The sequence below is a fragment of the Dendronalium phyllosphericum CENA369 genome (assembly GCF_016056275.1).
In the GTDB taxonomy this organism is placed as follows: Bacteria; Cyanobacteriota; Cyanobacteriia; order Cyanobacteriales; family Nostocaceae; genus Dendronalium; species Dendronalium phyllosphericum.
In genome coordinates, this window is sequence record NZ_JAECZA010000236.1 from 1 (window position 1) to 49,880 (window position 49,880).

The following is a 49,880-nucleotide window of genomic DNA, read 5'->3' on the forward strand; positions in this document are numbered from 1 at the left end:
TTAGTAGCCTGTCCCATTTATTGTGCTAGGTGAATTAACTTTTAATTTTCTCTTCTTTTTTCTCTTTCTTCGCGTACTTTGCGTACTTCGCGGTTCGTTCCTCAACCCCTCATAATTAATGGGACAGACCACTATTGGTTCATCGCATTAATTTTTCTAGGTAAATTAACTTTTAAATTTCTCTTCTTTTTTCTCTTTCTTCGCGTACTTTGCGTACTTCGCGGTTCGTTCCTCAACCCCTCATAATTAATGGGACAGACCACTATGTAGTTCATCATTGTTGATACCAGTAGCGATTGCATCCCGAATTGCTGAAAACGCTTGTTGCCGTTCCTTAGTCATGCAAATAACTCCGCATCATCTGACAATCGTGACTTAAATATACAGGACTTACGCAACTGGCACAGTGCGATCGCTATTCATAAATATTTAGCTGGCAAAAATGTATCAAAACTTACGCAAGTGGTAAAGTGCGATCGCCAATCACTAGTACATAAGTAAAGATGGAAATTTAGTAAACTCCCGTAAATTCCATTGCTACTGTCGTCACTCCACATTAGTCAGCATTGCATCGCAAATTCGGCCTACGAGTGAGTTTTAATAAAAATACGATAGGTCAATCGATTTATCGTAGTATAGGTTTAATTATTTTGTAAATCTACTTATGTTGGCTAAATATTCACCAGCTAGATTGATAAGGATTATCAGTAGCTTCGTTAAAAATTATCGGATATCTATAAATTCTATCTTTGCTTTATTCTTTGCGTTGGGACTGGGTTTAAGTCTGATTTCGGCTTGTTCGCCCAACAACACAAGTAACTCTCCCGCAACGCAAACAGTCAACCAAAAGTCTACAAATCAAGCTGTTGTAGTTCGCATTGGCTATCAAAAAGCCGCAACTATTCTCAATGCTCTTAAGAATCGACGCACTTTAGAAAAAACTTTAGCTGCTGCTGGTGCTTCGGTGACATGGGCAGAATTTCCCGCAGGCCCACCGATGTTAGAAGCAATGAACGCAGGTAGTATCGATTTTGGCTACACAGGTGAATCACCACCTATCTTTGCCCAAGCTGGAGGTACTCCCTTGCTTTATATTGCTTACGATCCTTGGAGTCCCAAAGCAGAAGCAATTATTGTGCCGAAAAATTCACCAATTAAAAGTGTTGCTGAACTTAAAGGTAAAAAAATAGCCTTTGCCAAAGGGTCAAACAGTAACTATCTTGTTGTTAAAGCCATAGAAACTGCCGGATTAAAATATAGTGACATCAAGCCAGCATATCTAGCGCCAGCAGATGCTCGTGCGGCATTTGAAGGTGGTAACGTTGACGCATGGGCAATTTGGGACCCATATTTAGCAGTAGCTCAACAAGCTACAGGTGCTAGAACTATCACGGATGCGACCAATTTAGCACCTAATCGGGGTTACTATCTTGCTCGTCAAGCTTTTGTAGATTCTCGCTCAGATTTGTTGAAAACTGTTTTAGATGAAGTCAGCAAACTAAATAATTGGGCTGCAAATAATCCCAAGGAAGTTGCAAAGTTTTTAGAACCAGAATTAGGTATTAAAGCAGCAGTGCTAGAGATTGCCGAAAAACGACGAGAGTACGGCGTTCTGCCACTAACAGATAAAGTAATTGCCACGCAGCAAGATATTGCTGATACTTTTCACAAAATCAAGCTAATTCCGAAGCAAATTCAGGTAAAAGAAATCGTTTGGAAAGGTAATAAATAGGAGGCAGGAAGCGAGGCAGTTTAAATGAAAAAGGTTTCTTTCCCTACACCCCACACCCTACACCCTTTTTTATAAATTATGAATATCAATACCCAGTGGATTAAAACAGATGTGCTTGTCATCGGTGGCGGTACGGCAGGAACGATGGCAGGTATCAAGGCAAAACAGGCAAATCCAAATGCAGATGTGCTGATTTTAGAAAAGGCTAACATAAGGCGGAGTGGTGCGATCGCAATGGGTATGGACGGAGTGAATACCGCAATCATTCCCGGTCATTCCACACCAGAACAATATGTGCGTGAAGTTACCCTTGCTAATGATGGCATTCTCAACCAAAAAGCAGTATATCAAACAGGTAAATTAGGTTATGAAGTCATTCAAGAATTAGAAAGCTGGGGTGTAAAATTTCAAAAAGATGCCCAAGGCAACTATGACTTAAAACAAGTGCATCGTGTAGGTAAATATGTCTTACCCATGCCAGAAGGTAAAGACCTTAAAACTATTCTCACCCGCCAAGTTAAACGCCACAAAGTCAAAGTTACAAACCGCGTCATGGCGACCCGCGTATTAGTCAAAGCCGGACGCGCTATTGGTGCGGTGGGATTTGATGTCAGAAATGGCGATTATGTAGTTATTCAAGCCAAAGCTGTCATCTTATGTACTGGTGCTTGTGGCAGATTAGGATTACCTGCGTCTGGTTATCTCTACGGCACTTACGAAAATCCTACCAATGCCGGGGATGGCTATTCAATGGCTTATCATGCAGGTGCAGAACTCAGCAACATTGAATGCTTTCAAATTAATCCTTTAATTAAAGATTACAACGGCCCCGCCTGTGCTTATGTTGCCGGGCCTTTTGGCGCACATACAGCCAACGCTGAAGGAAATCGCTTCATTAGTTGCGATTATTGGAGTGGTCAAATGATGTTGGAAATCTGGAAAGAATTAAACTCCGGTAAAGGGCCAGTCCAACTCAAAATGACCCATCTTGATGAAGATACAATTGCAGAAATTGAATCCATACTTTGGGCGAACGAACGACCAAGTAGAGAACGCTTTCACCAAGGCAGAAATGAAGATTACCGTACTCACGGCGTAGAGATGCACATTTCCGAAATCGGCTTATGTAGCGGTCATAGTGCCTCTGGTGTGTGGGTAAATGAAAACGCGCAAACAACAGTTCCCGGTTTGTATGCAGCCGGAGACATGGCCAGCGTTCCTCATAATTACATGATTGGCGCATTTGTTTTCGGTCGCATAGCCGGAACTCATGCCATTGAATATATTCAAGATTTGGATTTTATCGAACCAGATACAGACTTTTTAGAAACTGAAAAAGCCAGAATTTATGCACCATTAACTCGCCCCAACGGTGTACCTCATACACAGGTCGAATATAAACTCAGACGCTTAGTTAATGATTATTTGCAACCACCGAAATCAGGTAACAAAATAGAGATTGGTTTGAAACATTTTCTTCAATACCAACAAACATTAGATGTAATGGGTGCGCGCGACCCTCATGAATTAATGCGTTGCATAGAAGTGCATTTTATTCGCGACTGTGCAGAGATGGCAGCCAGAGCATCATTATATCGTCAAGAGACTCGTTGGGGACTTTATCATTACCGCTTAGATTATCCAGAAAAAAATGATGATGAATGGTTCTGTCATGTCAACTTAAAAAAAGATGATTCAGAGCAAATGATATTATTTAAACGTCCTGTAGATCCTTACATTGTAGATGTGGATAGAATTAAAGAACTTTATGATGTCACTGTGAAGTAAAATACTCAACAGACGAATCAAGTTACGATGGAAAAGCAAGTTAAAATTAAACAAGCTGAGATTCAAGATGCAGAGCGAATTGCTAGTCTTTGCGAACAACTTGGATATTCTGTCACCAAGCAACAAATAGAGCAACGTCTTGGTAAAATTAAAAGTAATAATTCTCTATTGTGTATGTTGCGACTTTAGCAAATGAATATGTAATTGGTTGGACGCACGCTCATATTTATGACTTAATCGTTATGCCAACTTTAGCAACTATTTTAGGGTTAGTTGTAGATAAAGATTATCGCCATAGAGGAATTGGAAGCTTTTTAATGCAGCAAATTGAAAATTGGGCTTCTCTGGCTGGATGTGAGAGTGTTGTGTTACGTTCCAATATTAAACGCAAAGAAGCCCACTTGTTTTATGAAAAAATTGGCTATATCAATATCAAACAGTCATTAACTTTTCAAAAAAAATTAAGTTAATCAAAAATATGCAGCTTGATACATTTACAACTCATCGCCTGCTAGGCGAACCCCTACAATCTAAACATTTGAATGAACTTTGTCGGATGCACCAAAATAAACAAGTTATGGCAACTTTAGGTGGTGTTCGTTCTGATGAAGAAACACGGCTTTTGATTCTAAATAACTTGAACCATTGGCAGCGTTATGGATTTGGGCTATGGGTATTTCGAGACAAAGTTAATAATCAGTTTGTCGGTCGTGCTGGTCTTCGGAATACTCATGTAGATGGTAAAGAAGAAGTAGAATTAGCTTATGCTCTCATAGGTAAATTCTGGGGTAGAGGGTTAGCTACAGAAATGAGCGAACAAATTTTGAAAATCGGTTTTGAACTACTGAAGTTACCGGAAATAGTTTGTTTTACTCTAACGACTAACAAAGCCTCACAAAGAGTGATGGAAAAGTTGGGATTTAAATACGAGCGTGACATTATCCACGCCAGTTTACCTCATTTACTTTACCGTTTAACAGTTTAATAAAAAATAATGGATTAGTTTTATGGCTTTAATCAATCAAAGAATAGATGTTCCTGTAATTGTTGATGAATCGAAATGTTTGGAAAAATGTACAGCTTGTATTGAAGTTTGTCCTCTTGATGTGTTGGCAAAAAATCCAGAAACAGGCAAAGCATATATGAAATATGATGAATGTTGGTTTTGTCTGCCTTGTGAAAAAGAATGTCCTACTAATGCAATTACAGTACAAATTCCCTTTTTGTTGCGATAGTTCTTCTCTTATCCTCTGTGTCTCTGTGTCTCTGTGGTAAAAATAATGAACAATGACATCAAACACTGGCTAGAAATGCTGCGATCGCCTGATGTAAATGACCGTTTAGTAGCCGTCAAAACATTACAACATCTTGGCGAAGAAGAAACAGTAGATGCACTAATAATTGCTTTACAAGATGAATCTATTGCTGTTAAAAAGATAGCTATATCTGCCCTTTGGGAGATTGCTAATTCTTCAGCTATTCCTGCCTTAATTGAATGTCTCAGTTCCGCAGATGCAGATATTCGTACTGAAGCTGCATCAGCTTTAAACGACTTAGTTACCCAGGATGATTTATTACTGTTACTAGATAAACTTCAGAGTGATGATGTAAATACCCAACTAAATATCTTAGTACTGTTGCGAAAAATCCATGATATTCAATCTTTACCCTATATCTTACCATTTTTAAAATCAAATAATTCTGAGTTAAGAGAAGCAGCAATTACCACTTTGCGATATCTCAACCAAATAGAGAAATGTCCCGAAGCGTTGGATTTAATCTTTGATGAATCAGCAGTTGTGCGTCGTGCGGCTGCGTTAAGTCTAGGACATTTACAAGATACAGAAGTAATTACTAAGCTAAATCAAGCACTCATAAATGATAGTGACTGGCAAGTGCGTCGTAATGCAGCAATATCTCTGGCTACTCATGAAAATCAGCAAGCAATTTCGGCATTAGAAATAGCTTTAAATGACGAACATTGGCAAGTGCGGAAATCAGCAGCACAAGCTTTACAAAAAATCCCAGATATTCAAGTTATGCCGAGATTAATTCAAGCATTAACAGATGAATATGCAGATGTCCGCAAAGAAGCTGTAATTGCTCTTAGTAATTTAGCTCATGCTGATGCTATTAACCCATTACAACAAGTCTTAGATGACCCTGACAAAGAAGTATCTATCCAAGCGCAACGGGCAATTCAGAAGATACAAACAGATAGAATAGTCTTAAGGGAGTAATAAATAACTAAGGAAAAGTGTAATGGGAAATCCATTTCCTGGAATGAACCCGTATTTGGAACAACCTGAACTTTGGCATCAAGTTCACAATCGTTTGATTGTAGCTATTGCTGATGACCTGACTCCCCAAATCGCGCCGAAATATAGAGTTTCCATTGAAGAGCGAGTTTACACTAGTGTAGATGATATCTTACTCGTAGGAATTGCTGATGTAGCAGTTGCCAATCGTAACACTACAGATAACAGTACAACTTTGACTACTGCCAAAGTTGCTGAACCCAGTAAAGTGAAAGTTCCTGTACCTGAACAGATAACTGAGCGATTTTTAGAGGTGAGATCGACTCAAAGCAAAGAAGTAGTCGCTGTGATTGAAATACTTTCTCCTAAAAATAAACGCTCCAAAGAAGGTAGAACCGCTTATGAGAGCAAAAGACAGAAAATTTTAGCTTCTGCAACCAACTTAGTAGAAATTGACCTATTAAGGCAAGGTGAGTCAATGCCTATTCTTGGAGCGTCAGTTACAGATTATAGTATTTTAGTTAGTCGCAGCTATAACAGACCTGATGCAGATTTATATACTTTCGATTTAAAAAACCCAATTCCTGTTTTTCCTGTACCTTTGCGTGAGGGAGAACCTGAACCTATAGTTGACTTGCAAAGGTTACTAAATGAAGTTTATGAACGTGCTAGATTTGACTTGACAATTGATTATTCACAACCTTTAAAGATAGTGCATTCGCCCGAACAACAAGCTTGGGTGAGACAAGTTTTAGAGAATATTTAAACTAGAGCAATAGACAAAGTGCAACCAGATTCTCTTCAGCAAGAAGTAGTCCAACTCCTCAAACAGGTTATTGAACCTACCTTAAAAAATGACATTGTTAGTTTGGGAATGGTGCGAAATCTCCGCATAGTTGATGACTATATTTACTTGCGTTTATATATAGGTATCCATCAGCAGCACTTACAGCCAGAAATTGAATCTAAATTATCAGCTTTATCTTGGTGCAAAAAAGCTTATATTCAAATCTGTACAATTCCTGGCGTAAAAATAACTCTGGGTATTTCTAGTGGTAAAGGTGGTGTAGGTAAATCAACGACAGCCGTAAATATAGCCGCAGCTTTAAGCTTACAAGGTGCAAAAGTTGGGCTACTAGATGCTGATGTTTATGGCCCTAATTTGCCGCAAATGTTGGGTTTAGGACAAGCTGATATTGAAGTTATTCATACTCCTAAAGGTGATAAGTTTTTACCTTTAGAAGTGCAAGGAATAAAATTAATATCGGTGGGTTTACTTGCAGAAGCTAATCGTCCTCTAGCATGGCGGGGGCCTGTACTACACAAAATTATTACCCAATTTCTGCAAGATGTGGAATGGGGCGACTTAGATTATTTATTAATAGATTTACCTCCTGGTACAGGTGATGCTCAAATAACAATTATCCAAGAAAGTCCAATTTGTGGAGTTATTTTAGTAACTACTCCTCAGCAAGTGGCTGTTGCAGATGTCCGTCGTAACATATATATGTTTCGTCAAGTCGGTGTTCCCGTTCTGGGTATCGTAGAAAATATGAGTTATTTAATCTGTGGTGATTGTGGTTCGCGCACCCCAATTTTTGGCAGTGGTGGCGGCGAACAACTCGCAGCAGAATTACAAGCACCTCTATTGGGACAAATTCCTATTGATTCCCATATTTGTAGCGGTGGAGATACTGGAAATCCGATCGCAAGCAGCGATCGCACTTCGTTAGCAAGTGAGGTTTTTGTAAAAATAGCTACTTCATTAAATGCTACTTTTATGCTATCAGATAAATTCACAAGACATACAAGACGCGATGATTGATCGCAGGGGATTGTTCAAAAAGGGCGATCGCCTCTGCCACAGTTTCGCCCACAATAATCAAAGCACCTGGAAGAATTTTGATAGTTTTGGTTCAAAACACAAGTCTTTTCGTTCAGAACACAAGTCCATTCGTTCAGAACACAAGTCTGTTCGTTCAGAATACAAGTCTTTTCGTCCAGAACACAAGTCCATTCGTTGAGAACACAAGTCTCTTCGTTGAGAACACAAGTCCATTCGTTGAGAACACAAGTCCATTCTCAACAATTTGTTGTTTAGTATTAATAAAACTTATAAGTATGTTTCTACAATAACGTCATACTCTATAACGGACTAAGCCTTTGATCCCCCTAAATCCCCCTTAAAAAGGGGGACTTTAAGAAATTTTCCCCCCTTTTCAAGGGGGGTTAGGGGGGATCGAAACGCTGTTAGGCAACTTTACAAGATTTGTGGATACACCGTAGCCTTTTTAAGGGGGGGCAGGGAAGATCGACTATGACCAATCTAAACGATAGCGACTTTCATCTGCCCTACAATCCTGCCTTAATTCCCAGAGTAAAAGAACTCCGCAAAAATATGACCCTTGCGGAGAAAAAGCTGTGGTATGGATATTTGAGAACCTTCAAATTCAGAGTTCTAAGGCAAAGAGCGATCGCTCATTTTATTGTTGACTTCTATTGTCCTAGCCTCAAGTTGGTAATTGAAATTGACGGAGATAGTCACTTTACTGATGAAGGGAAAGCCTATGACGAAGCAAGAACTCAAAAATTAGCAGGCTATGGTTTAAGCATCGTGAGATTTACTAATCAGCAGGTTTTATGTGATTTTGAGAGTGTCTGTGAGTCAATACAGCGTTTGATCCCCCCTAGCCCCCCTTAAAAAGCGGGGAAAATTTCTTAAAGTCCCCCTTTTTAAGGGGGATTTAGGGGGATCTCAAACGTTTTGCTACCAACAAAAGGACTTTTCAAACATCCTCTTAATCCCCCTTAAAAACGAGGGCAAATTTAGTTTTAATCTATCAAACACAAACTAACCTAATGGAGGCACAATGTCTGAGATTACTATAAACCTAGAGCAACATTAAGGAAATATTCAAAAGCGCGATCGCCGAATTAATTCGTGACAATCGAAAAGAAGTCTCGGAATTTCTGACAGAAATTATTGAAGATGTGGCAATAAAGCAAGCGATCGCTGAAGGTAAAATAATTAAACTAGTTAGCTGTGAATCAATCTTTCAACTTTTGGTAGCTTGACCAAGCTTAGTAGCTTCGGGAATTTCAATCAATTGCCCGGTTTTGACATCGTAGATATAACCATAGATAGGAATTTCCTGCGGAACTAATGGATGCAAACGAATTCGTTGTACATCTGCATAGACGCTTTTGGCTTGGTCGTCAATAGTCAACCAATTGATAAACTTGCCTTCGTCCGATCCCGCTCCAGACCCAATATCTGACCAACCTATTTTATCTAACTTGGCGGTTTTGAGGCTATTAGAAAGTAAATTGCTGATGATTTCATTAGTGAAGGTTTCCATTCCGCAATTAGTGTGATGAATTACAAACCATTCACGCGTACCAAGTAATTTGTAAGAAATTACTAAAGAGCGAATCGCATCATCGCTAGCACGTCCCCCTGCATTGCGAATTACATGAGCATCTCCTTCAGCTAGTCCAGCAAATTTAGCTGGGTCAAGTCGAGCATCCATGCACGTAAGAATTGCAAACCGACGAGATGGGGGTATGGTGAGATTAGCTTTATCACCGAATTTCTCAATGTAATTAAGATTAGCTGCTAGAACTTCTTCTACAATTTGGCTCATTTGTATTTTTGTAGGCGATCGCTTGATTAGCAAACCAAAAGCTAAGTTCCTAAATTGATTCTGACTTCCTTTTTCTGACTTCTGAATTCTTCTTCATTATTGTTTGCTTCTACAGGTAAAAATCCACCTGCCTGCATTTTCCATAACCTATAGTAAGCACCACCGAGTGCTAGCAGTTTACTGTGAGTGCCATCTTCGACAATGCGACCTTGGTCGAATACCAAAATGCGGTCTAGGTGGGCGATGGTGGACAGCCGATGAGCAACCACGATGACTGTTTTTCCATTCATTGCTGAATCTAAAGTATCCTGGATCGCTTTTTCGGTGATTGAATCAAGGCTAGAGGTAGCTTCATCCAAGATCAGGATCGGTGCATCTTTGAGAATCACCCTAGCGATCGCAATGCGCTGTCTTTGTCCACCGGACAGTTTCACACCACGTTCGCCCACCAAAGAATGGTAATTTTCTTGAATCTGCACGATAAAATCATGAGCATAAGCCTTACGCGCTGCTTCGATCGCTTCTTCATCAGTTGCATCTATGCGTCCGTAGCGGATATTTTCGATTAATGTCCGATGAAACAGAGACGGATCTTGAGGAATTAAGCCGATCTGGGCGTGTAGGGCATCTTGCTTCATGTCTTGAATATCAAACCCATCAATGAGAATTTGCCCGGATTGGGGGTCGAACAAACGCAAAATCAAATTGACAAAAGTGGATTTTCCAGAGCCGGAGAAGCCCACCAGTCCGACACGCTGACCTGGTTGGATGGCGACTGAGAGATTTTCAAAAACTTTCTTCCCAGCCGAGTAGCTGAAATACACTTGCCGAAACTCTATCTTACCTTGAGCGATTGGATGGGCGATCGCTTTATCTCGATCGATCAACTCATGCGGTTGCACAATTATCGAGACACCATTGATAATATTGCCAATATGTTCAAATAATTCTAGAAAACGTCGGCTCAAATTCCGGGCTTCACTGATGATTAAAAGCGATAAGCTAGTTGCTACCACAAAGTCAGCAGTTGCGATCTTTCCTTGACTCCACAGAGAGAGCGAGTAATACAAAATGCCGATTTTCAAAATGGCTGCCGAGATAAACTGAAACCAACGAATTCGCTCCGAGTACCAGTTAGACTTTCTTACCTCTTTGAGTTCGCGCCTTAATTGCTCATTCAAATAGCGCCGTTCAAAACCCAGACGAGCAAACAATCGGGTACTTATGAGATTTGTTACCGTATCTACAATGATGCCAGTTGTCTCACTTCTGGCGGCTGCGGCTTTCTGGGAGTGAATTCGGCAGCGAGTTGCCAGCCAGAACGAAATACTGATGAACAGAACTGCCCACACGCCCACGAATGCAGCAAGCGGGGGATAGGCGCGATAAAGTAAGATTGCGGAGACAATATACATGACGATTACGGACAGAAATTCCGTAATCAGCATTTGCATCGTCTGGGTAACACCTAGAGAAGTTTCACCAATGCGATGTGCCAATGCCCCAGCAAAACTACTGCTGAGGTAGCGATGCGAATGGTGCTGCAAGTAAGCATATAGAGAGCGGACAATGTGCTGTCGGTGGATTGGATGGAGAATGGTCTGTAAAAGTCCAGCCGATCGCCCGAATACCACTTCACCCACACTCAAGGCGGTAAACAACATCAAGGGTTGGCTGACGACATCAAAAATGTGCTTGCTGTTGTCAGGCGATCGCGTGACGCTGCGAACGATCTCGCCAATGGCATAGGGCAACATAATGCCACAGGTGGCGTGTATTGCTTCCAGAAGCACCATTGCCACATACCACCAGCGAAACTGGTTAACGAAATAGCAAATGAATCTGAATGGAGTATTAGGCAAGTTTGGTGCATCGGCAGCACGTTGAAAAGATTTGGATTTTCTGAACTTTTTCGTCATGAAAGTCGTCGTAGTAACACTTTGTTTCAATCCCACACCCTTTGAAGAGTTACAAGTCACTAGACCGAATGGCGCTAAGATCGGTCGACACGGAGAAGCGGAGAAGGGGAGACGCGGAGATATTTTTGAATGAATTTTCCCCGCGTCCCCCCGTCTCCATCTCCCCGCGTCGGCTTATCTTAGTTAGCACCATTCTCACTAGACCATAATTTCTGGTGGTGTGATTGCAGCATAAAGATCGGCTGGAAGTAACGCCTCATGAATGTTGATTTTCTTCGGTATGACACCCACTTCAAAAAACAAATCTGCTACACGTTGTTGTTCTGCGATTAGTGCAGGGCTGAGTCCTCTGCGACCTGCAAAAGTGCGACGAGACATAATCCTTGCTACCACATCTTCATCGAGCTTTTGTAGCTTTACGATCAATTTAGCTACTTCATCTCGATGCTTGTCTGCCCAGCGATCGAGCTTCTGAAGCTCCTCAATGATAATTTTTAGTATGCCGGGATTCTCTTCGGCAAACTTCCTGTCAGCCATATAGTAGCCACCAGGAGAGTCTAGCCCTACAGAATCTCTAAGGACGCGAATTCTATTTTGCTTTTCGGCGATCGCATAGTATGGATCGCTTGTCATCCAAACAGGAATTTTACCTTCAATAAAAGCAGACGATGCCTCAACAGTTGGTAGACTTTTGATTTTAATATCTTTGATGGTCAAGCCAATTGACTGCAATGCTCTAAGAATAAAATAGTGCGAGGCCGAGCCTTTTTGAAAACATACTTCTTGCCCCTTGATATCCTCAAACCTCTTCAGTGGAGACTCTGGTGGTACAGCAATTACAGTACTTTTCCCTGTTGTTTGGGTTCTTTGTGTACCGACAACATAAACTAGGTCAGCCCCAGCTACTTGAGCAAAAATTGGTGGTGTTTCTCCTACCGATCCCACGTCAACCTTGCCCGCACGCATCCCTTCCATGAGTTGGGGACCTTGGACAAATTGTGCCCATTCCACCTTGACACCCAATGGTTCTAAGCGTTTCTCTAAAACTTGCTGATTTCTAAACAGATCCCCCGAACTCTGATAACCCATGTGTAAAACTTTAGTTTTTATACCAAGGGAACTAGAACTAGCAGAAGCAGAAGATGTTTTTACATTCTGTTGGCTTTTTTCGCTACAACTTCCTAACAGATATGCCATAGAGAAACCACATAAACTAGATGTAGCAAAATGGAGAAAACGACGGCGTTCCATCCTAGCTATTTTATCCATGAGATATCTCTGATTTGGAGGAATTCTAGTTGTCATTGACAAAAACTCTAGATATTAAGATGCTTAAGTTTTGGGGTTGGCAATTAATTGTTTCTAACGCAGAGAATCGCCTCTGCGGTACTCGGCAGTGATGTCGTCTAACTTGTGTTTCAAATTGTCGTCAAGTTTTACTTCCACTGCTTTGAGTGTGTCAGCAAGTTGTTCTGGGCGGCTAGCGCCAATTATGGGGGCAGTAATCACGGGATTAGCCAGCACCCAAGCCACTGCTAGGGTAGTGAGGGATAATCCGGCTAGATCGGCCACTGTGCGTAATTCCTCGACAGTATTAAACTCGCGATCGCGCCAATAACGTTCTTGATAACGTTCTGCTGCCGCACCCAAGGTAAAACGAGTGCCGGCGGTGGGGCCTTGAGCAAAATTGTGTTTACCAGTGAGCAAGCCACCCGCTAAGGGATTGTAGGGAATGACACCCAGTCCTTCTTCTTGCGCTAGAGGCAATAATTCTCGTTCGATTTCGCGGAATAACAGGTTATAGCGAGGTTGAATCGAAACAAAGCGAGTCAGATTTCGCACATCGGCACGACCCAAGGCGCGGGCAAGTCGGTATGCTAAAAAGTTGGAAACTCCGATATAACGTACCTTGCCAGCCCGCACTATTGTATCTAATGCTTCTAGTGTTTCATCAAGAGGGGTTGAGGCATCGTCAGAGTGCAATTGATAAAGGTCAACATAATCAGTTTCCAATCGTCTCAGGGAAGCATCGATCGCATCTAAGATATGTTTGCGTGAAGCACCACGATCCCAAGGTGCAGGGCCAACCTTGCCTACAGCCTTGGTAGCCAGGATAAAATGTTCCCGTTTGCCTTTCAGCCAGCGCCCAATAATTTCTTCGGTACGTCCGGCTGTAGAAATTCCGCCGCCCAACGGATAAACATCAGCTGTATCAAGAAAATTGATGCCAGCATCGGTAGCGGTGTCGAGGATTCGCCTTGAGGTTTCTTCGTCTGTCTGCAATCCGAAGGTCATAGTACCAAGAGCAAGGCGCGAAACAGTCAATCCAGTTTTACCGAGATTAGTTGTTGGTAATGTCATAGATTTGTAGTTGATTGAGAAATTATTAGATTGATTTTCCAGCGGAATGTAGGATCTAAAATTTAGATTGGGAGTATTGAGCGCACCTTTTCCACCAACCAATCAACACGGTCTTTCCCCCAGAAACGCTCACCTTCGATTACCCAAGTAGGTATACCCGGACAGCCTGCCTTGGTAAACAAATTCATTGAATGATTCAACATTTGAGTAATTTCCATGGTGAAAGCGCGATTTAAAATATGCTCACAATCCAAGCCAGAGGAAGATATACAGTGTTTAATAACTTCCTCTTCATTCACATCCATGCCATCTACCCAAGCGGCACGAAAGAGAGCTTGGTCTAACAATGATTCTTTCCCAGATCCAAGTGCTGCATAATAAGCGCGGGCTGGTAGTTCTTCACGATTTAACGGCGATGCAATCCATCTCTTGGCACGCTCTTGAAAGAGATCGCGAGCGATTAAATTGAGTTCTATCCCAAATTTCTCCGCCCAACGGATGCAATCTTCCCGATGATAAGATCCTTTCACAAGAGATTCTTTACTGCCTAATAGGTCTGCAACCATGATTCCCCGTTCTTTGGGAATACAAATTGGGCGACGCTGAACTATAACGGGTGTCCCAGATAAAGCGCGATTTAACAATGTGATGCCAATATACGCATTAGGTGAGTGATAGATTGTGTAGCTGTCAATTTCAATCATCGTGGAAACTTAACTAAAATGAACCATACAGCCGTAATCAAAAGGACTACAAGTTACACAATCTGCACTGTCGTCTAAATAGACCAAAAAATTTTTAAATCGCTACAGCAGTAGGGTGAAAACTTTGTGAAACCAGCCATTGTTGTAATTTCGGGTCACTGTAAACTTCATCGGCAATAAAATGATCGCCTTCAGGGAATACTGTAAAGTCTACTGTCCCCCCCAGTCCGCGCAAGGTAGCGACAATCTGCTCTGTATCCTCAATCGATAGTTTTTCGTCCTTTGCACCTTGGAATATCTGAATAGGAATTTCCTTGAGTGCAACTAGTTGGTTTGGTTCTAATGTTTTGGGTACACGACCAGATACCGCTACTAAACCAGCGAAGCGACCAGGATGGGAAGCGGCAAGATGCCAAGCTCCGGCAGTACCTAAGCTGAACCCAGATATGATGACACGGGAAGGATCTATGGATTGGGAGGCGATCAATTCATCTAGCAAAGCAATTACATCTGATTCTCGCTCTACCCAAGTCTGTCCTTCGGGAAGTTGGGGAGCTGTAAAGAAGTAAGGTAACGGGCTGGATTCATCTACAAAACGAGGTAAACCCCATTTCAGCAGTACATTCAAATCTGTGCCGCGATCGCGTGCCCCATGCAAAAATAACACCAGGGGCGCGGGTTGGTTAGCATCGGCTGAGACAGGCGAGAAAAGATAAGGCAAAGTGCTAGTGTTCAGACGGTGTTCGACGGTCATATTCTTGACTCCTTTGGGAACTGGGGATTGGGGACTAGGGATTGGGACAGACTCAGCTAACTGCTACGGTTGGCTGTTTCCATACTGCGGCTGCATATATTGAGGGATCGAAGTCTGGTGCAATCTTGTCGCTAGTGATACGAGCTTCGTGTATTGACCAGTCAGTGAAGAATAAATCGTGGCTGATGCGCGTTACTACTGCCGACACGTCGCGCCGAATACTAGGCACATCGCCAATAGGCAGACCAAAGCTCACGAAGCCAGCAGGATTAAAGATGTGGATGTCCTTCAGGTATGGCGCGCTACCAGAAACTTTCTCTTGGTATTCATGGGCGCTACCAAGATAAGGGTAATTACTGAGTTTTTCATCATGCTGGTTAACTGGTGGCTGATAGCGATCGCGCCAGAGTGCAATGTGATGGGCAAAGTCGGCTAGTTCCAGCCGCTTTGTCGGATCGACGAAGTAACCAGTACCAGCGATCGCAAAATCGAACTCGAAAACATCATCATTAACTTGAGCGACGATGCGATCGCCTTGGTATTTAGCGTCTTTCCACGGTGCGGATAAGTGCAGGTGGAAGTTGGAGAATGCGATTACCCGCTCAATTGCGTCGGTTGGTGGCGTGGAGCCAACCTGATTAAACCGCCAAGCTTGGAACCAGCGAGCCGCATCAGGTAGTTGCGGATAGTTGTAGTAAGCACCGGGATACCCACGCACGCGAAGCACTGGAAGTGAAGCGATCGCAGACCGTCGTGCGAACAGGTGTACTGCCTTCGCTCCTGATTCGAGTGCCACCCCTGCTGCATCAAAGGCTGAAGCCGCAGCACCCAGCACTGCTACAGTCTTGCCACGCAACCCACCAAAGTCGATTTCATCAGCCGTATGTGCATATAAACTGCGTGGCAGAGATGCCAGTACAGGCGGGATGTATGGGCCACCAGTGCCAGCTACACCGTTGGCGAAGATAATCTTGCGCGTGGTTTCCACCTGCGCGACACCGTTTACTTCCAGGTGCAGACGAAAGAAACCTTCAGCTGGCTCAATCCGCACTAGCTTCGTCTGATACCGCACGGGAATGTTTAGGAAATGCCGATACCAGCTCAGGTACTCAGCCCATACCACTCGTGGAATGCGGTCGAGCGTTGCGTAGGCCTCAACACCGTGCCGCGCCTCGTACCAAGCTTGAAATGATAGCGCTGGTATACCAAGTTCTGGCCCTGGCAGGTTTTTCGGTGTGCGTAGCTTTTTCATCCGCGCTCGCGTCAGCCACACGCCAGCATGGGCTTCGTCAAAAGCCTCGTCGATTACTGTCACGCGGCCAATACCGGCGCGCCGGAGGGCAAATGCGAAAGTACTGCCACTGCCACTACCACCTACTATCGTCACATTATGGTCAACACCTGGGCGATCGCTCACCCAGTTTTCCGGATCGGGGCCGAGTAAGCGCAACGCCTCGCGGGCGGCAAAATCGTGGTCAGTCGTTGTTGTCATGTCGCTTTCTTAGGATGAAGGGATTGGGAATAACTTCTCTACGAGACGCTTTGCGTAGCTTGCTTTCCCATAGAGATAAGCCAGGGAAAAGTAATGCTCGAAATTTAGTCCAGCGTCTATATATGAATCAGGGTGTCGCCATGCAGAGACATGATACCCAGTGGCTTGAATGAATGCACCTAAACATAGCCACTTATCTTGTACTCTGATATTTAGACTTCAATATATTTCAATTTCAAGAATTCACGCTTATTTAAATCTCTAAACTATAATCCGTAGATTTTAAGAACTATCTGCATTTAAATTCAATCGAACTAAGTCACGGAAGTTAGAAATTTGCTGCATAAAAATACCTGAACCTATAATACAAATACTTGCGCCAAAGATGACAGTATTTACAACACCGATACGGCTTGCTAGTGCGCCAGCTATCAAATTGCCCAAAGGAATTGCACCTGTAGATGACATAACGTAAAGACCTGTGATTTGTCCGCGATTTTCATCGTTGACTAACAACTGAAGTAAAGTACGTCCAGCGATTATCTGCAAAATAAAGCCAAAACCAGCTGCTAACAGTGACAGCAAAGAAAGCCAGAACACACGCGATAGCGCAAAAATAATGAGGCTCATGCCCATAAAACCTATACCTAATGCCAAAATTTTTCCTAATCCATGTACATTTTGATGCTTAGTTAAATAGATACCACCCGCTAAAGTTCCTAAGCTGGATGCTGTCATTAGAAAACCAAAAGTATTAGATTCACCCTGCAAAATCTCTTTGGCAAAAATCGGCCCCAATGCTAGGTAAAATCCCCAAACGCAGCAGACTAAACTTGAACCAATCAAGATAGAGCGAATTGGTAAAAAACCTATGGCATAGTTAAAACTAGTTTTCAATCCTTCTAGAGGTTGGCGTGTAGAAATGACAGCTTTTTTGTCATTAGTTTTTATTGCTAAAAGAGCAATAATTACAGCAACATAACTGATACTATCCAATAAAAAACATAGCCCCGATTCCCAGGCTGCAATTAATAAACCTGCGATCGCTGGCCCCACCATACTCGTCACACTTACAAGGGAAGAGTACAAGGCAAACGCATTACCAAGATTTTCTTTACCTACTGTTTGGGGTAAAAAAGCTTGCCGAGTTGGAATATCAAAGGCATTGATCGTCCCTAACAGTACACCCAAAAAAGTAATGTACCAGACGTTAATCGTACCACTCAAGGCTAACCACGTTAGAGCCAGAGACCGCAACATCCCTAAAATTTGGGCGACAAGCAGAATGCGGTGACGATTAGTGCGATCGGCAATAATTCCACCCAGAGGAATCAAAAGCAATGTGGGAATTTGGCTGGCAAAACCCACTACACCCAATAAGAAAGCGGAATCAGTCAGGCGATATACCAGCCAGCTAGTAGCTACCTGTGTCATTGAAGTACCAATTAGAGAAATGGCTTGACCTGTGTAGAACAAGCTAAAATTTCTAGAACTAAAAGCACGGAGCATGACTTATGGTTTTTGGGTGTCTGCATTTAATAATACGGTAAAACTCTAGGTTTACCGTATTATTAAATGTGATTACTTTGGGCGATCGCCTTAATTTGTCTTATATATATTGTTAGCCTTTGACTCAACTAGCACTTGATAACTCAATTGAGTGCTGGTTCTGCTAACACCTTCTCGGCTTTTTGCTTGAGGACAGTTGGTAATTCACCTGTTAAAGGTTCGCCTTCAACTATTTGGGAACGGAAATTATCAGGCCCGACTGGAATATCACCTGTGATGGTGGTGCGATAGAGTACGCGTTCAACTTCTATACGATCCAAATCTTGTGGGGCTAAATGCGAGGTAGCGCGGTTATCCCAGAAAGCGATATCACCATTGTTCCAACGGAAGCGAGTGATATAAGCAGGTTTGGTAATTTGGTTGAAAAACAACTCCAGCAGCAGTTCGCTCTCTTGTGGTGATACATCCAGAATGTGTGAGGTGAAGCCAGGATTCACGAACAATGCACGTTCGCCTGTTTCAGGATGAACGCGTACCACTGGGTGAATCGAAACCTGGGGATTGGCAGCAATGCGCTGGGCATATTTGCTATTGCTAGGTATCCGTAAACGTGCATTGAACCGATGCTCCGCTTTCAATCCATCCGCTAGGGTGCGTAGGGGTGCAGATAGACCTTCATAAGCTGCAACTAGATTAGTCCATTGTGTGTCGCCACCAAAGCTAGGGACGTTAACTGCTCGCAGAATTGAACCCGCAGGTGGGTTAACAACAGCAGTTACATCAGTATGCCAACGACTTTCATAGCTAGTACGGCGTAGACCGTTGCGGCGCTCGAAGCGGCTGCGATCGATTGGTAAGATTTGGGAAAAGCCTTCTATCGGCTCATCTTCGTGGGGATGCGCGTAGGTCACTTCACCAAAACGAGCCGTGAAAGCAATCTGTGCAGCATGATCTATGTTCTGATTGCGAAAGAAAATGACCTTCCACTTCAATAATGCTTGACGAATTTCGGCAACAGCTTCATCGTGCAGAGTATGCGAAAGATCCACGCCGCTGATTTCAGCACCAGTGAAACCAGAAGTCGGTTTAACTTCAATGTGCTTATAGCTCATGTTTATTCTCCAAAACTCGATTTATGGGTGAATGTTTGTACTTATCAGCTTCTGTACTAAAGAACACAATATCATGTTAAACTAACTATTAGTAAAACTAAGATTAAGTTTTGCAAACAAATGATAGTTGACTGTTAGTGCTTATGTTTTCAACTTCAATATTTTGCGTTGCTGCTAACTGACCAAGCCCCGTTGGGGCGGGGTGTGGGGGAAGAGATAGCCCTAAGCACCCTTGGGGCCCTGCCCTTAAGGGCAATTGTGTTGGTAGGGGTTTCAAGCCCCTACCAACACCGTCTCCACTACACCCTACACCCTACCCCCTACACCCTATTTCTGACGTTCTAGCTCACCTCGTTGACGTGCAATAGCAATAATCCCGCCTTTTTGATAACCCAAGTGATTCACATTGTTTTTCTCTGTAGTTTTGGTAGTAAGACTGTTTGAGGAGAAATCTGAGTTAGCTGCAACATTGGTCGCTATTTTTTGACTGCAACTAGAAGTTATTAAACCAAGAATCAAACTAGCAACTGCCAAGATTTTACTGGCAGAATATTTTTGTTTGTACGAAAACCGATGTTCTACGAAATAATTCACCACAATTGACTCCTTGATATCAAATTTTAGGAGTTTAAGCAGCTAAATTTATGATAGAAGGAGTTAATTACGAAAATTCGATAAACTTATCGTAGTTAATAAAAATTAAGAGTACCACCTTTTAATGTATTATCCAAATCAATATTTCTATGCATTGGTTTGAGCAACAGTCTCTAAAAAACGGGTATGAGTCTTCCTTTATATTCTTTATTGATAAAATCCTTGACATGAGGATGAACGAGAAGCTTATTTAATTTCTGAATCTTTGGTTCGTTTTCTCGACCTTGTAATGTAACTAATGCCAGAGCATATTTCTTATCCTTAGCTGTCTCTTCACCCATAGAATTAGGTTCTATCCCTGCGAGTGCAACAGTTTGTGCTGAAGATACAATGAAGTCTACATCATTAATAGCTCGGACAACTTGTACACCTTCTACTTCCTTAATTTGCAAGTTTTTCGGGTTAGCAGCAATATCTCTTTGAGTTATAAATTGTTTAGCGTTTTCTTTTAACTTAATTAGACCGTTAGCCGCTAATAACCTTAATCCTCGGTCATTATTGATAACATCATTAGCAATGGTTACAGTTGCGTTTTGGGGAATTTCGCTAATTGATTTTAAGTTTTTAGAGAAAAGACCAAGTGTATTTAAATAAACTGTATTCAATGCTACTAAATTTAAATTAAGTTCCTTAACAGCATTATTCATAAAAGGTCTGTGCTGAAAGAAATTAGCATCAATAACCTTATCTCTCAGGGCTGTATTAGGTTGTATCCAATCATTAAAAGTAACAATTTGAATTTCTAAATCTTCTTGTGCTGCTAGATGATTGTTTACAAATTTTAAAATATCTTGAGAGACGATACCAGTTACCCCAACTTTAATTATTTCTTTTTGTTCTTTCTGGCTAATTGTTTGCGTTTTATTAGGAGACTTTTGAGTAGATTGTTGGCTACAACTAGCAAAAACTAAAGAGGCACTAAGAGAACCTAAAGTTGTTAAGAAAAACCTGCGTGTATTCATTATTTAATCCAAAATCTAAAATCCTTCTATTTTTCCTTAGCGTTTTCGCATACGCTGGGCAATGAAATCACCTAAAAATTGAATAATTTGTACCAGTGCAATCAAAACCACAATGGTAGAAAACATAACTGCTACATCGAAGCGTTGGTAGCCGTATTGAATTGCTAAATTACCTAAACCACCGCCACCAACAGCCCCAGCCATCGCGGAGGAGTTAAGTAAACTCACAATCAGAATTGTTATCCCTAATACTAATGAAGGCAAAGCTTCCGGTATCAATACTTTGAGAACGATTTGCCAATAATTGCATCCCATTGCTTGGGCGGCTTCTATTAATCCCTTATCAACTTCTAAAATACTGGTTTCAGCGATGCGACCGAAAAATGGAATGGCGGCGAGAGTTAAAGGAACTAATGCGGCGGTGCTACCGATGGAAGTACCGACAATTAAGCGAGTAAGTGGTGTTAAAACGACAAGCAGAATAATAAAAGGAAACGATCGCCCAGTATTGACGATCGCACCTAACACTTTATGCAGTTGAGGAAAATCTAACAAGTTACTTGGGCCTGTCATCACCAGTAACAAGCCCAAAGGCAAGCCTAAAGCTATAGCGACCAATGCCGATATACTCACCATGTAAAAAGTTTCACCAGTGGCTTGCAGTAAGCTTTGGAGTAATTCTTGTCCTTGCATTTCTCAAAAAGGGTGTAGGGGTGTGAAGGTATGGGGTGTAGGGGAGAGTGTTGTTAATTCTTTACCTTACGCCCATATATCCCTCAAAAAAATCCTCTCTGTGGCAATGGTGTACCGTTAATCTCGTAGTCGCCGATCGCACGAGCTTTAAAATGATTTGGGTTGTGTGAGGATAAGGTACGAGCATTGCGCCAGTGGCGATCGAAGTTTGAGCTTTTTTTAGTTGTAGAAGCCCCACCAACTTCAAACAATAAGGTAGCCGAACGTAATGCCAAATCATCAACAATCAATTTGGCTTTGGCTGCACTCAAAGAAGTTGCCAGTGCTACAGCCGTTTCTGCTTCTTCTCCCTGGGCTTGGGCAGCAGGGAGGCGATCCAGACCATCAGCTGCTGCTAAAACAATTGCTTCGGCAGCAAAAGCATTGGCGGCAATTTGTCCGACAGTTTGTTGCAAAATAGGATCTTCTGTTGCTTGCTCGGATACGGCATGGTAGAAAGTCCGGGGTCTGTTACGGATGAGGGCTGTAGCATCACGCAGAATACTACGAATAATACCGGCGTTGATGGCAGTCAGGAATAATTGCGGGACGATGTTGTAAGGCAAGTCGTCTTTGTCTGTGTCTGTCTCAAAAATTACTTCATCTGCCTCTACACGGACATTCGTGAAGGTAGTCGTTCCCGTACCTGTGAGTCTTTGTCCGAAGCCGTCCCAATCGTCCACCAGTTCAAGACCCTCGTGGTTAGTAGGAATGAGTATATACGCTGTAGAGCCATCTGGCGCTAACACACGCACGAAAATCAAGTCTGCATAAAGGCTGCCAGTGCTGTAATATTTCCTTCCATTCAGACGATAGCCGTTGCCATCGGGTGTTAATTTTGTATTCACGACTTGGCGACCACCCGAACGCTTGGCTTCTAGCTCGGTGGAAGCGAGTCCAATAATTGCACCATCAGCAACGGCTTTGAGCCATCGGCGATTCCTTTGGGTGCGCTCAGAACGCAAAATTCGCTCCGTCACAGAGAAATGATTCCGCACAATGTGAGCCACATTCGGGTCAGCATCCCCTAAGCGAATAACGACCTCGAATAGTTCGCGCGCCGTGCTACCGCCACCACCTTCGGCTACGGGAATTCGCAATGCACCCAAACGAGAACGCCGGATTAATTCAACTACATCAAAAGGCAGGATGCGATCGCGATCGCGATCGCTAGCCCCCAAAGCAATAAAATCAAAAAGTTGCTGGAGTTCTGGTGAATTTGCTCTCACAGGAGCCGAAAATTGAATTGTCGTATCTGCAAGTTTCTCTGGACTTTTAATCATTAGTTTCTATCTCCAAATATCCTGTAAAAAATCTATGTTGGTGAGTGGTGAGGCAATTGCTATTTCTAGGTGACGCTACTTTGGCACTACAAAGTTGAAGAATGTTTTCAGCCTAGAGGCGATTACATCTGGTAACATATTCAAGCCACCGACTGTACTCGACAAAAACCATTCCTCTGTAAAGGTTTTAGATGTATTTAAGTTTTATAAAATACTAAAAATCTACCGAATTACCGTAGTTTAATAATCCCAAATTTTCCCCAAGTTGTCAATCTGTTTTTCTTGACGAAAATTCAATTCATCCCTTTATTATGCAACGCCGTCCTTACAGAATAGTCATATCAAACGATTTGGTGACTATTCGATTGACTTGGATACTTTACCGCAGACATTGGATGAGGTGGCGGTGTTCGTTTTCGTGTAACTGACTGCTGTAAGAAGAATTATTTACCTCCCCTTCGGGGCGGGAGTGGGGAGTAGGGAGTAGGGGAAGAAATTAGCCCCGAAAAAGGTTAAAGCCTCGCCCGCAAGTGGCGCGAAAAATCCTTGTATTGCACAAGATAGGTTGAAACCCCGCCCCTTGTGGGCGGCTTAGTTTCCCTACTCCCCAATCCCTACTCCCTACTCCCTTTTATAAAATTTTACAAAGTGTCCTGTTTTGTATGTACTTTCATGACCCCCGATCGCACTTAGTGAAAGATGCGTAGACGCTTTGCGGCTTGTCACAGACATCGCAGAAGGCTGGTATGATAATCCAATTGAACTGCTCATTAACTCCTGCAAGAGGGGCACAAAGGGTAAGAATACTGCTACAAACGATTCAGTGCTTGTTTGAGTTGGCGCGACGGCAGCGAGCGAATTGTACTGGCGATGTCGGGTGGGTCGTTTATACGCCCGATGAGGAGGCTGTTGAGTTGCGTAAGATGATGCGGCGGTTTTCAATACATTTGTTAAACAGATAAAGACTCAATTTAGGGATTTTAATGCTGGCCGATCAAAAATTAGCCAATTAATTAAATACCTTTTTATGGTTTTAACTATCTTAACTATCTTAACTGTCTTAAATATCTTAACTGTCTTCTTAACTGTCTTAACTGTCTTCTTAACTGTCTTAACTGCTATTGTATTTTCTTGGTAAATCTGAGATTATGTTTAATTAAAGTTCTAAACCAACTTTATATGAAGTTGCATAAAATAAAAAATAAAAACTTTGCTTGGTCATCATTCCAGGCTCTTACAATTGTATGCAGCTTCACAATTAGTATCAGCAGTTTAATATTAATAAAGTCAGTTATTAAAAGAATAATTTTGTATTAATTAAAGGAATACATAATATTATTTATAATAAATAATTGAACAAGAAATCCTATCATAGTAAATGATATAAATATAAGCGTAAAGAGGAATGCCCGTAATCTAGTCTAAGCAAATCTATTTAAATAAAAATAATGCTAATATTAAATCTTATATTATATATGTATCTTGAAAATCGGTCTTTTATCAGTATTCAAACTCTGTATTTTGGGCGACCAAAATAAGTGCATCGTTTTTAATTACTAAATTTTTATGGTCAATATAGATATATAAATTTAAATATAAATTATATTTTTATTCTTTATTAATGGAAGGAGTTTGTCCTTAAGAATTTTAGGATGTATGAATCCAATTAACAAGCACGAAAAAATGAAGTCCTTAAATAATCTGTCTTATCGCATTGTTGCTATTGCTGGGGAAGGAATTGGCCCAGAAGTTGTAAAAGCTTCTTTAAAAGTTTTGCAACTTGTTGTAAAACTTGAAGGATTTAGCTTGCAAGTAGACTATGGTTGGCTTGGTTCAACAGCCTTAGAAAAATTTGGCAGTTACTTTCCTCAAGCCACAATTGAGCTATGCAATGGTGCTAATGGAATTGTATTCGGTGCGGTTACTCAGGGTGGACTGTTAGAACTGCGAAAGCACTACGACTTTTTTTGCAATTTGCGTCCAATTCGGCTTGCGAACAGTTTGGTGCATAAATCTAGCCTCCGACCAGAAAAAATTCAAGGACTCGATATACTCATCGTTCGAGAACTAGTCAGTGGCATTTATTTTGGCCCTGCGGGAAGATCCGGTGATGAAAAGGGCGCTTATGGCTACCATACCATGCTCTATTACGATGAAGAGATTCGGCGGATAGCTCGTCAAGCCTTGCACAAAGCTCAACAGCGCCGGAGATTGCTGACTGTAGCTCACAAAGAAAATGCCTTACCTCATTTGCCTTGGACTCGTTTAGTGCAAGAAGAAGCTAAACAGTTTCCAGATGTTGTTGTCGAACCAATGCTAGTAGATAACTTAGCTATGCAAATGGTTCTAAATCCTCAGAGATTTGATGTCATTTTGGCAGGCAATATGTTTGGGGATATTCTTAGCGATATTGGTGGAGCGTTAGTTGGTTCGCTTGGCTTATTAGGATCGGCGAGTCTGAATGCTGATGGATTTGGACTATACGAAGCAGTTCACGGTACAGCCCCAGATATCGCGGGCAAAGGAATTGCTAATCCTTTGGGAACTCTGGAAGCTTGTGTTTTAATGCTCCAGCAGTGGGGAGAAGTAAGGGCTGCCCAAAGAATTATGGCAGCGCAAGAGCGAGTTTTAGCTAAAGGATATCGGACAGCTGATTTGTCTCCACAAGGAGCAGAAATTTTGGTCAATACTGAACAATTAATTGACCTTTTACTAGAAGAACTTGACAGCAAGCAACATTCGGAATTGGGGGTGTTATATGAGTCATTTAAATAGAGTTTTACACTTAGGAGATGATATCAATACCGATGATATTATTCCTGCTAATCGAGGAACAACAGACGATCCTGACTATTTAAAACAATACGCTTTAGAACATCTGATTGGAGTCGGGGAGTTACTGAAATATAATGCGATCGCAGCTGGAGAAAATTTTGGCTGTGGTTCGAGTCGAGAAATTGCTCCTGTTGCCCTGAAAGCCGCAGGAATTGAAAAGATTCAGGCGAAATCCTTTGCAGAAATTTTTTATCGCAATAGCATCAACATTGGACTGCCCCTAGAAATTTTGGGAGAAAAACAACAGAATCCTGTAGTATATGCGATCGCCCAAGCAGGTGGACTGATAACCTTTAATCAAATGCGTCGTCAGGGAAAAATCAGCATTCCTAAGAGCGTAACTCCCAAACGACCCATGACTTTAGTCGAAAAACTCTTAGCTCAAGCCTCCGGTAATACCTACGTCCGTCCAGGAGAAGTAGTTTTTGCCCAGGTCGATTTAGCTCTATCTCATGATGCCGTGGCTGCACCTGTAGCCAAGACATTTTATAAACACTATGGCGAAGATGCCAAGCTGTGGGATGCTCAACGGGTGGTTTTGGTAGCGGATCATTTTATCCAAGTCAATGATATCCGTGCTGACCAGAAAGCCAATCTTATGTATGAACAGATGGTTGAGTTTGCCAAAGACCAAGGCTGTCATTTGTTTGATATGGTCTCCCCAGGCGAAGCAGCAGGCATCTGTCACGTATTACTGCCAGAAAAAGGATTTGTCCGACCAGGAATGATAATTGCTGGTACAGATTCCCATACCTGTACCTACGGGGCATTAGGAGCCTTTTCCACAGGGGTCGGAACTACAGATATGGCGAATATCTATGCGATGGGAGATATGTGGATTCGCGTTCCACCAACAATAGTATTCGAGTTGTCTGGAACCCTACCTCCCTATATCAGTGCCAAAGATATTATCTTGTTTATTCTGGGGCAAATCGGCTGTGCTGGCGCTACCAGTAAAGTGATGGAGTTTCGCGGGTCAATTCTCGCACAACTGCCTTTTGATGAACGCTTGACGCTAGCCAATATGGCCGTTGAGTGTGGTGCTATCTGTGGCTTGATTGTGCCTGACGACACTACGCGAAATTATGTGAAAAGTCGCTCTGCACAGGAATTTACAGAAATTATTGCCGATTCTGATGCTGAATACGAAAAGGTGTATCAATTTGACCTGAGTAATCTAGAACCGCAAGTTGCCCGTCCGCCAAAACCAGATCGAGTAGTAGCGATTAGCGAGTTAGAAGAAGTTCCCATTACCAAAGCTTTTATTGGTTCTTGTACAGGCGGCAAACTCTACGATTTAGCTCAGGCTGCTGAAGTTTTGCAAGGTCGGCAACTGGCAGACGGCGTGAAATTGTTTATAGTCCCGGCAAGCATGGAAATCCGAGAACAAGCCCAAAAGTTAGGCTATCTCGATATTTTTGCCCAAGCCGGCGCACAAATTCTCAAGACAGGTTGCGGAGCTTGTATCAATTCTGGAATTGGAGTTTTGGACAAAGAAGAAACCGGGATTTATGCAACTAATCGTAATTTTAAAGGACGCAGTGGCGATCCTACAGGCAAAAACTATTTAGCCTCTCCAAGAACGGTGGCGATCTCAGCTGTCAAAGGCAAAATTAGCCACTCTCTTGATTAAAAATAAAGCTACTAATTTATATGAAAGAAATGGCGATCGACTCTACTCATGATATTCAGAATTTGTCTGCTTTAACCGAGCAGGAACGACACAAAATATTGATGGAATGGAATGATACAAAGGTAGATTATCCTAAACATTTGTGCATACATGAATTATTTGCAGCACAAGTGGAAAAAACTCCAGACAATATTGCTGTTGTCTTCGATGAACAGAAACTTACTTATCAAGAGTTGAATCGCCGAGCCAACAAAGTAGCTCATTATCTACAATCTCTGGGTGTAGGGAAAGAAGTTCTAGTAGGGATTTGTGTTGAGCGTTCCCTAGATGCGATCGCTGGGTTATTGGGAATTCTCAAGGCGGGTGGCGCGTATCTTCCATTAGATCCAACCTATCCCAAAGAACGTTTATCGTTCATGTTGTCAGATTCACAAGTGCAAGTGCTGTTAACTCAGCAGAAGTTTGTTGATGAATTTTCTGCAAGCGGGGTGAAGACAGTTTGTTTGGATAGTAATTGGGAATCAATTAACAGCAAAAGTCAAGAAAATCCCTCTAGCGATATGACGGCGGAAAATCTCGCTTATGTGATTTATACATCGGGGTCAACAGGAACGCCCAAAGGCGTGCTGATTCAACATCAAGGTGTATGCAATCTTGCCCAAGCACAAGTGAAATTGTTTGATGTAAAGCCACAAAGCCGTGTTCTTCAGTTTGCTTCTTTCAGCTTTGATGCTTCCGTTTGGGAAATTGTCATGGCTTTGGGTTCTGGAGCTAGTCTTTACATGGGAACTCAAGATTCCTTGCGCCCAGGAGCAGATTTAATAAAATTTTTGCGGGAGCATTCAATCGCTCACGTCACACTACCACCCACAGCACTAGCAGCTTTACCAGTAGAGGAATTGCCAAACTTACAAACTCTCATCGTTGCTGGAGAAGCTTGTAATCCTAAGCTGATAGCTCAATGGTCACAAGGGCGGCGTTTTTTTAATGCTTACGGGCCAACGGAATCAACAGTTTGTGCCACAGTTGCAGAATGTCATGCTAGGGATACTCAAGCAACCATTGGTAGAGCGATCGCTAATACCCAAGTTTATATCCTCGATAGCCATTTGCAACCCGTTCCTATTGGGACTCCTGGCGAATTATATATTGGTGGCGACGGCTTGGCCAGAGGCTATTTGAACCGTCCAGAGTTAACTAAAGAAAGATTTATCCCCAATCCGTTTATCAATTCAAAATTCAAAATTCAAAATTCAAAATTATATAAAACTGGAGATTTGGCGCGTTATTTACCAGACGGGAATATTGAATTTCTAGGACGAGTTGATAATCAAGTAAAGATTCGCGGCTTCCGCATTGAACTGGATGAAATCGAGAAGCTTTTAATTCAACACCCAGATGTCAAACAAGTAGCTGTAATTGCCCGTGAAGACATTCCTGGTGACAAACGGCTTGTTGCTTATATAGTCCTGAATCAAAAACCAGAAGCAATTATCGCTACCCTTAAACGCTTTCTGGAAGAAAAGCTGCCTAAATATATGGTTCCTGGGGTATTTGTGATTTTAGATTCTTTACCCCTGACTCCAAATGGTAAAGTAGATCGGCAAAATCTACCAAAGGGCGATCGCACCCGCCCCGACCTCGAAGAAACCTTTATCGCACCGCGTAACCCAATTGAAGAAAAACTAGCAAGCATCTGGGCTGAGTTACTGGGAATTGAGCCGATAGGAATCAATGACAATTTTTTCAATTTGGGCGGTCATTCCTTAATCGCAGCGCAAATGCTTTCCCGCATCCGCGATAGTTTTCAAGTCGAGTTATTCTTTCACCACATCTTCGCCAACCCCACCATAGCGGGTTTAGCTGCGCTGATTGAACAGCCCAACCACCTCCAGCAGCAATTACAACGTCCTGCAATCCAACCAGTTCCACGCTCAGAATACTTACCAGCTTCCTTCGCTCAAGAGCGAGTGCATTTCATTCAAGAAGTAGCACCGGAAGGTAGCGCCTATCAAGCTCAGGTAACTCTGCGATTCACCGGGCAACTTAATATTGCAGCATTAGAACAATGTCTTAGTGAGATTGTCCGACGACATGAAATCTTCCGCACGACTTTTCCCGCCGCAGATGGACGCTTATTTCAAGTAATCCATCCAGCCTGGCCAGTCAACTTAAAAGTGGTAGATGTCCAGACTGTTCCTGAGTCCGAGCAAGAAGCAGAAATTCAGCGTTTATTTGACGCAGAGGTGCAGAAGCCTTTTTACTTAGATAAACTGCCGTTAGTTAGGTGGTTATTGTTGAAGTTGAGCGACCAAGAACATCTGTTAATCCACATCGAACATCACATGGTTCATGATGGTTGGTCTTTCAACAATGTATTTTTGAATGAGTTTCTCGCACTTTATCAAGCCTTTTGTTTAAATAATCCTTCGCCATTACCAGAATTAACACTCCAATTTGCCGACTATGCCCATTGGCAGCGAGAGTGGGTGAAAAGCGAGGAAGCCCAAGCTCAGTTAGCTTTTTGGCAGCAAAAATTATCTGGCAGTCCGCCTCTGTTGGAATTACCCTACGATCGCCCCCGACCAGTAGAACAAACTTACAATGGCACTCAAATTAGGGTAGAGTTGCCTATTACTTTGTGCGAATCTTTGAGAGTTCTCAGCCGTCAAGAGCGAACTACTTTATTCATGACCACGCTGGCGGCTTTTTTAATAATATTACGCCGTTACACCGCACAAGACGATCTGTGTGTGGGTACAGCTGTTGCTAATCGGCGGATGCGCGAGACAGAACAATTAATTGGCATGATTGTCAATAATTTGGTATTACGCACCGATTTGTCTAGCGATCCTACGTTTAGGGAGTTATTAGAGCGAGTCCGCCAAGTCACGCTAGAAGCCTTTGCTAATGAAGATTTACCCTTCGATAAGGTCGTGGAAGTTCTCAAGCCAATCCGGAACTTAAGTTATAATCCCCTATTTCAAGTGATGTTTAGCTTCCATGATTCTCCCCGGCCTGACTTAACTCTCCCAGGTTTGAAGATCGCAACAAATGTAGCCCTCAGCAACAAATCAACAAAGTTTGATTTAGATGTCGTTTTAATTCCGCAATATGGCGAAGGGAAAGGAATTACAGCGATTTGGGAATATAACACCGATTTATTCGACGCTGCCACAATCCAGCAAATGGTAGAGCAGTATCAAAATTTACTAGAAAAGATTGTTGTTAACCCAGAGCAGCAAATTTCCGTTCTACCACTGCTAACCCAGTCTCAGCAGCAATTATTGATGGAGTGGAATCAGACTCACAAAGAGTATTCCACTAATGAATGTATCCATAAGTTGTTTGAGGCTCAGGTAGAGTTAACGCCGGATGCTGTAGCTGTAGAGCAGGATGGTAAAAAATTAACTTACCGTGAATTGAGCGATCGCGCCAACAAAATCGCCCACTATCTACAAAGTTTGGGAGTCAAGCCAGAAACCCTAGTTGGTATCTGCGTTGAGCGTTCCCTAGACGCGATCGCTGGCTTACTCGGCATTCTCAAAGCTGGTGGTGCTTACGTTCCCCTTGACCCTGCTTATCCCCAAGAGCGAATCGCGGAAATTATCACAGATACGCAACTCGGCTTTTTGCTGACGCAAGATAAATTCCAAGAAAAATTGCTAGGTTATACCGGAAAAACAATTTGTTTAGATACCGATTGGAAATTAATCGCGCCACAAAGTACAGCCAACCCAATTAGCGAAGTTCAACTAAATAACCTGGCTTACATTATCTACACCTCTGGTTCTACAGGTAAACCCAAGGGTGTAACAATCGAACATCGCTCATTGATGAATTTTGTCATCACTGCCATTAATGAATATGGCATCAAAGCCAGCGATAAAGTTCTGCAATTTGCATCTATTTGCTTTGATACATCAATAGAAGAAATCTTTCCTTGTTTGTGCGTCGGTGCAACCTTAGTTTTACGCACTGAAGAAATACTCAACTCCAGCGAGGATTTTTGGCGGTATTGCCAAAAATGGCAGTTAACTGTTTTGGATTTGCCGACAGCATACTGGCATCAGTTAGTAACAGAACTTAAGCCTCAAGATTCTCGCATTTTTGAAGGTTTGAGAACTGTAATTATTGGTGGTGAAGCAGTTCAAGTAGAAAAAGTGCAGCATTGGCACAGTAGTGTTGCTCATCTTTCCCCAGTACCGCAATTATTCAATACTTACGGGCCGACAGAGGCAACGGTTATCACCACATTAGAACGCTTAACCCCAGAAGCCACCTCTGTTAGTATTGGACGACCCATTAGCAATGCTCAGGTGTATGTTTTAGATCGATATCACCAACCTGTACCGATAGGGGTTCCGGGAGAACTGCATATTGGTGGAACAGGATTAGCTAGAGGATATTGGCAACGTCCTGAGTTAACAAACGAAAAATTTATTGAGAAGGTAGGAGGGAGCGGTTCAGCTTCGCTCACCGACCAGAGGCAGGAGGCAGAAGGCAGTAAACTTTACAAAACTGGGGATTTAGTAAGGTTTCGTGTCGATGGCTGTCTAGAATATCTCGGACGAGTTGACAATCAGGTGAAGATTCGCGGTTTCCGCATTGAATTGGGCGAAATTGAAGCGGTATTGAGACAACACCCACAAGTATTGCAAGCTGTTGTCATTGCTCATGAAGACACCCCCGGACAAAAGCGGCTTGTGGCTTACGTTGTAACTCAAAAACCGCAACCAACCACTAATGAATTACGCGATTTCCTCAAGCAGAAGCTACCTCATTACATGGTTCCGGCTGCGTTCGTGGTGCTGGAAAGCATACCGATGACTTCCAACCAAAAGGTAGACTACCGCGCTCTACCTATACCCGATTTTTCTCGCAGTGCAGAAGATAAATTTATTGCACCTCGCACGCTGATAGAAGAGAAATTAGTGGCGATTTGGTCGGAAGTTTTAAGAATCGAAAATGTTGGCATCCACGATAACTTCTTTGAACTGGGTGGAGATTCCATTCTCAGCATTCAGTTAATTTCCAAAGCTAACCAAGCAGGTATTCAAATTGCTGCAAAACAGCTATTTAAGTATCAAACCATTGCTGAGTTAGCGACTGTAGCAGGTATCACTCGCCAAATCAACGCCGAACAAGGCTTAGTAACTGGTGCTGTAGCGTTGACACCGATTCAACATTGGTTCTTCGAGCAGAAATTATCCGAACAGCATTACTTTAACCAGTCTGCACTGCTAGAAGTGCCGTCAGATTTGCAACCTGAACTATTGCAGCAAATAATTCAGCAATTGTTAGCGCATCATGATGCTTTGCGTCTGCGGTTTGTGCAGGAAGGGGAAAACTGGGAGCAAATTAACGCCGCGACACAGCAATCTGTACCATTGAGCGTCTTTGATTTATCGCACCTTTCGCCAGCAGAACAGCAAAAAGCGATCGCCACTAAAGATGTTGAACTCCAGGCTAGTTTGGATTTGGCTACAGGAGCGATCGCACGAGTCGCATTATTTCAATTAGGCAAGAATCAACCAAGTTGTTTACTCTTCATCATCCATCACTTAGCAGTCGATGGCGTTTCTTGGCGGATTTTGCTGGAAGACTTAGCTACTGCTTACCAACAAATTAGTCGGGGCGACGCTATTAAATTACCAGCGAAAACAACCTCTTGGCAATATTGGAGCGATCGCTTAACAGAATATGCCCAAACACAAGCCGTCAAACAGTTGGATTACTGGCTGAGTCAATCTAGCCTTCAAGTTAGAGACTTACCTGTAGACTATCCTTCTGGAAAAGAAAACAACACTGTAGCCTCAACTGCGTCTGTGACACTTGCTTTAAACGAAGAACAGACACGCGCCCTTTTACAAGATGTACCCTCTGCTTACAACACTCAAATTAATGATGTGTTATTAACTGCCCTAGTACAAAGCTTTACTCAGTGGACAGGCGAAAGTTCTTTATTAATTGATTTGGAAGGACATGGAAGAGAAGACTTATTTGACGATGTAGACTTGTCCCGTACTGTCGGTTGGTTTACTACGTTGTTCCCCGTTGGCTTACAGTTAGGAGAAATTGAGCATCCCGGAGAAGCTTTAAAGTCAATCAAAGAACAACTGCGGCGCATTCCTAACCGAGGAATTGGTTATGGTGTATTGCGATATTTGCACCAAAACAGCACAATTCGGGAAAAATTACACTCTCTACCCACAGCACAAGTTAGTTTTAATTACCTGGGACAATTCGATCGAGTGCTGAAAGCATCTGAAGTTTTAGGTTTGGCTAAAGAATTCAAATCCGAACAAAGCTTACTTAATCAACGCAGCCACCTGTTCGGAATAAGCGGCTTTATTCGTGGAGGAAAACTCGAAATGACTTGGGCTTATAGCGAGAAAATTCACAAGCAAGACACCATTGAACGGTTAGCTTCAGGATTTATAGAAGCACTAAAAAACCTAATTGCTCACTGTCAATCAAAAGATTCTCAAAGCTATACCCCATCTGATTTTTCAGCAGCAAAACTCAATCAAAAACAGCTTGATAAATTCCTAGCCAAACTCAACAAAAAGTAGTCATTAGTCCATAGTCAAAAGTTATTTTCCTCTGCTCCCTCATCTCCCTCATCTCCCCCCACTCCCCAGTCCCTAGTCACCAGTCCCCAATTCATAGGTAATTATGCAGAATATCGAAGACCTTTATGAACTTTCACCGATGCAACAAGGGATGTTGTTTCATACTCTTTATGCACCAGAATCGGAAGTTTATTTTGAGCAGTTACTTTGCATTCTCTCTGGGGAATTGAATTTTTCTGCTTTCCAAAAAGCTTGGGAACAGGTCGTGGCGCGACACTCAGTTTTACGCAGTTCTTTTTATTGGGAGGAGATAGAAAAACCCTTGCAAATGGTGAGTAAGCAAGTGGATCTTCCTTGGGTGCAAATGGACTGGCGACATTTAACGCCTCATGAACAACAAAAACATTTAGAGGAGTTTTTGTCAAGCGATCGCCAAAAGAAATTTGATTTGGCTCAAGCACCTCTAATGCGCTTTACCATCATTCAGCTAACAGAGCATAAATACCAATTTATTTGGAGTCATCATCATATTCTCTTTGATGGCTGGTCAATGCAGATTGTCCTCAAAGAAGTTTTGGCTTTTTATGAAGCAAATCAGCGAGGCGAAAATTTACCCCTCCGAGGAGTTCGCCCCTATCGAGAATATATTGAATGGTTACAGCAACAAAATATTGAGCAAGCAAAGGACTTTTGGCAAAAAACTCTTCAGGGGTTTGAAACTCCGACTTTATTGGGAGGGAACAGAGGGAACCAAACATATCATGAGCAACGTTTTCAATTATCTCAAACGGTAACTGAAAAATTGCAATCTACTGCGCGACAGCACCATTTAACTTTGAATAATTTGGTGCAGGGAGCATGGGCTATATTAATTTCTCGTTACAGTGGGGAAAGCGATGTAGTCTTTGGCGCAACTGTATCTGGTCGTCCACCACAGCTTGAGCAAGTAGAGTCAATGGTGGGACTATTAATTAATACTCTCCCCATCCGGGCAAAAGTTACAGCCAAGACAGAATTATTCCCCTGGCTTCAGCAATTACAAACCCAAGTATTAGAACAACAACAATATGCTTATTCTTCTCTTGCAGAAATTCAAAAATTAAGTGAGATACCGACCGGATTGCAACTTTTTGAAAGTATTTTAATATTTGAAAATTATCCTTTGGATTCTGTTAAACCAGAAAATAACAAAACTTTAGAAATTAGTCATATTAGTTGTTTTGAGCGCACGAATTATCCTATCACAGTAGTAATTAATCCTGGTTCGCAATTAGCTGGCAGGATTGTTTATGATACTAGCTGCTTTGATGAACAAACAATTACTCGCATGATTGGGCATTTCCAAACATTACTAGTAGGGATGGGAGATAATTTACAACAATATATTTCTCAATTATCTTTACTTAGTGCAGATGAAGAAAAAGAATTAATTTTACTAGAAAATCATCAACCAAAGAATTCATTCAATTATAAATGTATTCATATTTTATTTGAAGAACAAGTAGAAAAAAGTCCCGATGCCATAGCGGTTGTATATCAACAACAACATTTAACTTATCGGGAATTAAATAACCGTGCCAATCAATTAGCTCATTATTTAAAATCGCTAGGCGTTAAACCAGAAATTCGGGTAGGAATTTGTGTTGAGCGTTCCTTAGAAATGGTAATCGGAATACTCGCTATTATCAAAGCGGGAGGGGCTTACGTTCCTCTAGATCCAGCTTATCCTGCCGAAAGGTTGGCGTTCATGTTGGAAGATGTACAAGCACCTATATTATTAACACAAACTCATTTACAAAATAAACTACCAATTAATAATCAAACTGTGGTGAATCTTGACTCAGCTTGGGAAATTATTACCCAACACAGACAAGATAATTTAACTAGTGAAGTTAATCCAGACAATTTAGCTTATATCACTTACACATCCGGCTCAACAGGAATACCAAAAGGAACAGAGGTTCCTCATCGTAGCTTTATAGGTTTTATGTTTGGGGTGGATTATATTCACCTAGATCAAAACCAGATTTGGCTACAACATTCATCTATTTCTTGGGATGGACTCACCTTAGAACTTTGGCCCCCTTTGCTTTATGGTGGACGTTGTGTACTTTATCCAGAAAAAATTCCTACACCTGAAGGTTTAAGCCAGATTATTCAAGAGCAAAAAGTTAATACCCTGTGGCTTACTTCCACCTTATTCAATTTGATAATTGACACAAAATCTTCAGGATTGTTAGGTGTTAAACAACTGCTGATTGGGGGAGAATCTCTTTCTATAGATTGTGTTCGTCGTGCTGGGGAAATATTGCCAGAAACGCAAATAATCAATGGTTACGGCCCATCGGAATGTACAGTATTTACCTGTTGTTATCAGATTCCTCAACAACTTGCGGAAAATGTCAACTCCGTTCCCATTGGTAAACCCATTGGCGATCGCACAGTTTACATACTAAATGAGAATTTAAACAGAGTGCCAATTGGTGTTACTGGTGAACTTTATGTAGGTGGTGCAAGTGTTGCTAGAGGTTATTTAAATCAACCAAAATTAACGAGTGAAAAATTTATTTTTAATCCTTTTATTGAAGGAGATATCCTTTACCAAACAGGAGATTTAGTCTGCCGTCTACCTGATGGAAATTTAGAATTCATCGGTCGAATTGATACACAAGCAAAAATTCGTGGTTTTCGCATCGAATTAGCAGAAATTGAGGCGATTTTAGTTCAACACCCTGACATCAAGCAAGTTGTAGTTATGGCGCGGGAAGATGAACCAAGAAATAAATTATTAGTAGCCTATTTGGTAGCAACGAATAATTCACCAACTCCTAGCATTTTACGAAGCTTACTCAAGGCAAAGCTACCAGATTATATGATTCCTGCCGCTTTCATATTTCTTGATAAATTCCCTCTCACTCATAATGGCAAAATCAATCGCCGCGCTTTGCCTGCTCCTGATACTTATCAAAGAGATATAGGGGTTGATTTTGTTGCTCCTCGCACATCAATTGAACAAGAATTAGCCACTATTTGGATTGAAGTTCTTAAATTAAAACAAGTGGGAATTTACGATAATTTTTTGGAATTAGGAGGACATTCTTTACTAGCTACTCAAGTCATTTCTCGATTGCGAGAAGCCTTTTGTCTAGATTTTCCTCTGCGTTATTTGTTTGAAAATCCCACCATTGTAGAACTCGCCCAAAAAGTAATCGCTCAAAAAGTTGAGCAAGCAGAAAACGATACACTAGCACAGATTTTAAGCGAAGTTGATAGGCTATCAGAGGAAGAAGTGACACAACAATTACTATTTTGATAATTAGATTTAGCCATTTGATGGTACTAAGTACAAAATTCTAGGAGCTAAAAAGATGTCAAAAGCTATTGCTTTATCAAATATTGCTACCAAAAAGGAATTAATTGTTACTTTATTTTGTGCTGTTGATTCATCTGATTGGAATTTACTAGCGAAGTGCTTTGACAAAAATATTATCTATGAACGTCCAGGTTATCAACCTTTTATTGGACTTGATAAACTCCTCAAGTTTTATCAGTATGAGAGAATTATTGCCTCTGGCCAACATCACCTTGAACATATTGTGATTGACAAGAATCATGGTGCTTGCTGGGGACAGTTTATTGGTATACATAAAAATGGCTCCCAAATTAGTGAGCGTTTCGCTGATGTGTATTCATTTGATAATGACATGTTCAAAACTCGACGCAGCTACTTTTTTAAACCAGGGGTGTAAATTACATCGATTAAAAAAAGCTAATTTTCAACAAAAATATTATGAATAGTTATCAGAGGAAGAGATAACGCAGCAATTACTGTTTTGATAAATACAATTTATACAATAACTATTATGATACCTAACTTATCTAAAATTGGTGTGCAAATGTCGAGCCTGACCGGTATTAAGGCCATATCAAAAGACATTATTGAAACATTACAAGCCAAACAAAAGCAAGATTTTATTAACTTAAGTGCTGGAAATCCAGTGCTTTTGCCAAAAGTTGAGCAGATGTGGCGTGACTGTACCGCAGAACTTTTAGCTAGCTCTGAGTATGGTGAAGTAGTTTGTCGTTATGGTTCAAGTCAGGGTTATATTCCATTAATAGAAGCGATCGCCAACGATTTTAATCGTCGCTATGGACTTTCTTTAAACGAAAGTAATATCTTGATTACTCCTGGTAGTCAAATGCTTTATTTCTATGCTGCTAATGCTTTCGGTGGCTACACAAGCAACGGAGATTTAAAGCAAATTGTCTTACCAATGAGTCCTGAGTACACAGGTTACGGCGGAATTTGTTTAGCACCAGAAACTTTAATCTCATATAAACCAGCTTTAGATATTGATACCAAAGCTCACAGATTCAAGTATCACCCTGATTTCAACAATTTAATAATTACAGAAAATACAGGCTGTATCCTCTTGTCTCGTCCCTGTAATCCCACAGGTAATATTTTATCTGACGATGAAATCAAAAAAATTGCGACCCTCGCTCAACCTTACAATATCCCCGTGTTCGTAGATTCTGCCTATGGCCCTCCCTTTCCAGCAATCAATTTTAAAGATATGACGCTCATGTTTGGTGAAAATATTGTACATTGCATGAGTTTCTCTAAAGTTGGTTTGCCAGGAGAGCGGATTGGTATTGCCATTGGAGACTCTAAAATCATTCAAGTTTTACAATCTTTCCAGGCGAATTTATGTCTACACCCGTCTCATTATGGACAAGCGATCGCTGCTCGCGCTATTAATTCTGGTACTATTGAATGTATATCAAAAGAAGTTATCAGACCCTTTTACAAAAATAAAATTTCACTCCTCGAAGCCAAACTTGACCAAGAAATGCCCAAAGATTTACCTTGGTTTCTACATTGGGGCGAAGGAGCAATGTTTGCTTGGTTGTGGTTGAATAATTTACCTATCAGTGACTTAGATTTATACCAAGAGCTTAAGCAAGTGGGTGTAATTGTTGTGGCTGGAAGGTTTTTCTTTCCAGGTTTACAAGAAGATTGGTCACACAAATATCAATGTATTCGTATTAGTCTGACAGCAAGCGATCGCCAAATCGAAACCGCTATGAAAAGTTTAGCTGAGGTCATTCAGCAAGTTTACCAACGTAGTAGTTTTAAAAACCTATCTTTGACTATCTGATTATTCTCGTCAGGTGATTTTTAATCTAAATTTTCAGGAATAATATTATGAGCGATCTACTAAAACGTCTTGAAACTCTTTCACCAGAAAAACGAGAATTAATTTTACAAAAACTACAAAAACAACAGCAATCTCGACAAGATAATCACAGGAAAACTCCAATCCTGACACCCATACCGAGAGAACAATCTCTTCCCCTCTCCTTCGCTCAACAAAGACTGTGGTTTCTCGACCAATTAGAAGGCGAAAATTGTGTCTATAATGTGCCGTTTTTCTGGCAAATTAGCGGAGTTCTGAATGTCAGTGCTTTAGAAAAAGCTATCAGAGAAATTATTCAACGTCATGAAGTCTTACGTACTAGTTTTGCAGTTGTCGATGGCGAACTAATACAGGTAATTCACCCTCATCCCCAACTGACAATCCAAGTACTAGACTGGCGACAAGTGACACAAGAAAAGCAGTTAAGCAAAGCGCAGCAGTTAGCCATAGAGGAGTTACAACAGCCTTTTGACTTATCAAATCCACCTTTACTGCGAGTCAAGCTATTACAACTGGCTGAAAAATCCCATCTGCTGTTCCTGGTTATTCATCATATTGTCTGCGATGGCTGGTCGATGGATATCTTCCGCCGGGAATTGTTCGCTGTTTACACCGCTTTCTGTAATGGTGAATCGTCTCCTCTACCTGAATTATCGCTACAATATGCCGATTTCGCCTATTGGCAAAGACAATGGTTACAGGGAGAGGTACTGCAAACACAACTCAATTACTGGCAAAAACAATTAGCAGATGTACCGCCACTAATAGAATTACCGACAGATAAACCACGCCCATCAGTACAAAGCTTCAAGGGGCGGAGTGAGTTTTTGAAACTCAATGCAGATTTAACGCAGCAGTTGAAGCGTTTGAGTCAGGAGTCAGGAACTACTCTGTTTATGACAATGCTTGCAGCATTTACGCTGTTATTGTCGCGTTACAGTGGACAAGAGGATATTGTTGTTGGTTCTGCGATCGCCAATCGTAACCGTCGTGAAGTAGAACCATTAATTGGCTTTTTTGTCAATACTTTGGCTTTGCGTACCAACTTGCAAGGAAATCCAAGTTTCTTAAAATTACTGCAACGGGTAAAGCAAGTAACTCTGGATGCTTACGATCGTCAAGATTTACCTTTTGAGAAATTGGTTGATGAATTGGGGTTAGAGCGATCGCTTTCCCATCATCCTCTATTTCAAGTCGCTTTTGGCTTGCAAAGTGGAACTCCAGAGATAGAAATTCCTGGCTTAACTCTTTCCCGTTTTGAGTGGGAAAACACCACAACGCTGTTTGATTTATCGCTGATTTTCCGGGAAACGCCTCAAGGTTTAACAGGAGAGTGGGAATATGCAACCGATTTGTTTGAGGCTGAAACTATCAAACGGATGGTGGAACATTTTGCAGTTTTACTTCAGGCGATTGTTGATAACCCTGGACAATCGATAAATACTCTACCGTTGATGACAGCGGCCGAACTGCTGCAACTACAACGCTGGAATCAAACTCAAACTGAATATCCTCAAGATAAAACTTTAGTTGACTTGTTTGAACAACAAGTTGAAAAAAATCCTCATAATATTGCTTTGGTGTTTGAATGCCAAAGCTTAACTTATCAACAACTAAATCAAAAAGCGAACCAACTAGCTCATTATTTAATTCAAAATCATCAAATTCAAGCAGATACTTTAATTGGTATTTGTGTGGAACGTTCCCTGGAAATGATTATTGGTGTTCTTGGTATTCTCAAAGCGGGTGGTGCTTATGTACCAATTGACCCCGATTATCCTCAAGAGCGGATTCAATGGATTTTAAAAGATAGTGGAACTTCGGTATTGTTAACCCAAAGTTTCCTTACACAGAAATTACCTCTAACTCAACTCCAACATTCCTGTCAACTCATCTATTTAGATCGGACAGATTTTGCAGAGGTGTTAACAGATAATCCCAGCTTCCAAAGTACACCTGATAATTTAGCTTATGTCATCTATACTTCTGGTTCGACAGGACGACCGAAAGGAGTAATGATTGAGCATCGGGGATTGACTAATTTGGCTTTAGCATCAGCTAATACTTTTGGAGTTCAACCCGAAAGCCGTTTCCTTCAGCTTGCTTCTTTTAGTTTTGATATTTCTATTGGTGAAATTGCTCAAACTTTAGCTGTAGGTGCTTGTTTATATTTGGCTCAAAAAGAAACTTTGTTACCAACTCAAGTCTTAGTTGACTTCTTAACTCATCACAATATTTCACATATCATTATACCGCCTTCGGTCTTATCAGTATTACCAAGAGCGAGTTTGAGCGATTTGCAAACCATAGTTGTTGGTGGTGAAGCTTGTCCAGCCGAATTAGTAACACAATGGGCAATAACAAGACGTTTCTTTAATGGCTATGGGCCAACAGAAGCAACAGTTGGTGCAGCAATTTCTCTTTGTCAACCTGATGGGAAAAAGCCATCAATTGGTAAACCTTTGCCGAATATTCGTATCTATATATTAGATGCTCATAATCAACCATTACCGCCAGGTATACCAGGAGAATTGTGTATTGCTGGGGTTGGTTTAGCACGGGGTTATATTAATCGTCCGGAATTAACCGCTCAAAAATTTATTGAAGTTGAGTTATTTGGTAAAGTTGAGCGAATTTACAAAACTGGCGACTTAGCAAGATGGGGAGATGATGGCAACCTGGAATACCTGGGGCGCATTGACGAGCAAGTTAAATTACGCGGATTTAGAATTGAACTTGGTGAAATTGAATCACTATTATTGCAACATTTATTAGTTCAAGAAGCTGTTGTTATTTTATATGAAACTGATAATAATCCCAGGTTAATAGCTTATATTACAGCAGAAAAAAAATCAATAAATTTAGAGCCGGAAGTTAAGGAATACCTAAAAAATCGTCTGCCGAATTATATGGTTCCTAGCCAGATTATAGCATTGGATCGATTGCCCCTTACTCCCAACGGCAAGCTAGATCGCAAAGCATTACCAGCACCAAATATAGGCGCTTCCACTAACTTTGAAATACCAGTCACTCCTACAGAAGAAATATTGGCTGGTTTATGGCAAGATTTATTAAAAGCTAAATCTGTTGGTCGCTCTGACAACTTCTTTGAATTGGGTGGACATTCCCTGTTAGCAACTCAATTAGTTGCCCGAATTCGTGATAGTTTCCAAGTAGAATTATCCGTCCGCAAGATATTTGAGCAGGGTGTTTTGTCTGAGTTGGCGGGGGAAATTGACAAAGCTGCTGCGAGTGTCGCTTTGCCTGCGATCGCACCCCAGCCAGAAAATGAACCATTAACTCTATCTTTTGCCCAATCAAGACTCTGGTTTTTAGCCCAGCTTGAAAGTACAGGAATCTCGGCTACTTACAATATGCCGATCGCATTCCAACTTGACGGCAAGTTGAATATAGAGGCGTTGCGTGCGAGTTTTAAGTATCTCCTCGAACGCCACACCATTTTACGCACCTACTTTCCTGCACTGGAGGGAGAACCGCAAGTAGTAGTTAAAAATGTCGAAGATATAGAAGTGCTGGAAATTGCCAACTTACAGGAATTAGATCCCCAAACACAAGCACAAACCATACAACGGTTATCAGATACCCACGCTCAAGAACCCTTCGATTTAAATAGCGGCCCTCTGTTCAAAGCAAAACTGCTGCAATTAAGCCAACAGAAAAATATCCTGCTTTTGAATATGCACCACATTATCAGTGATGGCTGGTCAATGGGCGTATTTAAGCGCGAATGGCAACAGGCTTATGCTGCTTTTGCTGTGGGATCTGCTCCAAACTTGTCACCGTTACCGATTCAATATAGCGATTATGCAGCCTGGCAGCGCAGTTGGTTACAAGGAGAGATTTTAGAAACTCAGGAAAATTACTGGAAACAACAACTAGGCGATGCTCCCCAATTGTTAGATTTGCCTACCGATCGCCCCCGTCCAGCGCAACAAAGTTATCAAGGTGAGCGTGAAGAATATTGTTTGAGCAAAGAATTGACTCACAAACTCAAAATCGTCAGTCAACAACACGGGGTGAGTTTGTTTATGACCCTGTTAGCGGCTTTTAGTATCTTACTATCGCGTTACAGCCGTCAAGAAGATTTATGTGTCGGTACTGCGATCGCTAACCGCACCCATAGATATACAGAAGGGTTAATTGGCTTTTTTGTCAATACTTTAGTATTGCGGAGCAAAATCAAGCCAGAGCAAGGATTTAATGAGTTACTGCAACAAACCCGCCAAACTTGCTTAGATGCTTATGCTCATCAAGATATTCCCTTTGAGTACTTGGTAGAACAACTGCAACCAGAACGCAGTCTCAGCCATAATCCCTTATTTCAAGTGATGCTCGTGTTGCAAAACACCGAAGGGGCGGGAAAGAATGTTAATTTACCAGGACTTGATATTCAATGGTTAGAGCAAAGTTATCCATTTGCCAAGTTTGATTTGACACTGGATCTTTGCGAAAGGGGCGATCGACTGCATTGTATGTGGGAATACGCCATCGATTTATTTGATGCTGAAACGATTAGGCGTATGGCAGGACACTTTGAAGTCTTACTCGAAGCGATCGCCGAGAATCCCCAACAGCCCATCAGTAAGCTGCCTTTGATGACAACAGCAGAAATCCAACAACTGCGAACCTGGAATCAAACTGATATCGATTATCCTCAAGACCGGACACTGGTTAGTTTGTTTGAACAGCAAGCAGCACAAACCCCCGATAATATTGCCGTGGTGTTTGAAGGTCAAAGTCTGAGTTATCAAGAACTCAACCATGAAGCAAATCAGCTGGCAAATTATCTGTTGCAACTCAAAACAGAACAGCAATTGCCTGATAACCCATTGATAGCGATTTGTGTAGAGCGATCGCTTTTTATGGTCATTGGCTTATTTGGTATCCTCAAAGCAGGTGGGGCTTATGTACCGATTGACCCCAACTACCCACAACAGCGGATTCATTTTATGCTCGAAGACTGTGGGGCAAGGGTTTTACTTACCCATAGTCAAATCAAAGACAAATTGGCGATCGAAGAAGGCAATCGTCAATATCAGGTAATATGTTTGAATGAGGATAACTTTGCCAACCAATCTACAGAAAACCCAAGTTGCCAAAGTCAACCCGATGATTTAGCTTATGTGATTTACACATCAGGTTCTACTGGGCAACCCAAGGGTGTACAACTGCTGCATCGTGGTTTGAGTAACTATTTACACTGGGCGAAAGACTTCTATGCAGTGACGCAAGGACAAGGAACGCCCGTACAGTCTTCTCTGAGCTTTGATGCAACCATTACCTCCCTATACTTACCTCTAATTTGTGGACGTACCACCATATTGGTAAAAGAAAAGCAAGAGATTGAAGCCCTAGCAAACATCCTCAAACAAAACCATCATCTTTCCCTAGCCAAAATCACACCATCTCATTTGGAAATACTCAATCAGCAACTCGATGCTGATGTCATGCCGAATCGGGTTAATGCCTTTGTTTTAGGCGGTGAGGCATTACACGCTAACCAGATAAGACCTTGGCTAACTCATGCTCCAGATACCCGTATAATCAACGAATACGGGCCGACAGAAGCGGTTGTCGGGTGTTGTGTCTATGAAGCAACCAAAAAAATAGATTTAGTTGGCGATTTATTGATAGGACAACCAATTGCCAATGCACGTATCTATATCTTAGACAATCAAAACCAACCTCTGCCTGTTGGCATTCCTGGCGAACTTTGTATTGCGGGTGCTGGTTTAGCTCGTGGCTATCTCAACCGTCCTGAACTTACAGCAGAAAAATTTATCGAACTCGACTTATTTGGTAAACGAGAACGAGTCTACAAAACCGGAGATTTAGCCAGATGGTTGCCCGATAGTAACTTAGAATACCTGGGACGGATTGATAACCAAGTAAAACTACGTGGTTTTCGCATCGAATTGGGTGAAATTGAAGCCTTATTAGCCAAACACCCGAAAATTCAGCAAGCAGTTGCGATTATAGAAGGAGAAGATGCGATCGCTCAACGCTTACTAGCTTATATCGTACCCACATCAACAGATAACGACCTTGAAGATAAAAGTCTGCAAGCCGAACAGGTGGAACAGTGGCAGCAAGTTTTCAATGATAGCTACTCTCAGCAACAAACCCCAATCTATGACCCAACTCTCAATCTAGCGGGTTGGAATGATAGCTATACACAAGAACCCATTCCCCAAGCGGCGATGCAGGAATGGCGAGATACAACAGTTGCCCAAATCTTGGAATTAAAACCGAAACGAGTCTGGGAAATCGGTTGTGGGACAGGAATGTTATTGTTTAAAATTGCCCCCCATTCTCAGCATTATCTGGGTACAGATTTTTCACCTGAAGCATTGCATTATATTGAACAATACCTCAAACAGCAGTCTCTCAAGGAGAAAGTTACTTTAAAAGCCAGTGCAGCTGACCAGTTTGACGGCATTGAAACAAATGCTTATGACTTGGTAATTATAAATTCTGTCATCCAGTATTTCCCTTCTGTGGATTACTTTTTGTCAGTGTTAGAGGGGGCTGTCAAAGCTGTGACAACTCAAGGAGCAATCTTTATTGGGGATGTGCGAAATCTCCGTATACTAGAAGCTTTCCACACCGCAGTTGAGTTTTATCGCGCCCCCGATGAGTTATCAATCGCAGAGTTGCGTCAACAGATTCAAAAAAGCATCCACAACGAAAGTGAATTACTGATTGACCCTGATTTCTTTATCGCCCTCAAACAACGAATTCCTCGCATTAGTCACATACAAATTCAATTGCAACGGGGTTATGCTCGCACAGAAATGAGCCGTTTTCGTTATAACGTTGTTTTACATTTGGATCGAACAGATATTCCTGTTGCGAAACCTCAATGGTTAGATTGGCAGACTGAGCAATTGAATCTGGAAACAATCGAGAAAATTTTAACAACTCAGCAACCGGATTTGCTAGGTGTCAAGAATATTCCTAATGCGCGTCTCACTACAGAAATGGCGCTGTTAGAAGTAATCGCTCGATTAGATGGTACTGTTTTAGATTTAAAAACAGAAGTTGCCCTAGTCCAATTAGGGGTAGAACCTGAAGCATTTAGAACTTTAGTACAAGATTTATCTTATACGCCTTTTATACAATATAATGCTTCGGGATTTGCTGTTTACGATGTTGTTTTTCAAAGGAATATTTCTAGCGATCTGACACTGCCACGATTTAATCAAAATCATAATTTCCCAATTCAAAAATGGCAAAATTATGCAAATCAACCGTTACAATATCGCAGCGATCGAGTCGATCCAGCTTGGTTAGCTGAATGGCGAGATTTTCTAGCTAAGAATCTCCCTGAATATATGATTCCTAGTCATTTTACTGTATTAGAAAAACTGCCACTGACACCAAATGGCAAAGTAGACCGTCTCGCTTTACCAGCACCAGATAGAGCAGTTGCAGCCACAGACATTGAATTACCTGTAACAGAGACAGAAAAATTGCTGGCTCAACTATGGGCAAAGTTGCTGAAACATGAAGCCATTGCTCGCCATGATAACTTTTTCAACTTGGGAGGACATTCTTTATTAGCCACCCAACTGTGCTACCGCATCCGCGACACATTCAAAGTCGAACTACCACTGCGTCAAGTATTTGAGTTTCCTACCCTCAGTAAATTGGCAAATTATATAGATAGCTGCATTTGGGTTAATACCGTCAACGCAGATATACAGCCTTTAAACTCAGACGAAGAGGAAATTGAATTCTGACGCAAGCATTAACGTGAGTTGCTAGCGATCTCGGAGTGGGATGAAGGAGATCGAGGAGCAGGGGAGGAATCAATAATAACCTATTATTCCCCATTCTCTATTCCCAATTCCCCACAAAAAATGACAAATTAAAAATTACAAAGGAATGTATAAAATGGAAACCCTTCCTATCAAGATTTATGATGATACTCTGCGCGATGGAGAACAACAAGCGGGTCTTTTCTTCTCTTATCCAACTAAACATCAACTTGCCCACTTAATTGCTCAAACGGGGGTTCATGGAATTGACATTATGCCCTTTATCTGTGAGCAAGAAACTGAATTAGCTAAGACATTAATATTAAAAGGATTCGATAATCTAATTTTTGCGGCTACCTTGATGAAAAAGCAGTTTATCGATCAAGTAAAAGACTGCGGTATTAAGCGTATTGTCCTTATCTACGCTCTTTCCGATCGAATGCTGTTTCTGCGAGACCCTCAAATCCGTTTAATGAAAGAGTTTCAAGGAAAAACCATTGATGATGACATCCCAGCCAAAGTAATTAATAGAATTCGCCAAGATGCTATCGATGTAATTGTCGAAAATTTGCACTATGCCACAAAGGTTGCGGGACTCACCGTAGACTTTGCAGGCGAGGATACCTCAAGAGCCGATTTTGACTTTTTAGTGCAATGTATCCGCTCCTTTAGCCCTTATATTGAAAACTTTTTTCTCTGCGATACGGTAGGAATTCTCACTCCAGAAAAGAGCTACATCTGGATTAATGACCTGCTTCAATCCACTTCAGGAGTAGCATTGGGCGTACATTATCACAATGATATGGGTATGGCTTTGGAAAATACCTTCCAATCTCTGATGGCTGGAGCTACTTTCGTATCGGGTACATTTGGTGGTCTTGGAGAGCGAGCCGGAAATGTTGCCATCGAGCAGGTGTTAAATGGGTTGCGAATTCGCTTCGGGATTGAAGTCGAAGGGATCAATTATGATGCGATCGCCCCTGTAACTGATTACATTGAAAAATTGGGAGTTCGTCCCGCTCCTCCCTACTCTCAAGCTGCTCAACGCCATGAAACCGGCGTTCACGTCAATTCTTTGTTGTCCGATCCCAAAAGCTACGATGTTTTTGCTCACAGCAGTATAGATGTGATTTTCGGCAAATGGAGTGGAGCTAGTAACTTCCAATATTTGTTTGAAAAACGACTGCACAATCCCCAACCCAGAGAGGAGTACGAGAAAATGCGCTCTGTAATCAAATCTCTGGCTACTGAACAAGAACGTTATTTTACAGCAAACGAAGTATTGGGGTTATGGAAAGATGGGGTTTTTAAATAATTTGTGCGATCGCGGCAACTTGATGCCAAGTTGAATATAGAGGCTTGGCGTGCCAGTTTTGATTATCTCCTCGAACGCATGATGGGACACTTTGAAAAGCGATCGCGGCGGGCGATCGCTTCTTTAACTTGGGGGGACATTCTTTATTAGCAACCCAACTCATCACTCGCATCCGTGATAAATTCAAAGTAGAATTCCCTCTAGGGAAAATATTTGAATTCCCGACTCTCAGTGAATTAGCGAATTATCTTGATACCTGGATTTGGGTTAATTCCACCGACGAAAGAATGCAGCCTCTCAACTCAGACGAAGAGGAAATTGAACTTTAAACTACCACAATAGAAAATAAGTCCTCAAGTAAAATTTCTCTTTTAACCAGAAACTTAACCCATGATTGCCCTATCCGATTCCGTTTTTATCACTCCCGAAACATACTTGCAGCTAGAAGAAGAAAGCGACATCAAACATGAATATATTGATGGTCAAATTTACGCAATGGCAGGAACAAATGACATCCATAATACCATTGCTCTCAACCTCGCTTTATTGATTCGTAATCACTTCCGAGGATCGGAATGTCGAGTTTACTTTGCCGATATTAAAGCTAGGATTGAAAAAATTAACCGCTTTTATTACCCCGATCTCATCGTTACCTGCGACCCTAGAGATCAAGAAACTTCCACTTATAAACGTTTTCCTAAACTTATTATCGAAGTCCTATCCAAGTCCACCGAAGCCTTTGACAGAGGTGACAAATTCAACGACTATCAAAACCTCGACAGTCTAGAAGAATACGTTTTAGTTAACAGCAGACACCACCGAGTAGAAACCTTTCGCCGTAACGAACAAGGATTATGGGTACTACAAACATATACACCCGATAATCAAACCTTTGAACTCCAAAGCATTAACTTAACAGCTACTTTCACCGACCTTTATCAAGATGTGGAATTGGAAGCGTCCCAGAAACCAGAACTGAGTTGAAGAAGAATTCAGGAGTCAGAATTGAGAATTTAGCAATCTTTATAGTGGAAGATTAAAATTTACCATTGTCTTGAAACTCGAAAATTTTCCTGCACAAAGAAACACTCCCGCAGAAATTTTCGCTAATTTTTGATTGTATCCGACTAATATTATGAGAAAAAATCAGCAAGTAGTTTCTTTAATGCTTCGTTTGCAGAACATGGGCTGCCGAATTTGGGCTGAAGATGATAAGTTACGAATTCGTACTAGCAAAAATGCTCTTACTGCCGAACTTAAGCAGGAAATTCAAACTAACAAAGCAGATATATTAGCATTCTTAAATTCTGCCACCAAAGCTGTAATAGCAGAGGAAATTCCCACCTTACCAGATGATGCCCCGAAGCCCCTTTCCTTTGCTCAACAGCGCCTCTGGCTATTAGCCCAACTCCAAGGTTCATCAGCTACTTACAATATGCCGATGGCTTTACAACTAGACGGTAACCTCAATATTGATGCTCTGCATTCTAGTTTGGCTTATCTGCTTGAGCGTCATACCAGTCTGAGAATGTATTTTCCCACAGTGATGGGACAACCTCAAGTTGTTATCCAAAATTTAGACGACATCGAAGTTTTAACGTACTGGGGACTGGGGACTGGGGACTGGGGACCTGTC

Annotated in this window: 36 protein-coding genes and 2 pseudogenes; 24 read left to right on the top strand and 14 right to left on the bottom strand. The window is 41.7% G+C overall.

Annotated elements, in window-relative coordinates:
- Positions 1-664 precede the first annotated feature (664 nt).
- The 12 genes from I8752_RS27510 (at position 665) to I8752_RS39160 (ending at position 8,853) form a co-directional block, all read left to right on the top strand.
- Positions 665-1,732: a sulfonate ABC transporter substrate-binding protein gene (locus I8752_RS27510; RefSeq protein WP_214435403.1), complete on the top strand. Its 1,068-nt coding sequence runs from the start codon at positions 665-667 to the stop codon at positions 1,730-1,732.
- A gap of 78 nt (positions 1,733-1,810) precedes the next feature.
- Positions 1,811-3,520 carry a fumarate reductase/succinate dehydrogenase flavoprotein subunit gene (locus tag I8752_RS27515; RefSeq protein ID WP_214435404.1) on the top strand — a complete coding sequence of 570 codons (1,710 nt, stop codon included), beginning with the start codon at positions 1,811-1,813 and terminating at the stop codon, positions 3,518-3,520.
- 27 nt (positions 3,521-3,547) lie between these two features.
- On the top strand, positions 3,548-3,709 hold the full coding sequence (locus I8752_RS37660) for a hypothetical protein (RefSeq protein ID WP_225895947.1): 162 nt from the start codon (positions 3,548-3,550) through the stop codon (positions 3,707-3,709).
- Positions 3,691-3,990: a GNAT family N-acetyltransferase gene (locus I8752_RS37665; RefSeq protein WP_318780899.1), complete on the top strand. Its 300-nt coding sequence runs from the start codon at positions 3,691-3,693 to the stop codon at positions 3,988-3,990. The genes I8752_RS37660 and I8752_RS37665 overlap by 19 nt, the downstream gene beginning before the upstream one ends.
- An 8-nt stretch (positions 3,991-3,998) precedes the next feature.
- Positions 3,999-4,505, top strand: coding sequence for a GNAT family N-acetyltransferase (locus I8752_RS27525; RefSeq protein WP_214435405.1), 507 nt, complete (start codon positions 3,999-4,001; stop codon positions 4,503-4,505).
- Between the two features lie 22 nt (positions 4,506-4,527).
- A complete protein-coding gene (locus tag I8752_RS27530; RefSeq protein WP_012408944.1) occupies positions 4,528-4,755 on the top strand; it encodes a 4Fe-4S dicluster domain-containing protein in 228 nt (75 codons plus the stop codon).
- 45 nt (positions 4,756-4,800) lie between these two features.
- The gene (locus tag I8752_RS27535) at positions 4,801-5,760 is read left to right on the top strand and encodes a HEAT repeat domain-containing protein (protein ID WP_214435406.1); all 960 of its coding nucleotides are present in this window, start codon (positions 4,801-4,803) and stop codon (positions 5,758-5,760) included.
- Between the two features lie 22 nt (positions 5,761-5,782).
- Entirely contained in the window at positions 5,783-6,544 is a 762-nt protein-coding gene (locus tag I8752_RS27540; RefSeq protein WP_214435407.1) for a DUF4058 family protein, read from the top strand.
- A gap of 18 nt (positions 6,545-6,562) precedes the next feature.
- Positions 6,563-7,603 (top strand): Mrp/NBP35 family ATP-binding protein, encoded by a 1,041-nt coding sequence (locus I8752_RS27545; RefSeq protein ID WP_318780900.1) that lies wholly within the window; start codon positions 6,563-6,565, stop codon positions 7,601-7,603.
- Positions 7,596-7,802 carry a hypothetical protein gene (locus tag I8752_RS37675; protein ID WP_225895948.1) on the top strand — a complete coding sequence of 69 codons (207 nt, stop codon included), beginning with the start codon at positions 7,596-7,598 and terminating at the stop codon, positions 7,800-7,802. The genes I8752_RS27545 and I8752_RS37675 overlap by 8 nt, the downstream gene beginning before the upstream one ends.
- A 293-nt stretch (positions 7,803-8,095) precedes the next feature.
- Positions 8,096-8,479, top strand: a complete 384-nt coding sequence (locus I8752_RS27550; protein ID WP_214435408.1) for an endonuclease domain-containing protein — start codon at positions 8,096-8,098, stop codon at positions 8,477-8,479.
- A gap of 236 nt (positions 8,480-8,715) precedes the next feature.
- A complete protein-coding gene (locus I8752_RS39160) occupies positions 8,716-8,853 on the top strand; it encodes a hypothetical protein (RefSeq protein WP_449757753.1) in 138 nt (45 codons plus the stop codon).
- Here the strand turns inward: I8752_RS39160 and I8752_RS27555 are convergent.
- The 13 genes from I8752_RS27555 to I8752_RS27615 form a co-directional block, all read right to left on the bottom strand.
- Positions 8,835-9,422 (bottom strand): beta-class carbonic anhydrase, encoded by a 588-nt coding sequence (locus I8752_RS27555; protein WP_214435409.1) that lies wholly within the window; start codon positions 9,420-9,422, stop codon positions 8,835-8,837. The genes I8752_RS39160 and I8752_RS27555 overlap by 19 nt on opposite strands.
- 41 nt (positions 9,423-9,463) lie before the next feature.
- A complete protein-coding gene (locus I8752_RS27560) occupies positions 9,464-11,341 on the bottom strand; it encodes an ABC transporter ATP-binding protein (RefSeq protein ID WP_214435410.1) in 1,878 nt (625 codons plus the stop codon).
- A 198-nt stretch (positions 11,342-11,539) separates the two neighbouring features.
- The gene (locus tag I8752_RS27565; RefSeq protein WP_225895949.1) at positions 11,540-12,646 is read right to left on the bottom strand and encodes an aliphatic sulfonate ABC transporter substrate-binding protein; all 1,107 of its coding nucleotides are present in this window, start codon (positions 12,644-12,646) and stop codon (positions 11,540-11,542) included.
- Between the two features lie 57 nt (positions 12,647-12,703).
- Positions 12,704-13,702 (bottom strand): aldo/keto reductase, encoded by a 999-nt coding sequence (locus tag I8752_RS27570; protein WP_214435411.1) that lies wholly within the window; start codon positions 13,700-13,702, stop codon positions 12,704-12,706.
- 62 nt (positions 13,703-13,764) lie between these two features.
- Positions 13,765-14,406 (bottom strand): DsbA family protein, encoded by a 642-nt coding sequence (locus I8752_RS27575; protein ID WP_214435412.1) that lies wholly within the window; start codon positions 14,404-14,406, stop codon positions 13,765-13,767.
- A 94-nt stretch (positions 14,407-14,500) separates the two neighbouring features.
- The gene (locus I8752_RS27580) at positions 14,501-15,160 is read right to left on the bottom strand and encodes a carboxylesterase family protein (RefSeq protein WP_214435413.1); all 660 of its coding nucleotides are present in this window, start codon (positions 15,158-15,160) and stop codon (positions 14,501-14,503) included.
- 52 nt (positions 15,161-15,212) lie between these two features.
- The gene (locus I8752_RS27585; RefSeq protein ID WP_214435414.1) at positions 15,213-16,652 is read right to left on the bottom strand and encodes an FAD-dependent oxidoreductase; all 1,440 of its coding nucleotides are present in this window, start codon (positions 16,650-16,652) and stop codon (positions 15,213-15,215) included.
- 282 nt (positions 16,653-16,934) lie between these two features.
- Complete coding sequence (locus tag I8752_RS27590) at positions 16,935-18,161, bottom strand: MFS transporter (protein ID WP_214435415.1); 1,227 nt, start codon at positions 18,159-18,161, stop codon at positions 16,935-16,937.
- Between the two features lie 143 nt (positions 18,162-18,304).
- A complete protein-coding gene (locus tag I8752_RS27595; protein WP_214435416.1) occupies positions 18,305-19,273 on the bottom strand; it encodes a TauD/TfdA dioxygenase family protein in 969 nt (322 codons plus the stop codon).
- 327 nt (positions 19,274-19,600) lie between these two features.
- Complete coding sequence (locus I8752_RS27600) at positions 19,601-19,870, bottom strand: hypothetical protein (RefSeq protein ID WP_214435417.1); 270 nt, start codon at positions 19,868-19,870, stop codon at positions 19,601-19,603.
- Positions 19,871-20,040: 170 nt separating this feature from the next.
- A complete protein-coding gene (locus tag I8752_RS27605; RefSeq protein ID WP_214435418.1) occupies positions 20,041-20,889 on the bottom strand; it encodes a MetQ/NlpA family ABC transporter substrate-binding protein in 849 nt (282 codons plus the stop codon).
- Between the two features lie 36 nt (positions 20,890-20,925).
- A complete protein-coding gene (locus I8752_RS27610; protein ID WP_214435419.1) occupies positions 20,926-21,582 on the bottom strand; it encodes a methionine ABC transporter permease in 657 nt (218 codons plus the stop codon).
- A gap of 83 nt (positions 21,583-21,665) precedes the next feature.
- Positions 21,666-22,904 carry an acyl-CoA dehydrogenase family protein gene (locus I8752_RS27615; RefSeq protein WP_214435420.1) on the bottom strand — a complete coding sequence of 413 codons (1,239 nt, stop codon included), beginning with the start codon at positions 22,902-22,904 and terminating at the stop codon, positions 21,666-21,668.
- A 1,683-nt stretch (positions 22,905-24,587) separates the two neighbouring features.
- On the opposite strand from I8752_RS27615, the gene I8752_RS27620 reads away from it, so the two are divergent.
- The 9 genes and pseudogenes from I8752_RS27620 (at position 24,588) to I8752_RS27655 (ending at position 48,244) form a co-directional block, all read left to right on the top strand.
- Positions 24,588-25,679 (top strand): isocitrate/isopropylmalate dehydrogenase family protein, encoded by a 1,092-nt coding sequence (locus tag I8752_RS27620; RefSeq protein WP_214435432.1) that lies wholly within the window; start codon positions 24,588-24,590, stop codon positions 25,677-25,679.
- Positions 25,680-25,818: 139 nt separating this feature from the next.
- A pseudogene (locus I8752_RS38200) lies at positions 25,819-25,962 on the top strand (3-isopropylmalate dehydratase); the annotation flags it as partial.
- 132 nt (positions 25,963-26,094) lie between these two features.
- The gene (locus tag I8752_RS27625; RefSeq protein WP_263986365.1) at positions 26,095-27,372 is read left to right on the top strand and encodes a 3-isopropylmalate dehydratase large subunit; all 1,278 of its coding nucleotides are present in this window, start codon (positions 26,095-26,097) and stop codon (positions 27,370-27,372) included.
- A gap of 20 nt (positions 27,373-27,392) precedes the next feature.
- Positions 27,393-33,947 carry a non-ribosomal peptide synthetase gene (locus tag I8752_RS27630; protein WP_214435422.1) on the top strand — a complete coding sequence of 2,185 codons (6,555 nt, stop codon included), beginning with the start codon at positions 27,393-27,395 and terminating at the stop codon, positions 33,945-33,947.
- Between the two features lie 103 nt (positions 33,948-34,050).
- On the top strand, positions 34,051-37,260 hold the full coding sequence (locus I8752_RS27635) for a non-ribosomal peptide synthetase (RefSeq protein ID WP_214435423.1): 3,210 nt from the start codon (positions 34,051-34,053) through the stop codon (positions 37,258-37,260).
- 55 nt (positions 37,261-37,315) lie between these two features.
- Positions 37,316-37,696, top strand: coding sequence for a nuclear transport factor 2 family protein (locus tag I8752_RS27640; RefSeq protein ID WP_214435424.1), 381 nt, complete (start codon positions 37,316-37,318; stop codon positions 37,694-37,696).
- A 114-nt stretch (positions 37,697-37,810) separates the two neighbouring features.
- Positions 37,811-39,109 (top strand): valine--pyruvate transaminase, encoded by a 1,299-nt coding sequence (locus I8752_RS27645; protein ID WP_214435425.1) that lies wholly within the window; start codon positions 37,811-37,813, stop codon positions 39,107-39,109.
- A gap of 47 nt (positions 39,110-39,156) precedes the next feature.
- On the top strand, positions 39,157-46,911 hold the full coding sequence (locus I8752_RS27650; RefSeq protein WP_214435426.1) for a non-ribosomal peptide synthetase: 7,755 nt from the start codon (positions 39,157-39,159) through the stop codon (positions 46,909-46,911).
- Between the two features lie 154 nt (positions 46,912-47,065).
- Positions 47,066-48,244 carry a 2-isopropylmalate synthase gene (locus I8752_RS27655; RefSeq protein ID WP_214435427.1) on the top strand — a complete coding sequence of 393 codons (1,179 nt, stop codon included), beginning with the start codon at positions 47,066-47,068 and terminating at the stop codon, positions 48,242-48,244.
- On the opposite strand, the gene I8752_RS27660 is transcribed toward I8752_RS27655, so the two are convergent.
- Complete coding sequence (locus I8752_RS27660; protein ID WP_214435428.1) at positions 48,237-48,431, bottom strand: hypothetical protein; 195 nt, start codon at positions 48,429-48,431, stop codon at positions 48,237-48,239. The genes I8752_RS27655 and I8752_RS27660 overlap by 8 nt on opposite strands.
- Between I8752_RS27660 and I8752_RS27665 the strand changes: the two are divergent.
- From I8752_RS27665 to I8752_RS27675, 3 genes and pseudogenes are all read left to right on the top strand, one after another.
- Positions 48,355-48,573, top strand: a pseudogene (locus I8752_RS27665) (phosphopantetheine-binding protein); the annotation flags it as partial. The gene I8752_RS27660 and the pseudogene I8752_RS27665 sit on opposite strands and share 77 nt — an antisense overlap.
- Before the next feature lie 61 nt (positions 48,574-48,634).
- Positions 48,635-49,228 (top strand): Uma2 family endonuclease, encoded by a 594-nt coding sequence (locus I8752_RS27670; protein WP_214435429.1) that lies wholly within the window; start codon positions 48,635-48,637, stop codon positions 49,226-49,228.
- A 151-nt stretch (positions 49,229-49,379) separates the two neighbouring features.
- Positions 49,380-49,880, top strand: a 501-nt coding sequence (locus I8752_RS27675) for a condensation domain-containing protein (RefSeq protein ID WP_225895952.1), incomplete at its 3' end; no start/stop codon positions are given.

Coding starts and splice junctions, on each gene's coding strand:
- I8752_RS27570 (WP_214435411.1), bottom strand. CDS start 13,702: ATGACATTACCAACAACTAATCTCGGTAAAACTGGATTGACTGTTTCG.
- I8752_RS27625 (WP_263986365.1), top strand. CDS start 26,095: ATGACTTTAGTCGAAAAACTCTTAGCTCAAGCCTCCGGTAATACCTAC.
- I8752_RS27510 (WP_214435403.1), top strand. CDS start 665: ATGTTGGCTAAATATTCACCAGCTAGATTGATAAGGATTATCAGTAGC.
- I8752_RS27640 (WP_214435424.1), top strand. CDS start 37,316: ATGTCAAAAGCTATTGCTTTATCAAATATTGCTACCAAAAAGGAATTA.
- I8752_RS27650 (WP_214435426.1), top strand. CDS start 39,157: ATGAGCGATCTACTAAAACGTCTTGAAACTCTTTCACCAGAAAAACGA.
- I8752_RS27540 (WP_214435407.1), top strand. CDS start 5,783: ATGGGAAATCCATTTCCTGGAATGAACCCGTATTTGGAACAACCTGAA.
- I8752_RS27515 (WP_214435404.1), top strand. CDS start 1,811: ATGAATATCAATACCCAGTGGATTAAAACAGATGTGCTTGTCATCGGT.
- I8752_RS27580 (WP_214435413.1), bottom strand. CDS start 15,160: ATGACCGTCGAACACCGTCTGAACACTAGCACTTTGCCTTATCTTTTC.
- I8752_RS27605 (WP_214435418.1), bottom strand. CDS start 20,889: ATGAATACACGCAGGTTTTTCTTAACAACTTTAGGTTCTCTTAGTGCC.
- I8752_RS37660 (WP_225895947.1), top strand. CDS start 3,548: ATGGAAAAGCAAGTTAAAATTAAACAAGCTGAGATTCAAGATGCAGAG.
- I8752_RS27615 (WP_214435420.1), bottom strand. CDS start 22,904: ATGATTAAAAGTCCAGAGAAACTTGCAGATACGACAATTCAATTTTCG.
- I8752_RS27610 (WP_214435419.1), bottom strand. CDS start 21,582: ATGCAAGGACAAGAATTACTCCAAAGCTTACTGCAAGCCACTGGTGAA.
- I8752_RS27530 (WP_012408944.1), top strand. CDS start 4,528: ATGGCTTTAATCAATCAAAGAATAGATGTTCCTGTAATTGTTGATGAA.
- I8752_RS27565 (WP_225895949.1), bottom strand. CDS start 12,646: ATGACAACTAGAATTCCTCCAAATCAGAGATATCTCATGGATAAAATA.
- I8752_RS27535 (WP_214435406.1), top strand. CDS start 4,801: ATGAACAATGACATCAAACACTGGCTAGAAATGCTGCGATCGCCTGAT.
- I8752_RS27555 (WP_214435409.1), bottom strand. CDS start 9,422: ATGAGCCAAATTGTAGAAGAAGTTCTAGCAGCTAATCTTAATTACATT.
- I8752_RS27585 (WP_214435414.1), bottom strand. CDS start 16,652: ATGACAACAACGACTGACCACGATTTTGCCGCCCGCGAGGCGTTGCGC.
- I8752_RS27655 (WP_214435427.1), top strand. CDS start 47,066: ATGGAAACCCTTCCTATCAAGATTTATGATGATACTCTGCGCGATGGA.
- I8752_RS27575 (WP_214435412.1), bottom strand. CDS start 14,406: ATGATTGAAATTGACAGCTACACAATCTATCACTCACCTAATGCGTAT.
- I8752_RS27590 (WP_214435415.1), bottom strand. CDS start 18,161: ATGCTCCGTGCTTTTAGTTCTAGAAATTTTAGCTTGTTCTACACAGGT.
- I8752_RS27550 (WP_214435408.1), top strand. CDS start 8,096: ATGACCAATCTAAACGATAGCGACTTTCATCTGCCCTACAATCCTGCC.
- I8752_RS37675 (WP_225895948.1), top strand. CDS start 7,596: ATGATTGATCGCAGGGGATTGTTCAAAAAGGGCGATCGCCTCTGCCAC.
- I8752_RS27620 (WP_214435432.1), top strand. CDS start 24,588: ATGAAGTCCTTAAATAATCTGTCTTATCGCATTGTTGCTATTGCTGGG.
- I8752_RS27595 (WP_214435416.1), bottom strand. CDS start 19,273: ATGAGCTATAAGCACATTGAAGTTAAACCGACTTCTGGTTTCACTGGT.
- I8752_RS27560 (WP_214435410.1), bottom strand. CDS start 11,341: ATGACGAAAAAGTTCAGAAAATCCAAATCTTTTCAACGTGCTGCCGAT.
- I8752_RS27670 (WP_214435429.1), top strand. CDS start 48,635: ATGATTGCCCTATCCGATTCCGTTTTTATCACTCCCGAAACATACTTG.
- I8752_RS27525 (WP_214435405.1), top strand. CDS start 3,999: ATGCAGCTTGATACATTTACAACTCATCGCCTGCTAGGCGAACCCCTA.
- I8752_RS27645 (WP_214435425.1), top strand. CDS start 37,811: ATGATACCTAACTTATCTAAAATTGGTGTGCAAATGTCGAGCCTGACC.
- I8752_RS27635 (WP_214435423.1), top strand. CDS start 34,051: ATGCAGAATATCGAAGACCTTTATGAACTTTCACCGATGCAACAAGGG.
- I8752_RS27630 (WP_214435422.1), top strand. CDS start 27,393: ATGAAAGAAATGGCGATCGACTCTACTCATGATATTCAGAATTTGTCT.